The following is a 54,965-nucleotide window of genomic DNA, read 5'->3' as shown; positions in this document are numbered from 1 at the left end:
TTCTTCGGGGAACCGCCGATGTCGGACAGCGGCTCGAACCAGCGCTTGGCCAGATAGGTGGTGGCGCCGAGGGCGAGGATGTTCATCGCCACACCGGAGATGATGTGGTCCACCCCGAAGGTGACGGTGGCCACCGCGTGGATCAGACCGCCGACCGCGCCGCCGAGGACGCCCGCGAGCACGCCCACCCAGGGGTTGGTCTGGTAGCCCGCCCAGGCGCCGAAGAAGGTGCCGAGGATCATCATGCCCTCGAGGCCGATGTTGACCACACCGGCCCGCTCGGACCACAGCCCGCCGAGGCCCGCGAGGCCGATGGGCACGGCCATGGAGAGCGCGGCGGCGATCTGCCCGGAGGAGGTGACGCGGTCGAAGTCCGCCTGCTGGGCGGCGTCGACGAACGCCCGCAGCACCGACAGCGCGACCAGCGCCCCGGCGACGATCAGCAGCACCTTGCCCAGGGACATCCGGGAGGCGGGCCCGTTCCCCTTGCCCGGCGTGCTCGTGCTCTTGGTGGTGGTCACCGTGGCACTCATGCCGGCACCTCCGTCTCCGTCTTGTCGATGCCCTTGTCGGCCCTGGCCTGGGCGGCGAGCTCCGCGCCGACCCGCTGCTGCTGGCGCTTGAGCCCGTAGCGGCGCACCAGTTCGTACGCGATGACGACACACAGGACGATCACGCCCTGCATCACGCCGACGATCTCCTTGTCGTAGCCCTCGAACTCCAGGCGGTTGGCGCCGCGCTCCAGGAAGCCCCACAGCACGGCGGCCAGCGCGATGCCGACCGGGTTGTTGCGGCCGAGCAGCGCGATGGCGATACCGGTGAAACCGATGCCGGTGGGGAAGTCGGAGGTGAACTGGTGGGTGTCGTTGAGCAGGGTCGGCATGCCGATCAGACCGGCCATCGCGCCCGAGAGCAGCATGCTGGTGAGCACCATGCGCTTGACGTTGACGCCGCTGGCCTGGGCGGCGGACTCGGAGCGGCCCACCGCGCGCAGATCGAAGCCGAACCGGGTGCGCCCGAGCAGGAACCAGAAGCCGACGCCCGCGAGCGCCGCGACGACGATGAAGCCCCAGATGGGGTCGAGGTCGCCGCCCGCCGGGAAGGTGAAGAAGTGGCTGGAGGACGGCAGCGGGTCGGTGGCCACGATGTTGGTCTGCTTGTCGAGGTCGGCCAGCCGCCCGTCCACCAGCAGATAGCTGATGAGGATGCCGGAGAGGGAGTTCAGCATGATGGTGCTGATCACCTCGCTGACGCCCCGGTAGACCTTCAGCAGACCGGCGATGGACGCCCACATGGCGCCGACGAGCATGGCGACCAGGATGATCAGCGGGATCTGCACCAGCCCCGGCAGCTTCAGCGCCCCGCCGACCACGGCGGCGAAGAAGGCGGCGAGCCGGTACTGGCCGTCGACGCCGATGTTGAAGAGGTTCATCCGGAAGCCGATGGCCACCGCGAGCCCCGCCAGGTAGTACGTCGTCGCCTTGTTGAGGATGTAGACCTGGCTGTCGGCCTTCACCCCGTAGTCGAACATGATGCCGAAGGCGTTGAACGGCTCCTTGCCGGTCGCCAGCAGCACCAGCGCGGTCAGCACGAACGCGGCGGCGAGCGCCAGCACCGGGGCGGCGACCGCGAGCAGCACCCGCTCCTTGTCCAGCTTCTTCATCGGGCCTCTCCCCCGGTCACGGCCTCGGTTCCGTCGGTCGCGGCCTCGGTTCCCCCGGTCACGGCCTCGGTTCCGTCGGTCGCGGCCTCGGTCCCGTCGTCGGCCGGGTGGTCCAGACGGCCGGAGGCGGCGCCGGTCATGGCCGAGCCCAGCTCCTCCGGGGTGATGGTGGCGGGGTCGGCGTCGGCGACCAGCCGGCCGCGGAACATCACCCGCAGGGTGTCGGACAGGCCGATCAGCTCGTCCAGGTCGGCCGAGATCAGCAGCACCGCCAGGCCCTCACGGCGCGCGGTGCGGATCTGGTCCCAGATCTGCGCCTGGGCGCCCACGTCCACGCCCCGGGTGGGGTGCGCGGCGATCAGCAGCTTGGGGTGGTGGCTCATCTCCCGGCCGACGATCAGCTTCTGCTGGTTGCCGCCGGACAGCGAGGCCGCGGTGACCTCGATCCCGGGGGTGCGGACGTCGTACTCGGCGACGATCCGCTCGGTGTCCCGCCGGGCGGCGGCCGGGTTGAGCAGCCCGCCCTTGCTGTTGGGCACCTCGGTGACATGGCCGAGGATGCGGTTCTCCCACAGCGGCGCCTCCAGCAGCAGTCCATGCCGGTGGCGGTCCTCGGGGATGTAGCCGATGCCGTCCTCGCGCCGCTTGCGGGTGGGCGCGTGGGAGATGTCGGCGCCGTCGAGGGTGATGGTGCCGGCGTCGGGGTCGCGCATGCCCATGATGGCCTCGACCAGTTCGGCCTGGCCGTTGCCCTCCACACCGGCGATGCCGAGGACTTCGCCCTTGCGGATGGTGAAGGCGATGTCGTCGAGCACGGCCCGCTCCACGCCGTCCACATCGGTGGCGGTCAGCCGCAGCGCGTCCACGACGAGCATGTCGGTGTCGGTGACGGTGGATTCGCGGGTCTCGGGCGAGGGCAGCTCGCTGCCGACCATCAGCTCGGCCAACTGCCGGGGGTCGGTCTCGGACGGGGCGACGGAGGCGACCGTGGTGCCGCGGCGGATGACGGTGATGTCATCGGCCACCGAGAGCACCTCGCCCAGCTTGTGCGAGATGAACAGCACCGTCAGGCCCTCGGACTTGAGCTCACGGAGGTTGTCGAAGAGCGCGTCGACCTCCTGCGGGACGAGGACCGCGGTCGGCTCGTCGAGGATGAGCGTCCGGGCGCCCCGGTAGAGGACCTTGAGGATCTCCACGCGCTGACGGTCCGCCACCCCCAGGTCCTCCACCAGGACATCGGGGCGCACGCCCAGCCCGTAGGCGTCGGATATCTCCTTGATCCGGGCGCGCGCCCTGCCGCTGATGCCGTGCAGCTTCTCCGCGCCGAGGACCACGTTCTCCAGCACGGTGAGGTTGTCGGCGAGCATGAAGTGCTGGTGCACCATGCCCACTCCGCGGGATATGGCGTCCGCCGGGGAGTGCAGTTCCACCGTCTCGCCGTCGATCGCGATGGTGCCCTCGTCCGGGCGCTGCATCCCGTAGAGGATCTTCATCAGGGTCGACTTGCCCGCGCCGTTCTCGCCCACGAGGGCGTGCACGGTGCCGCGGCGCACAGTGATGTCGATGTCGTGGTTGGCGACGACTCCGGGGAACCGCTTGGTGATTCCGTGGAGTTCTACGGCGACGTCGGTGACGGCACCGGCGGGAGCGCCCTTGGGTGGGCTGGCGGCTTCGATGGCGCACTCCTGAGGGGCGGAGGGGGTGGGGCTGGCCGGGGGCCGGACCGGCCTGGGTATGCCACGGACCCGGGCGGGCACCCGGCAGGTGCCGTACGGGTCCGTGACGCGGGGGTCAGTCCTTGTAGGTGTCGTTGACCTTGATCTGGCCGTCGACGATCTTCTTCTTGGCCGCTTCGATCTTCGGCTTGATGTCGTTGATGAAGCCGCCGGAGTACGAGAGGGAGACGCCGCCGCGCTTGAGGTCGTAGGACTGGACGCCGCTCTCGGGCTTCTTGTCCTTGATGACGCTCTTGATGAAGTCGTAGACCGAGCCGTCCACGGTCTTGACCATGGAGGTCATGATCGAGTTCTTGTACTGGGCCAGGCCCTTGTCGTAGTACTGGTCGCCGTCGACGCCGATCGACCAGGTGCCCTTCTTGCCCGCGGTCGCCTCGATGGCGCCCGCGCCGGAGCCACCGGCCGCCGAGAAGATCACGTCGACCTTGTTGGAGAGCATGCCCTCGGCGATGTCCTTGCCGCGGTCCGGCATGCCGAAGCCCTTGGGCGAACCGACCTGCACCCACTGGACGTCCAGGGACGCCTTGGGGTTGGTGTCCTTCAGGCCCTGCTGGAAGCCGCCCGCGAACTTCTTGATCAGCGCGCTGTCGGTGCCGCCGATGAAGCCGACCTTGTTGGACTTGGTCTTCAGCCCCGCGGCCACACCGGCGAGGTAGGAGCCCTCGTGCTCGGCGGAGACCAGGCTGGCCACGTTCTTGGCCTCGACGACCGAGTCGACGATGGCGAAGTCGGTGTCCTTGTACTTCTTGGCGGCCTTGGTGAGCGAGGGGGTCCACGCGTAGCCGACGCCTATGACGGGGTTGTAGCCCGCCTCGGCGAGGCTCGCCAGCTTGTCGTAGCGGTCGGCGTCGGTGTCGCCGTCCTTCGCCGTCAACTCCTTGCCCTTGACGTCGAAGTCCTTCAGGGCCTTGTCGTAGCCCTTGGCGGCGGAGTCGTTGAAGGAGTGGTCGCCACGGCCGCCGACGTCATAGGCCAGGCCGATGCCGGCGTCCTTGCTTCCCTCTTCGGAACTGCTGCCACAGGCGGTGACGGAGAATGCGAGAGCCGCGGTGGCGATGCCCGCGACAGCTATCGTGGATACCCGGCGCACGAGGGTCCCCTCTGATGTTCTCGAAGCGCCCCTTGCGGCGCTGGTTCCGCCGCATCGTAACGCGCGTAGATGCCAGATAAAGGCCCCTTAGGAAGCCGTTATCGGATCGTCGCGAACCTCTTGTGTCCGCCAGGTCTACACAACGTTTCGGGCGGGCAAAACGGCCGCGATTGCGCCCGGTACGTCCCGGTATGGGACCCGGCGGACGAGGCTCCCGAATCAAGAGCAGGGCCGGGCCGCCCGCCCCTCCACCCCCACCACCGGGTGCACGGACCCCGCCCGTGCACTACGGCGGTGCCGCACGGGCGGGGCCGGGGCTTCGTCCGTCAACCGAGGGGTGTGTCGGGTGAGCGGAGCCAGAGTCGCTGTCCGCCGGGGAACACGGTCAGCCCGAAATCGCCGGGGTCCGGGCTGCCGTCATGCACGTATGCGCTGTGCACGGCCGTGGCCTCCTCCCACAACCGGCGTGGGCCGTACTGCCACACCTCCTCCTGGGTGACCGTGGCCGCCGACCCGTTCCGATCGTGGAACCAGAGCTGATACCTGCCCTCCGGTGCTCCGTCGGCCATGACCACGCCCGGCAGTTTCGCGCCCGCGTAGAGGGCGAAACCAAGGCCCGCCACGATGTCGACAGGAAGCTCGCCGACGCTGCTGCGCCGCCCGGTTCCGCTGTCCACCGGGGCATCCGGGCCGGGGCGCTCCGAGCGCATCGGCATGAACCGGGCACCGCCGATGAACCGGCCGGAGGCCACCCCGTCACCGCCCACGTCGAGCCGTACCAGCGCCCCGGACCAGAAGTCTCCTGCCAGCGGGGCGAGGATGCGCCCGCCAGGTGTGGTCTGCCGTACCCATGCGTGGGGGATGCGGCGCACCGAACAGGTCGCGATGATCCGGTCGTACGGCGCCCCGGATTTCCAACCCCGTGCGCCGTCGCCCCATACGACGTCAGGGCTGTATCCGGCCTCCTTGATGGCCTTCGCGGCCTTCTCCGCCAGCACCGGATCGACCTCGACGGTGGTGACGTTCCCGCTCCCCAGGCGCGCGGCGAGGAGTGCGGCGTTCCAGCCGCTGCCGGTGCCGATCTCCAACACCCGCTGCCCGTCGGCGACATCGAGCGCGGTGAGCATGCGCGCCACCATCGTGGGCATGGAGTTGGACGAGGTCGCGATTCCTGGGCCGTCGCTCTGCCCGTCGTCCACCTGCGTCACGATCGGCACATCCCGGTGGACGAGGTCCCACCAGGCCGCGTCCGTCGTGACGGGAACGCAGGTGGCCCGCTGCTCCCAGATGTCGCCGGGGATGAAGCGGTGGCGTGGCACGGCGTCGAAGGCCGGACGCCATGCGTCAGGCAGTTCGCCGGACGCGGCGAGGGCTTCCACCAGTGCCGCGTGACGTGGTCGCCAGTCCTCGGTCATGGGCCCTCACTTCTCCCTCGGGGGCGGTGTGCCGTCCGGCGGGGGCGGCGGCGGGGGCGTCCACGGCTTGATCGGGGCGGGATCACCCTTGTGCTTGTTCTCGACAGTCGTCACCGTTCTACCTCCTGGGTACGGGCGCCTGGGCGCCCGTGTAGTCGAACAATGCCGCCCCTTCGGGGGCCTGGCGTCGGTGTCTCATTCGCCCTCCTCACGTCGCGCCTGCCGCGCGGCCTCCTCATAGGCGCGGAGCAGCCGCTCCCCGGTCTCGCACCCGGTGCCGGGCGCCCGGCAGGCCAGGCAGCCCGCGGCGTGCCCGATGGCGGCGCGCCACGCCTCGTCGGCGAACGGGTCCTTGGTCCGCTCGGCGGTCTGCTCGGCGGTCTTCTGCTCGGCGGCCGTCATCGGGTCACGCTCTGGTCGAGCGCGCGGCGCCTGGCGGCGGCCTCGGCGACGGTGTCGCGCGGGTAGGTCAGGGTGTGGCGCGGGCAGGCGTAGATGGTGCGTCCGGCGCCACTGCCGCCGTGCTGGACATCGACGATGACCGGTTCTTCGGTGGGAAGTTCGCAGCGATAGCAGGTCTGGCGGCCCTGCGGGACCGGGCCGAGCACGACACGGTCGGCCTCGGCCAGAGCTCCCCATAGCTTGAAGACGTCGGTGAGGTAGTGCTCGGCCGAGAGCGGCACGCGCCAGTGGGTGCCGGGGCCCTCCGTCCTGGAGGTGGGCGGCACACCGAGGTAGGTGCTCTCGTCAGTCAGCTCGGTGAGGACGCGGACCTGCCGCAGGCACCAGCTCTCAGCGGAACCCACCTCGATGAGCCAGTAGAGGGTGCCGTACTTGTCCTGGATGACGGCGCCGGTCTCGTCGCCGAGCAGTTCCAGAGCTCGCTCGCCCACCAAGGGCGCGGCCCGTACGGAGTCCCACCATTTGCCTGCGGGTAACGCCTCGACATCCCGGCTGGTGGTGGCGTCCACGGCAAGCGACAGGCGTCATTCGACTGCACGATTTCTCCCGACATCATCGGTGAAGGGTTGGCACACATCGAGATTGGTGGTGTGACAGCAATCACGGGATAATCGGCAGGTGTTACCGAGGCGGTAATACGCTCGTTCTTGGTTCGGTACACAGCATCGGTGCGCTTACGATCAACTGGAGTTGGACCACCCATGGACGCCACCGCCCCCGGCCCGCTCGCCTCAGACGTCCTCGACAGAGACGACCTGCGCCGAGCCCTGGAAGAGCACGACTTCGCCGCAGCGTTCACATTGATCAAAAAATGGGGCGGACTGTCGCAGAACCGAATCGCCGCAGCCTGCGGGCTCACCCCAGGCAAGGTCTCCACGATCATGAACGGATCCAGTCGGGTCACTTCCATGGAGGTCATCCGCCGGATCTCGGACGGGCTACGCATCCCCGGACACCTCGTCGGCCTCGCGCCCCGGCCGTGGGAAAGCACAGACTCCGCGCCCCAAGAACTACAGACAGCCCGCCCCCACCCAGAGCACGCAGATACCGACGCCGTACCGTGGCGGCCAGACACCACCGTCGATATGGCCGCCAACCTCACCAGGAGCGACCTGATGGACCGCCGAGCCGCGACGCGCGCCCTCGCGGGCATCGTCACCGGTGCGCCGCTTCTCGACACTCTCGACGGGTGGCGCACACCCGCCGCAGCCGACGGCCGACCACGTCGCCCCGGTCGCCTGGGCACTCGCGAAGTGGACGAATTGGAGACCACGGCGCGCGCCTTCCGCCAGTGGGGCCGAGCCGGTGGAAGCGGCCTCTACAGAAAGGCCGTCGTAGGGCAGCTCGCCGAGGTGGCTGCCGCCCTCGACGAGCACCAGGCCCCGGCCATCGAGCGGCGTCTGTACAGCGTCATGGCCGAACTCGCAGGCACGGCGGCCTCCATGTCGTGGGACATCGGCCAGCAGAGCCGTGCCCAGGACTACTATCGGTTGGCACTCCGAGCGGCTCACGCAGGTGGCGACACCCTCTTCGGCGCGAACGTGCTGGCGGGCATGGCCCGGCAGATGCTGTACCAAGACCGGCCACACGACGCTTTGGAACTGGTGCGTCTGGCCCAGGACGGGGTGCGCCGCACCGCTGGTTCCAGGCTGCGGGCGATGCTCCACACCCGCGAGGCGTGGGCATTGGCCAGCATGGATCGCCCGTCAGGTTTCCGGCGCGCAACCGCACAGGCCGCCGACGCGCTCAGCTCCATTGACCGGAACGAAACCGAGCCGTACTGGATCGGCTACTTCAACGACGCCGAGCTTGCCGGAGTCACCGGCGGCAGACTCCTGGAGATGGCCCGCTCCCAGCCCCGTGCCTACGCGGACCAGGCCGCCGACCACATCCGTACCGCCCTGGAACAGCGGGGTCCGGAAGCTGGGCGCAGCTACGCCCTCGACTGGATCGGCCTAGCCGAATGCGCCTTCCTCCTGGGCGACACGCAGAGCGCGGCCGACTGCTCGCGACGCGCTGTCGACGCCGCGTCCAGCCTTCGCTCCGGTCGCGTGCGCGTACAACTGGCACAGTTGTACCCCTACACAGTGGGAGATGGCGTACCCCGGGCCGTGGCTGACGTGCGCGGTAGCATCCGGAGCCTGCTGACCGCATAACGAGGATGGCGCGATGACGACGATCGCTGTGACGGGGCACATGGACATCACCGACGCATCGGTGCCGCTGGTGCGAGGAGAACTGGACAAGATCCTTGCCGCCTATGAGCCCTCCAGCCTGGTAGGGGTGTCGTGCATCGCGAAAGGCAGCGACAGCCTCTTCGCGGATGCGGTCCTGGCCGCGGGCGGGCGCCTGGCCGTGGTGATCCCTTCGGCGGACTATCGGCAGGCGAAGGTGAAGCCGGAGCATGCCGCAACCTTCGACCGGCTGGTGGAGGCGGCGGACGAAGTGCTGGTGATGCCTTATGCCACGGCAGACCGTCAAGCGTACGAGGCGGCGAACGCCGTGCTGCTGGAGCGTGCCGATCGGCTGGTGGCCGTGTGGAACGGCCGGCCGCCCACGGGCAAGGGCGGCGGGACGGCGGACGTGGTGCACCAGGCGCGCGAGGCGGACATCCCGGTGGATGTCGTCTGGCCGGACGGGGCGTCCCGCCGGGCCTGACGAAAGCCCCTCGTCCGGCACGCGGGCCGGACGAGAGCCCGTCGCGCCCGGAGTCAGTGCAGGGCCTCGATGGCCTTCAGGATCAACGCCCGCGCCTCGGCCCCGTACACGGCCATGGCGCGCAAGCGATGGAACGTCTTCGAGTAGAGGGCAATCTCCGACGGCTGAGTGACGCTCACCGATGCGGACACCAACTCGACCGACGCAAGCTTGTCGTCGTAGATATGGAAAGTCTCTTCCGGCCACTGCGCGCGCTCGTGCGCCTCCATCGGGATGATCCCGAGCGACACCGCCGGGAGCCCACCCACGGCGAGGAGGTGCCCGATCTGGGCCGCCATTACATCGGCGTCCCCGATCTGGTAATGCAGGACGGACTCTTCAAGCAGTATTGCGAAGCGGTGTCCTGCTTCATGGATGACGCGTGAGCGGTCCATGCGGGCGTGCGCGGCCTCGGCCACGTCGTCGGTCGGGAGATCGTGGAAGCGGGCGGCGATGGTAAGGACGGCGGCGGCGTAGCCCTCGGTCTGCAACAGCCCGGGAACCACCGTGGACGAGTAGATCCTGAACCGCTCCGTCTCCCGGTAGAACTGCACCAGGCCGTCCTGAAGGTGCTTCAGTCCGCTGCGGACCTTGTGGCGCCATTCCCTGTACATCGACTCTGCGTTGAGGGACTGGGCGATCAGGTCCTGCGCCTGGTCCTTGGCGTGCGCGGCGGCACACCACTTTCGGATGTCCGTGGCTGTAGGCCCGGTGAGGGCGTTCTCGATGCGGGACGTCTTCGAGTAGTGCCAACCGCACCGGTGGGCCAGCTCAACGATCGTCAGTCCGGCCTCCTTGCGGAGGTCGCGCAGCCGTCCGGCGACGGCCTCGCGCGCGGCATGGACGGACGAGGACGGGGAGACGGGCATGAGGTGGCCTACCGGTGCGTGCTGTCAGTGGATCTCGTACTGGTCGTGCGGGGTAGCGCGCGCCCACACGGTCTCGAAGGCCGAGGCGCACAGCTTGATGGCCGCTGGGTCGTCGGTGAACTCCTGTCCGGCCCATGCGCCGTCGCCGGTGAAGTGGTTCCAGCGGATCAACCGGTCGTCGAACAGCCAGAAATCGTTGCCGGGTACGGCGATGTCCGAGACGCGGCGGCGGGGCAGCCAACGCACTTGTTCGCCTGCGTGTACGTTGACGACGGTTCCGGCGTGCTCCCACTGGATGTAGTCGGTGACCGGCTCGGACACGATGCGGGCCCGGCGCACGGTGACGCCGCGTGCGACCGCGCCGGAGATCAGCTCGACCCACGGGGCCCAGTTCTCGGATGCTGGGTCCGTGTCGCGCTGGCCCGTGCGTCGCCAGGTGCTGAAGGCGCCGGATTCGTCAGTGACGGCGTACTGGTCGCGCATTTCCAGGTGCACGGCCGAGCGCGTGCAGCCCGCGAGGAGCTCAGCGAACGTGGGCTCGCTCGATGACATCACATGCCTCCTTGATCATGTGCACCATCCGGGCCGGGATACGGACCACGGCCTCGTCGTCTGGGATGCCCTTCGCGTGCCCCGGCAGGTCGAACGCGGCGCATTCCGCTTCGAGTTCGGGGCTCGGCTTCCAGCCCTGGATGACGAGTTCCTTCTTCTCCTGGTCGACCCACAAGGTGGGGCTCTTGTCCTTCTCAGTGGCGGGGTCGATTCCGACGAACAGTAGTGGCACGTCAGCCTCCATCGACAAGGGCTTGCAGTTCTTTGCGCCACCATCCCGCGCGTGGATATAACCGTCAAGGGCGCGAGGGCTCACAGCAGCTCCCTGAGAAGGCCGTTCGCAAACTTCTGCACATTGCTGGCTATGCTGCATATCTCGCTCCTAGCGTCGGCGGGTACGACGAACCCCGGCCGAGGCGATGGAACCTCCCGGGGCGCGGCCAACGCCACAAGGAGCGCCAGCATGGCCACTTCCGCCACCCGTCCACCGACCAGCGAAGAGCGGGATCAGCGCCCCCTCAACATCCAGACGATGCGCGCCAGCACGCGCCGTCTGCTCGCCGAGGACGCCGAACTCCCCTCCATGGAGGAGGTGGAGACGCTCACCCTCCGGCTGCGCGGGCACATCACGGTCGCCGTTCCCGGAGTCGAGCAGATGGCCCGCAGCCTCTCCGAGGACGACACCCGGCGCGCCTGCGCACGCGCCTGCATCGGCGAGGCCCGCATGCGGATGCGCATGGAACCCGGTGCCACGCTGCCCGCCCGGATCGCACACGCCCAGCGGCTCGCTCGCTCCGTCAACGCCCTGTGTGACCACTACGAGAGCCTCGGCGGGAGCTGACCGTGTCATCCCGCGTCGGGTGGCAGTGGCGGGACGAGGGCAGCAGCTACGGCCACAGGCAGAAGGTCATCGTCTACGACGACGAGAACACCACCGCCCCGTGCGAGGCGGGCCCCCAGCTCCGCGAGGAGTGGCGCGCGGCCTTGGAGCACGCCGCGGGCTGCCTGGCCTGCCGGATGCCCGGCGCCGTCTGTTCGGAGGGCGGGCGGCTGCTGCGCGCCTACGAGGAGGCTGTGCGGCAGGCCCGGTCGGGAGGCGGCGGATGAGCCATCGTCGCCAGCCTGCTGCCGGGCGCGCCGCGCTGCTCGTCTTCCGTGCCGCCCGGATGGGCCTGCCGCTCTGCGCGGTCCCCGTGCTGCTGGTACTCGCGGTCTACCTCTGCTTCGCGAGCACTCCGGCCCCATAGACCGGGTGGGCCGCTGGTGTTCCGGGCCCCGTACCGGACGACGGCGCCGGCGGCCCGCTGTCCAAGACCCCCTGCCGGTCGGCACGAGCCGACGTTGTCGGTGGCCGCGTCGGCACGAGACGACGAGGCCACCGACAAGGCAGGGATGAAGGGACTCCGGTCCCGGCCTGCACGCCGGGCCGGGGTCCCGTCCAGCAAGGCTCGCCCCGACCTCCCGCTTGCAGGCCAGTGACCGGGACGAGCACCGCGCCATCGCGCGAGGACACCCCTGCGCGAGTGAACCCACAGGAGGCCCCATGCGATTACAGCACGCCGTCGTCCGCCACGACCCGGAGGACGGCGACACCATGCCGGACACGGACGCCCCGACCCCAGGCGGCCAGACGCCCGGCGACTCCGACGACGGACGCCAGTACGCGAGGTAGCTCGCGTCCGACGGCACAGGTAGACGGCGGCCCGTCCGGAAGGCGGGCTGCTCCCACCACGCAGGAGGCCCCCGGATGACCGCACCACTCCCACCCAGCCCGAGCCACTGGCACTGCTACCGCTGGACCGGAGAGCGCCGCACGTACGACGACGAGTCCGCCCGGCGGCCACCGCACCTCGTCGTAGAGGACATCCCGCCCCAGGAGTGGAAGCGGATCGCGGCGGCCAGCCCCGCCTTCATGGCAAGCGACGTGCCCCCGCTGGAGGTACCGCACTGGCTGCTCCGCCCGGCCAGAATGATCAAGGCCACCTTCGAGGTGCCGGACAAGGCCGCTGCCTGGTACAGAGACCAGATCAGCGAGTTGAGCCCGTCGTTCCTGGCTGACCACGACAAGGACGTCTCGCGGCAGGCTGGGCGGTTCGCGACAGCGGATGACCGGCTCAACTGGGGCGGCGATGTTGTCGGCGGATGGTACATCCGCGGCACCGGATTCGCCTCGGTCCAGGTCATCGCGTGCAGCGCGAACCGCATCCGCCCGACGATCCCGTGCCCGATGCGCTGACGCCCTCCAACCTGCCCCGTCCGTGTGTCGCCCCGGTGGCGCACACCGGACGGGGCACCTGACTTCAGAGGCGTCGGCCGGCCCGGTGCAAGCGCGGCTGGCGTCGACGGGCCCGGCGACGGATCCGGATGCCGTTGCCGAGGGTTGATGCACACGAACCCGTAGAACGACCGGTTGCCGTCGATCCCGGTGAGGTTCCCTCGGGTCGACGCGGACGGCCGGGCGGCAGCGCCACCCGGCCGTCCGCGTCGGTTCCGGCGACCGGCCGCCCGCACCTGCGGTTCAGGCGAGCAGAGCCGCCGCCGTGAACAGTTCCACGCCCACCGCGATGGCGCCCTCGTCCACATCGAAGTCGCCCACGTGGAGGTCGCGCCGGGTGGTGTCGCCGACCGCGCGGACGCCGAGGCGGGCCATCGCGCCGGGGACCCGCTCCAGGTACCAGGAGAAGTCCTCGCCGCCCAGGGACTGTTCGGTGTCCTCGACCGCGTGCGCGCCGCGGCGGGCGATCATGGCGTCGCGCAGCAGCTCGGCGGAGCTCGCCTCGTTGACCACCGGCGGGACCCCGCGGATGTAGTTGATCTGCGACTTGGCGCGGTGCAGGGTGGCGATCTCGTCCACCGCGGCATGGACCAGGTCGGGGGCCTCGCGCCAGGCGGGCAGGTCCAGGCAGCGGACGGTGGCGGACAGCTCGGCGTGCTGCGGGATCACATTGCAGGCGTGGCCCGACTCCACCCGGCCCCAGGTGACGGCCAGGCCCGAGCGGGCGTCGACCCGGCGGGCCAGCAGCGCGGGCACCTCGGTGATCACCTTGGCGGCGGCGGTCACCAGGTCGGTGGTCAGATGGGGGCGCGCGGTGTGGCCGCCCGGCCCGTCCAGCGAGATCTCCAGCCGGTCGCAGGCCGAGGTGATCGGCCCGACCCGCAGCCCGATCCGGCCGACCTCGACCTTCGGGTCGCAGTGCAGCGCCAGGATCCGGCCGACGCCGTCCAGCACACCGTCCTCGATCGCGTCGGCCGCGCCGCCGGGCAGCACCTCCTCGGCGGGCTGGAACAGCAGCCGCACCGGACGCGCCAGCCGCCCCTCGCGGGCCAGCTCGGCCAGGACCAGACCGGCGCCGAGCACCACGGTGGTGTGCACATCGTGGCCGCAGGCGTGGGCGCGGTCGGCGATGGTCGAGCGGTAGTCGACCGTCTTGGTGTCGGGGATGGGCAGTCCGTCGATGTCCGCGCGCAGCGCCAGCAGGGGCGCTACGCCATCGCGCGGGCCGATGTCACAGATGAGGCCGGTGCCCGACGGCAGCACCCGCGGCTCCAGTCCCGCCTGCTCCAGCCGCGCCTTGATCGCGGCGGTGGTGCGGAACTCGCAGTTGCCGAGCTCGGGGTGCATATGTACATCGCGCCGGAAGGCGATGAGTTCGGCACGCAGCTCGTCGGGGAGCGTGCCGGGCAGGGCCGGCGCTTCGGCGGGTGTGGCATCGGTCGCATCGAGGGACATCAATTGCTTCACCTGGAGAAGCGTAGAACGCCAGGTGGGCCCACCGAATGTCGATCAACAAAAATTCAATCTCTTCGGGTACGCAAAAGTACCCGGCGCGGTGCATGATCCCCCTAGTCAGGGGGTATAACAGCCCGCTTTACGGCCGGTCGCGGGTGAGAAGCGCCACACGGCCGTACGGGCGACGGGCTCAGCAGCTCAACGGGCTCAGCGGCTCAGCAGCTCAGCAGCTCAGGACGCGGCGACCGGTGCCGCGGGCGAACCCGGGCTTCCCGGCGGGGCCACCTCTCTCGGCAGGGCCGCGTCCCCCGGCGGGACCGGACCCTTCGGCGGAGCCGGGTCCGCCTGCGGCCCCGAGCTGAGCCGGCGCACATCGCGGGCCGTGCCGGTGACCCCGGACAGAAAGCCCTGGGCGCGCGGGGAGGCGCTGCTGGTCAGCCAGGCGGGGTCCACATCGCAGACCGCGACCTGCACGCCGGTGCCCACGAGCGCGAGCGGCAGGGTGTGCACCACGGTCGAGGGGAAGCTCACGATCGTGTGGCCGATGGGGCCTCGGCGGGCTATCAGCTCGAGCGGCAGATCGGGCCGTACGATCTCCAGACCCACCTCGGCCGAGATCCGGTGCAGCTTCTCGACGCTCTCGCGGCGGTGGGCGAAGTAGCGGGTGGCGCCATGGGCGCGGGTCAGCGAGCCGACCGCCTCCAGATAGCGCTCCAGGTCCACCACGCCCGTCTCCACCAGGGAGGTGCCGACCAGGTCGGTGCCGCCGGTGAGCCGGGGCGGGCCGAACCGGGCCCGGGTCCAGGCGAAGTCGTTGGCCGTGACGCCGACCCCGTCGGGCGCCTCCACCGGCATCGAGCTGAAGACCTCGACCCGGCGCTTGGCGCCGGGGGTGAGCCGACGCCGCGCGGTGGCGGAGACCGGCGCGAACACCATGTCGCGCGGCCCCCGGTTGCCGCGCCGGTGCCAGCGCACCAGGGGCTCGCCCTTGGCGATCTGGGAGATGAACTCCATGGTGGCGGTGCCGTCGTCCACCACGACCAGGTCCTTGGCGCGGGTGAGGGTCAGCAGCAACTGGACATAGCGGGAGAACGGATCGCCTATCACGATCCGCGCGGCCCGGCGCAGCGGTCCGCGCAGCCCGCTGATCGTCTTGACCGGCGCACCGGCCCCGCCCCGCGCCTCCTCCCAGCGCACGGCGAAGCCCTCGTCCCGCGCCAGCTCGGCCATCCGGCGCAACTGGCCGCGGGTCATCGGGTCGTGCGGGGAGAGCACCACCACGGTGAGGTCCTGGGGCGCCGTGGCCTCCGGGCCCTGGGCGCGCTGGGCGTCGGCGTACGCCCACTCCAGCACGTTCAGGAGCTGGACCGGGCTCTCGACGAAGGCGAGTGTGGCCGGAGGGGCAAGGGGGGCAGCGGAGACCATCGCACCGTCCAAAGGCAGGGCCCGGAGGCGGCGGGCAGCCCCTGACTCGTCAGAGGTGCCCGCCGCCTCCGGGCGAGGGCCGGGCACACCGGCCGGAGGATTCACGGCAGAGTGCCTCAGACCGCGGCGGGCTCGCGGTCGGCGGAGTCGGACTCGGCGACGACGCCCGCGACACGGCGGAGCTTCTTCATCGGGCCGAGCTCGCTCTCGTAGACCTTCTTGACGCCGTCACCGAGGGACTCCTCGATGGTGCGGATGTCCCGGACCAGCCGCGTCAGGCCCTGCGGCTCGACGGAGGCGGCCTGGTCCGAGCCCCACATGGCGCGGTCGAGGGTGATGTGGCGCTCGACGAACGCGGCACCGAGCGCGACGGCGGCCAGCGTGGTCTGGAGACCGGTCTCGTGGCCGGAGTAGCCGATCGGCACGTTGGGGTACTCGGCCTGGAGCGTGTTGATCACGCGCAGGTTGAGCTCCTCGGCCTTGGCCGGGTACGTCGAGGTGGCGTGGCACAGCAGGATGTTGTCGCTGCCCAGCACCTCCACCGCGTGGCGGATCTGCTTGGGGGTGGACATGCCCGTCGACAGGATGACGGTGCGGCCGGTCGCCCGCAGGGCGCGCAGCAGCTCGTCGTCGGTCAGCGAGGCCGAGGCCACCTTGTGGGCCGGGACGTCGAACTTCTCCAGGAAGGCGACGGCCTCGGTGTCCCACGGGGAGGCGAACCAGTCGATGCCGCGCTTCTTGCAGTGCTCGGAGATGGCGGTGTACTCGTCCTCGCCGAACTCCACGCGGTGGCGGTAGTCGATGTAGGTCATCCGGCCCCAGGGGGTGTCACGCTCGATGTCCCACTGGTCGCGGGGGGTGCAGATCTCCGGGGTTCGCTTCTGGAACTTGACCGCGTCACAGCCGGCCTCGGCGGCAGCGTCGATCAGCTTGAACGCGTTCTCCAGGTCGCCGTTGTGGTTGATACCGATCTCACCGGTGACGTAGACCGGGTGGCCGGGGCCGGCGATCTTGTCGCCGAGGGTGCGGAGGCGAGAGTTGGAGCTCACTTAAGACAGTTCCTTTCCGAGAATCCACGAGGCGATCTCGCGGATCGCGCCGTCCCCTCCGGGGGTGGAGGTGACCGCACGTGCAGCGCCGCGCACGACGTCGTGCGCACCTGCGACCGCCACGGGCCAGCCGACAAGGCCGAAGCACGGGAGGTCGTTGACGTCGTTGCCGACGTAGAGCACGCGCTCCGGCGCGATGCCCTGCTCCTCGCACCATTGCTTCAGTGCGAGATCTTTTCGGTCGATGCCGTGGAGCACGGGGACCTGGAGTTTGCGGGCCCGTGCGGCGACGACCGGGTTCTTTTCCGTGGACAGGATCAACAGCGCCAGCTCAGCGCGGCGCAGGGCGGCGATCCCGAGCCCGTCGCCGCGGTGCACGGCCACGAGTTCGCGTCCTTCGGAGTCGACCAGCACCCTGTCGTCGGTCTGGGTGCCGTCGAAGTCGAGTACCACCGCGTCGATGTCCTCGCGGGTGGGGAGGGCGCCCGGCCGCTCGGCGTCGAGCAGCGGGGCGAGCGCGCGGGCGCGGGCCAGATCGTGCGGATCGTCGATCTCCAGCACCCGGGCGGGGTCGGTGCGCACCAGGTCGGTGCGGCCGAAGAAGCGGTGGCCGGCCTCGCGGAAGCCGCGGGCGTCCATCGCGTAGGCGGCGCCGGTCTCCAGGAAGTCCTGGGGGCGGTCCTGGCGGCGCGGGCGGTAGGACTTGTCGTGGTTGACGCCGTCGCCGCCGTCCGCCGCGGGGTCCTCGCCCTCGCGCCAGACGAAGCCGTGGAAGGGGGCCACGGTCAGGGCGGTGTCGGCGCCCTTCTCGGCGACCGCGGCGGCCACTCCGTCGATGTCCTCGCGGATGATGAACGGGCTGGTGCACTGCACCAGCAGGACCACGTCCACGGTGGTGTCGTGCGACGCCTCGTACGCGTCCATGGCGTGGATCACCGCGGCCTCGCTGGTGGCGGTGTCACCGGCGATGTCGGTGGGGCGCTGGATGACCACGGCGCCCGCACCGCGGGCGGCGGCGGCGATCCCGGCGTCGTCGGTGGAGACGACCACGTCGGTCACCAGCCGGCTGGCCCGGCACTCCATGACGGCGCGAACGACCAGCGGCACGCCTCCCACGGCGGCGAGGTTCTTCGCGGGGACGCCCTTCGACCCGCCGCGGGCGGGGATCACGGCGAGCACACATGGGCTCGGGGCGGTCATGGCGGCTCCTTCAGGGGTTGCAGAGGTGATCGAGGCCGTCCGGGCCTCCTCCTGGTTCGCGCGCACGTCGTCGCTCACAGCTCCCCCATCCGCCGGATGACCGGAGCCACCCGCTGTACGCCGTGGCGGTACGCACCGCGGGCCGCTTCGCGCATCGTGTTGCGCACCACCCGCCGCAGCCCCGAGACCTGCGCCTCGTCCTCGGCCGAGGCCCCGGGGCGGGGCGAGCCGTCCGGCTCGAAGCCGTACCGGGCGAGCCGGCCGGGCAGATAGCCGGGCGCGGTGGTGGGGGTGTAGAAGGGGGCGAGCGGCGGGAGGGTCGGTGCGGCGGCCAGTTCGGCGACGCGGTCCCGCGCGGCGTCGAACCAGGTCTCGTACGGCCCGTCGGCGGCGACGCCCTGGCGGCTGAGCCACTCGGCGTTCGGCTCCGGCAGGTGCCCGGCGTCCAACTGGTCCCAGGAGGCGAGACAGCCGGAGCCGAGGAAGTGGTGGTTGCCGAGCGTCTCCCGCACCCCGAGGTCGGTGAGGACGGCGGTCGGTATGGAGCGGTGCAGGGACTCCAGGGCGGCCGTGGAGCTGACCGTGACCAGCAGGTCGGCGGTGTCCAGGACCTCGCCCATGTTCCCGTAGGCGAGCCGGAAGTTGGCGGGCAGATCGTCGCCGAACTTGGCGATCAGCTTCTGGTAGGGAAGCTCTTCGATATGCGTGGTGTGCTCGCCCGGCTTGCTGCGCAGCTTGACCACGACCTCGCGGTCCGGATGGCGGCGCGCGTGCTCCACCGCGCGGCGCAGCAGATAGGTGCGGTCGGCGCGGTTGTCCGGGACGGAGGGCTGGACGGCGAAGACGACCGTGCCGCCGGGGTACTTGCGCGCCAGCCGCGCCTTCGGGTCGTAGCGGTCGCCGCCGAGGAAGGGCAGCGCGCATTCGACGACGCTGTTCCCGTCGGCGCCGACGCCCGTGTAGACGTCGCGGAAACGGTCCGCGTCATGCCGGGAGTTGGCCAGCACCACATCGGCGCCGTGGCGCAGCAGCAGCCCGTCGGCCAGCTTCTCGTAGACGACACCGACGTAGCCGGTGACGACCACGGGGCGGCGCTCGTCGTCCTGCCAGGCGTGGCGCAGTCCGTGCAGCATGGCCTGGACGGCGCCGCCGACCAGGGAGAGCACGATCACGTCATAGCGCTCGCGGTCCACCGCCCGCACGAATTCCACGCCCGTGACCTCGCGCATCGCATCGGCGCGCACCCCGACCTCGGTGAGCTGCCGGGCGGTCGGCGTGGCGCGGCCGCGCAGCAGGAAGCCGTCGAGACGACGGCCCGAGGCTGAACCCGACTCGTCCGGTACGAGGCGATGCGCGGTGAGCGCGCCCCATTTCCACCGGGTGTCGGAGTCGGCGAGCACGGCGACTCGCACAGTGGGATTGGTACGTGAGGACACGTCGCAGACGCTAGGAAGCGTTGTCGATTCACGGCCCAACGCAAGAGCAACAAAGGGTTAACAGAACGTCGACGATTGGAGAATCGGCTGGCTGGAGCGGCGGGTTAACCGTTCCGACGTGTTTCGTTCACCTCTACGTACACCCTAGGTCAAGACGAATGCCGGACAGCGACCTAGCGTCACCCGCGTGGTTAAGCTCTCCGTCATCGTGCCGTTCTACAACGTGCAGACCTATGCCCCCGACACGCTCAGAAGTCTGCGCGCGAACGCGCGTGAGGACTTCGAATTCATTCTCGTCGACGACTGTGCCACCGACGGGACGCCGGAGATCCTGGAGCGCGCCGAACGCGACCTTCCCGGGGCCGTCTATGTACGGCACGAGAAGAACGGTGGGCTGGCCACCGCCCGGAACACCGGCCTGGACAAATCCACCGGCGAGTACATCACCTTCCTCGACGGCGACGACTGGCTCGCCCCCGGCTACTACGAGCAAATGCTCGCGGCGATGGAGGACCTGGGGTGCGACTTCGTCCGCACCGACCATGTCCAGTGCACCGCCCGGGCCCGCTCGATCACCCGGGTGCCGCACGGTCGTCGCAATGTGGTGATGAACCCGCGGGACGCGATCCTCCCGGCCGACCGCTCCACCTCCGTCGACTACCCGTATGCCTGGGCGGGCATGTACCACCGCCGCCTGGCCGACGAGGGGCTGCTGCACTTCACCCACGGGCTGCGCACCGCCGAGGACCGGCCCTGGATCTGGCGGCTGCACCGCGAGGCCCGCAGCTTCGCCGTCCTCGGTGTGCACGGAGTGTTCTACCGGCGAGGGGTCTCCTCCTCGCTCACCCAGATCGGCGATGTGCGGCAGCTCGACTTCATTCGCGCATTCGACCAGGTCATCGAGGAAACCGCGCGGGACCGCGACGCCGACGCCCTGCTGCCGAAAGCCGTCCGCACCTACTGCGCGATCATTTCCCATCACCTGGGCAACATCGAGAGATTCGAACCGCAAGTTGCCCGCAAACTCCGTTCCATGTCGGCGGCGGCGATGAAACGCATGCCCCAGGACGTATTGAAGGACGCACTGGATTCCATGGACTACGAGCGCGCCGCACGTCTGCGGCGAGTCAAGCGCCGGCCCGCCGGGGCGGAGGTGGCGGCCTGATGTCCGCCTACAAGCCGCTGGCGGAGCGCAAGCGCACCCAGATCTTTCTCGCCTCCACCCTCTACGGGGCGGCGACCCTCGCGGCCGCGATCGACGCGGACAGCGTCGGCCCGGCCGACCGCCGGCTGCTGCTGATCAGCAATAACGCCGCGACGCCGGAGACCACCCCGCCGGTCGACGACATGCCCGGCTTCGAGCGGCTGCGCGGCCGCTTCGACCGGGTGCTGTCCTGGAACGAGACGATCGCGCCGTTCCACCCCGGCGGCTGGGCCCCGCGCGTGGACGACGCCCCGCTGTGGGAGCGCCATCTGCGGCTGCTGTGGAACCTCGGCGACGACAACATCGAGCTGATCCTGGAGTCAATCCAGGTCAACCCGGCGATGGCGGTCGCCAATGTCTTCCAGGGCGCGCCCATCGACGTCTACGCGGACGGTCTGATGAGCTACGGCCCGACCCGCAACAAACTGGACCCGCTGATCGGCACCCGGATCCGCCGGCTGCTCCACCTGGACCTGGTGCCCGGTCTGCGGCCGCTGCTGCTCACCGAGTTCGGCGTCGAACCGGAGATCCTGCCGACCGAGGTGTTCACCAAGGTGCTCACCGAGATCGCCGACGCCGCCCCGCGCGGTGTCGTCTCCGCCAGCGAGCGGATCGCCGTCGGCAACGGCCCGGCGCTGATGCTCGGGCAGTATCTGTCCGCGCTGGACATCCTCACTCCGCAGGAGGAGGAAGAGCTGCATGTGCGGATGTTGCGCGGCGCCGTGGCGCTGGGCCACCGCACCGTCGTCTTCAAGCCGCACCCCACCGCCCCGGCCCGCTGGTCGCGGATGCTGGAGAAGAAGGCCGCGGAGCTGGGCGCGGAGCTGACCGTCATGGACACCCCGGTCCTGGCCGAGGTGCTGTACCAGCGGATGAGCCCGGCCCTGGTCATCGGCTGCTTCTCCACCGCGCTGCTCACCGCCGACGTCTTCTACGGACTGCCGGTGGCCCGGATCGGCACCGATACGCTGCTGGAGCGGCTCACCCCGTACCAGAACAGCAACCGCGTGCCGGTGACGATCGCGGACGCGCTGCTGCCCGACCTCGAGGACCACAAGGCGGTGGCCGCCGCCCAGCCGGTCGACGAGCGGGCGGGCAAGCGACTGGCCGGATTGATCACCGCGGTCGGCTTCTGCATGCAGGCCAAGATCTACCCGGAGCTGCGGCCCGTCGCCGAGCGCTATCTGGCCGCCCATCTGGACAACCAGACCTGGCGCTACTTCAAGAAGCGCCGGCTGACCGCGCTCGCCCTGCCCGGGGCCGTCCCCTCGCAGCTCGCCTTCATCCCGCGCAATGAGACGGTGCGCAAGGTCGCCCGCCGGGCCCGGGCCATCAAGCGGGCCGCCCTCAAGCGGACGGTCACCGGATGAGCGCGCCGCCCGCCCCCGACGCCGGTCCGATATCCACCGCGGCGGCGACGGCTCCCGCGCCGACGCCGCCGCGTGCCCCCGACACCGCTCCGGAGCGGTCCGCCGAGCGCACTGCCGAGCGATCCGCCGAGCGCACCGCGAAGGCGGCCGCACGCGGCGGCCATCCGGTGCGGCTGCGGGCGCTGGACGGGCTGCGGCTGCTCGCCGCGCTCATGGTGGCCGCGTACCACTACGGCGGCCGCGACGGTGAGATAGCCCAGGCGTGGGGCTCCTCGCCCCGCGCCCAGTTCCCCACCCTCTCCAGCACCTTCGCCTACGGCTGTCTGGGCGTCCAGATCTTCTTCGTCATCAGCGGCTTCGTCATCTGCATGAGCGGATGGGGACGGCCGCTGCGCTCCTTCTTCGCCTCGCGCGTCTCCCGCCTCTACCCCGCCTACTGGGTCGCGATCATCCTGGTGACCGCCGTCTTCGCGCTCCCCTGGGTCACCTACAAGGCGGTGTCGCCCAGCGACGCGCTGGTCAACCTCACCATGCTCCAGCAGCCGCTCGGGGTGGACCGGGTGCTGGGCGTGTGCTGGACCCTCTGGGCCGAGCTGCGGTTCTACGCCCTCTTCGCACTGTTCGTGGTGCTGCCGGGCGCGACCCGGCACCGGGTGGTGCTCTTCTGCGCCGTCTGGACGCTGGGCTCGGCCTTCGCCGAGGCCGCGAACCTGCCGCTGCTGGACGTCGTCCTGATGCCGGAGTACTCCTCGTACTTCATCGGCGGCATGGGCATCTATCTGCTCCACCGCTTCGGCCATGACGCCCTGTCCTGGGGCATCATCGGGATCAGCTTCCTGATCGGCCAGCACTACGCGATCCGCGACCTGTGGCACCCGGCCAACATCGACGCCTTCTCCTACCGCTCGGCCGCCGCCATCATCGGCGTCGTCGCCTTCGGCTATGTGGCGGTGACGCTGATCGCGCTGGGCAAGCTGAACTGGGCGAACTGGCGCTGGCTCACCGTGGCGGGCGCCCTGACCTACCCGTTCTACCTGGTCCATGAGCATCTGGGCTGGGTGGTCGTCTGGGTCCTCCACCAGAAGCTGGGCATCCCCTCCTACGGGACGTTCGCCCTGACCGTACTGGTGATGCTGGGCCTCGCCTGGCTGCTCTACCGCTTCGTCGAGCAGAAGCTCACCCCGGTGATCAAGCGCTCGCTGACCACGGTCCGGCTCTGAACGAGCGACCCGGAGCCGGTCCCGTGGTCAGAATTCGAGAACGATGCGGCCCCGTGTCCCACCGGCCTCCAGCAGCCGGTGGGCCTCGGCCGCCCGCGCGGCGGGCAGGGTGCGGGCCACCCTCAGGGTCAGAACACCGCTCTCGGCCTGGCGCCGCAGGGTGTCGAGCCGGGCGCGGTCGCCCGCGGCGAGGGGAGAGGGTCCCCGCTCGTCATGACGGCGACAGCAGCACCTGATCGATGACATGGCGCGCGTTGGCCGCCATCGTCGGGTTCGTCTCGCGGTAGTAAGGAAGCTGGATGAGCGCCATGCTCAGGGCCCAGCCCCGGCCCCGGGCCCAGGTGGCGTCGTCCACGCCCACGCCCACGCCGAGCGCGGTGCGGAAGTCATCCCGCACCGAAGCCGGGAGCAGATTCCAGGCCGGGATCAGATCGCAGGCCGGGTCGCCCACCCCGGCGGTCCCGAAGTCGATGACGGCGCTCAGCCGCCCGTCCGCGACCAGCAGATTGCCCGGCATCAGATCGGAGTGCACCCACACCGGTGGCCCGTCCCACCCGGGCGCCGCCAGCGCCTCCTCCCACGCCGCGGTTGCCGCCCCGGTGTCGATCGTGCCGCGCAACCGGCCGATCGCGGTCCGAGTCTCCTCGTCGACCTCCCGCAGCGGCCCGCCCCGGTAGGCGGGCGGCCCGTCCGCGGGCTCGATCCGGCGCAACGCGACGATGAACTCCGCGAGATCGACGGCGAGCCGCCCGGGCCGGGCGACCCGCCCCTCCCGCGGATTCTCCCCGCCGAGCCACCGATGGACCGTCCACGGCCAGGGGAAACCGTCCCCCGGCACGCCCTTGCCGAGCACCGCGGGAATGGGAACCGGCAACGCGGGCGCGAGCCGGGGCAGCCACCGGTGCTCCCGCTCCACGTCCCCGGCCCCACCCGCGATCCGCGGCAGCCGTACGGCGAGGTCGCCCCCGAGCCGGAACAGGGCATTGACGGTGCCCGACGAGGCGAACCGTTCGATGGGCAGCCCCGCCCACCGGGGGAACTGCGCGGCGAGCAGCCGCCGTACGAGAGCCACGTCGATGGGCTGTTCGTCGGCGTGCATCGTGCTCGCGCTCATCGGCACCGCCTTTCCTGAGTCGGGTGGGACACCACTACGCGCCAGGTGAGGTCCCGGCGGCAACTCAATTTGGCGTGGGGGCGTCATCCAGCCCCGCCGCGGGGAGGGGAAAATCCGCCCCTGGCCGAGCTCAGAGCCAGCGCGGGGCGTCGGCGCCCAGGCGGCCGGGGGGACGGGCCCAGTCCAGTGGTCCGTCCGGGGTAGCGATCGGCGAGCAGGCGTGCCGCAGAACTCCCTGTTCGGAGGCGGTCTCCGCCAGCCAGGGCGCCGGGTCATGGGCGGGGCCGCCACCCCGGGGCACAGGAGCGATCCCATGCAGAAGCCAGGACGCCGTGCCCGCCAGGGACAGCCGCAGATGCCGCCCGCCGCCCACCTCCTCCCGCTCCGTCAGCGCCCGCAACACCCCCGCCGCCAGCAGATAGCCCGTGCCGTGATCAAGCGCCTGCGCAGGCAGCACACCAGGATGGCCGTCAACATCGGCATCGACGTGCGCCTCGATCGCGGCGATCCCGGTCGCCGCCTGCACCAGGCTGTCGAAACCGCGCCGCCCGGCCCACGGCCCGGACCAGCCCCATGCGCACAACTGCGCGACGATCAGCCCGGGGTGGCGTTCCAGCAGGGCGTCCGGGGCGAGGCCGAAGCGGTCGAGCGCGCCGGGGCGGTAGCCGGTGACCACCACATCGGCGTCGGCGAGCAGCGCCTCGAAGGTCCGGCGGTCCTCGGACGCGCGGAGGTCGAGTGCGGCGGAGCGCTTGCCGAAGCCGGTGTCGGCGTGTGCGTCCGGGTCCTCGGGCAGCCCCGGGGAGTCGATACGCAGCACATCGGCGCCCAGCAGCGCCAGGGTGCGGGTGGCCACCGGTCCGGCGATGACCCGGGTCAGATCGAGCACACGCACACCACGCGCGGGCAGCGCCGCCTCCGGAAGCGGGTGCGGACGCGAGGCGCCCTCCCCAACCCGCCGGGACTCGACCAACGGCAGCCCGGCAAGCGGAATGTCGCTCTCGCCCGGCTCCGCCACGGCCACGGCCAGCCCACCCCCCGCGTAGACGGTCTCCTGGATCGCCCGGGCGGGCCGCGCCGCCAGCGCTGCCGCGAGTTCGTCCGGCCCGCTGTCGCCGGACAGGCCAAGGGCACTGAGCAGCCGGGCACGGTGGTGCGGATAGTTGGCGTGCGTACGGACCCAGCCATCGGCCGCGCGCCAGAAGCCGGACAGCGGAGCGAAGTTGGTGGGCTTCCGGCCGTCGATACGAAGGTGCCGTTCGCTGACGAACGCGGTGGCCACGGCCCCCTCGTCGACCCGTACCGCCGGAACGGCCCCGCCGGAGCGCCGCGCGCCCAGTTCGGCGGCGGCCAGCGAGCACACGCCCACGGTGGCGCGGGCCAGTTCGGCCACGGGCAGCCGGGCGGGCAGTCCCCCGCTCACCGCGCGGTATGCCACGTTCCCCAGCAGCGCCGGGTCGCCGCCGAGGGCGGTCCAGGCGTGGGCGGTGGCGGGGTCCGGAGGTGCGTCGCTGCTCGTCATGGGCTCATTGTGCGCCGCAGCCCGGGGGCGCCGTATGGCGAGTGCCCCGCCCCCTCCTCCTGGTCGGGGACGGAGAGGGCGGGCCGTGCAATCGGTGATGGGCCTACGCCGCGCCCGCCCGCCGGTAGAGGTCAAGGGCCTCATTGCCCAGCGTCGGGTGGTACTCATTGGTACCGGCACTGACGCTGATGTTGCCGATCAGATAGCCCCCGCCGCCCGAGAAGTCGGCGAGGAAGCCGCCACCGCTCGACCCTCCGGTCTGGACGCAGTCGATGCCCCACATCGTGGAGCCGGGGCGCCCCGCGTCGGGGAACTCATTGCCCTCGCAGTGGTTCAGCCGCTCGCCGTTGCCCTCGGCGGCCGAGCCTCCGTAGCCGAAGGAGTGGACATGGCGGCCGGTCTGCGAGTTGAAGGCGATGCCCTGCGCGCCCACGGTCTCGGCCAGGGTGCGGCCGTTCAACGTGCTCATGACGGCGAAGGCGTAGTCCCAGTTGGCGTTGGACCGCGTGGAGACGTACTGGGGCTCCCAGAACAGACTCCGGGCGGAGAACGTGCCGTAGGGGCGGTTGCCGTTGTTGTAGCCCGGGATGAAGACCCAGTTGCGGTAGCCCGTGCCGGTGGCCGCGTCCACGACGCAGTGGCCGGCGGTGAGTACGACGGACCGGTTGTCGCTGTTGGCGACGGTGGCCGAGCAGGCGAAGGTGCCGCCCGAGGCGTTCTGGAAGAAGACCTTGCCCGCCGTGGTGCTGATCAGCCCGCCGCCGGTCCAGGCGGTCGGGGACGTGGCCCGGGTCGAGGGCGCGGAGGTGGACGCGGCGGGACCCGGGAGCGGGGGCACGCTCACCCGCTCACCCGTCGTGGGCGGGGCGGTCGCGAGTTTCGCGGTGCGGGCGGCGGGCAGCGCGGTGACGTCCTGGGCGGCACGCAGCCGGTCCGTCGTCCAGAAGCGGACGGCGGCGCGCTGCCCCTCGGTGGAGACGGAGGTTCCGGCTCCACCGGCCGAGGGGGACGGGGCGGGGGCCGCGTGGGCGGCGGTTCCGGCGGTCCAGCTCAGGGTGGCGAGAGTGAGTGCGCTGAATAAGGTGGCGACACGTCTCATGCGGTGAGCTCCAAGTCCGTTGGAGGTGCCCGAGAGCGTCGGACAACGTTGTCTGACGCTGGTCGCCGGTAGAGTGCCACGACTGGTCCAGACCTGCCATGGTGTCGGGCGTCACAATTAGGGATCCCCCTAGCCCGAGCCGAACCCTCCGACGCCCGCCCCTTCCCGAAACGAGGGGCTCCGCCCCGGACCCCGCTCCTCAAACGCCGGAGGGGCTGAATTCACACCACCGGGACGGACAGACGTCCCGCACCACCGGACAGCCGTAGGAGGGAGCGGGGCCGCACCCAGCCCCCGCCAGCCGCCCCCGGGCTGAACGCCGGGCGGACAGGCGGTCCGGTGCCACCGGCGGACAGCCGCGAGACGGCGGGAGGGGGCGGGGTCGCAGGGGTGGTGTCCTGGACGCTTACGTGTATTTGTGGCGCCAATCCCCGGCCCACTCAACGCCCCCGGCCAATGGCGCCGTAAATATACGGTCCAGGGCGCCGCCCCGGAGGCCCCGCACCCGCCACCCACCACGAACAGCAGGCACACCACCCACACACCCGCACCCGCAAGCCGGACCCGCACCCACCACGCACCCGCCCCGGCCCGCCCCGGCCCGGCCCAACCGTGGGTGCCGCGACGCCCTGTTCAGTCGGCGGCGAAGTCCAGCAGCACCTTGCACGACCGGCTCCGGTCAGCCGCCTGGCCGAACGCCTCCACCGCCTCCCGCGCCGGCCGCACCCCGCTGATCAGCGCGTCGAACGACGGCTCAGCCGCCAACAGCCGCAACGCGTCGTCGAACTCGGCGTGGAAGCGGAGCGCGCCGCGCAGTTCGATCTCCCGGGCGACCAGGAGATTTCCGGCGAACGGGCTCTGCCCGGGCGGCAGCATGCCGAGCTGGACGACCACGCCTCCCCTCCGCACGCGGCGCAAACACGTGTCGAGCCCAGCCGCAACGCCCGACGCCTCGATCGCGACGTCCATCTCCTCGGAGGGCCAGTTGGGGTCGGCCGGATCGTCGGCCCGTACGCAGGCCGTCGCCCCGGCCGCCGCCGCGAACTCCAGGGCGCGGGGCAGCAGATCGGTCGCCGTGATGGTCGCCGCGCCTGCCGCGCGGGCCGCCGCGATGGTCAGGCAGCCGATCGGACCGGCGCCCGTGACCAGCACATGGCGGCCCTTCACCGCGCCCGCCCGCCGTACCGCGTGCAGCGCGACGGCCAGCGGTTCGGCGAGGGCGGCCCGGCGCGGCTCCAGCCCCTCGGGGAGGGCACGCAACTGCGCCGCCGGGACGGCGATCCGCGAGGCGAAGCCGCCCTGGACATGCGGGGTGCGCGCGGCGCTGCCCAGATAGCGGGTGTCGCGGCAGACGTTGGCGCGGCCGTCGGAGCACTCCGGGCACACCCCGCAGGGGGTGGCCGGGTGGATGGCGACCGGGGTGCCGACCGCGGGTCCGGTCGCGGGTCCGGTCGCGCCCTCGCCGTACGCCACGACCGTGCCGACGACCTCGTGCCCGAGCACCATCGGCTCCTGGAGCCGGAAGTCGCCCACCCCGCCGTGCCGGTGGTAGTGGAGATCCGATCCGCAGATCCCGCCGTACCGGATCGCCACGAGCGCCTGCCCCGGCGCCGGTTCCGGCTCGGGGAGTTCCTCGATCCGCAGATCACCCTGTCCGTGGATCACGCAGCCCAGCACCATCCGCCCAGCCTCCTCAAGTGGTTTCGCGGGGTTCACAGAACGCTCGTCATGCCGCCGTCTACGTACAGCACCTGTCCGCTGACGAAGTCCGCCGCCGGAGACGCGAGATAGAGCAGCGCGCCGACCAGGTCCTCGGTGCGGCCCCAGCGCCCGGCCGGGGTCCGTCCGCGCACCCAGGCGCTGAACTCCTCGTCCTCGACCAGCGGTCGGGTCAGCTCGGTCTCGATATAGCCGGGGCCGAGCCCGTTGACCTGGATGCCGTACCGGCCCCAGTCCGCGCACATGCCCTTGGTGAGCATCTTCAGCGCGCCCTTGGTCGCCGCGTAGGGGGCGATTCCGGGGCGGACCACCTCGCTCTGCAATGAGCAGATGTTGACGATCTTGCCGTGGCCGCGTGGGGTCATCCGCCGGGCGGTCTCCCGGCCCACCAGGAAGGCGCTGGTGAGGTTGGTGTCCAGGATCTGCCGCCAGGCATCGTCGGTGAACTCCAGCAGGGGCGCCCGGTTCTGCATCCCGGCGTTGTTGACGAGGATGTCGAGCGGGCCCACCCGCTCCTCCACATCGGTGATACCGGCGGCCACGGCCGGGCCGTCGGTGACGTCGAACGCGGCGGTGTGCACCCCCGCGTCGGCGCCGCCGAGTTCGGCCGCGGCCTTCTCGAGGGCTTGCTGATCGCGCCCGTTGAGCACCACCGTGCAGCCGGCCTCCACCAGACCGCGTGCGAGGGCGTGGCCGATGCCCCGGCTGGAGCCGGTGACCAGGGCGGTGCGGCCCGCGATGTCGAAGAGCGGATGTGTCGTCATTGCGTACGTACCCCTACCTTTGCTCAGCGCTAGATCACGAGTGACAGCAGCAGGACGAAGCCGAGCCCGACGACGGAGATGATCGACTCCATCACCGACCAGGTCCGCACCGTCTGCCCCACGCTCATCCCGAAGTACTCCTTGACCAGCCAGAATCCCGCGTCGTTGACATGGCTGAAGAAGAGCGACCCGGCGCCGATGGACAGCACCAGCAGCGCCACATGGGTGCTCGACATATCGGCGGCCAGCGGCGTCATCAGCCCGGCGGCCGAGATAGTGGCCACCGTCGCCGAGCCGGTGGCGAGGCGGATGGCGACCGCGATCAGCCAGGCGAGCAGCAGCGCGGAGACGTTCCAGTCCTGCGAGATGTCCATGATCATCTTGCCGACGCCGATATCGATCAGCGTCTGCTTGAAGCCGCCGCCCGCGGCGACGATCAGCAGCATTCCGGCGATCGGGGCGAGCGAGTGCTCGACGGTGGCGGAGATCCGGTCCCGGGTGAAGCCCGCGGCCCGGCCGAGGGTGAACATGCCCACGATCACCGCCGCCAGCAGCGCGATCAGGGGAGCGCCGATGACGTCGGCGACCCGCTGGACGGTGTTCTCCGGGTCGTCCACCACGATGTCGACCAGCGCCTTGATCAGCATCAGTACGACCGGGAGCAGCACGGTGAGCACGGTGACGCCGAACCCGGGACGCCGCTCCAGCTCCTCCGACGGCCGGGTGGGGATCAGCCGGTCCGGCGGGGTGACATGCACCCAGCGGTCGGCGACGCGCGAGAAGACGGGGCCCGCGATGATGGCGGTGGGCACGGCGATGAGGACGCCGAGCGCCAGGGTGATCCCCAGGTCGGCGTGGACCGCGTCGATCGCGGCGAGCGGGCCGGGGTGCGGCGGCACCAGGCCGTGCATCACGGACAGGCCCGCGAGCGCCGGGATGCCGATGCGCATCAGGGAGAAGTTGCCGCGCTTGGCGACCAGCAGCACCACCGGGATCATCAGCACCATGCCGACCTCGAAGAAGAGCGGCAGCCCGATGATCCCCGCGATCAGCACCATCGCCCAGGGCATCGTCCGGTTGCCGGCCCTGGCGAGGATCGTGTCGACGATCTGGTCGGCGCCCCCGGAGTCGGCGAGCAGCTTGCCGAGGATCGCGCCGAGCGCGATCAGCACGCCGACGCCCGCGACGGTCGACCCGAGTCCGGCCGAGAAGCTGGTGATGACCTTGTCGAGCGGGGCTCCGGCGACGGCGCCGAGCGCCAGTGAGCCGATCGTCAGCGACAGAAACGCGTGCAGCTTGGTCTGGGTGATGAGGAGGACGAGAACGGCTATGCCGACGAGGACGGCTATGCCGAGCTGTGCGTGACCTGCCGACGTGATCGGGTCGACGGTGTCCGCTGCCAGCATCTCGACGCTGAGTCTGGTCACGGGGGTTCCTAACCTGCGTTACTGGTGTTCGAGCCGCCGCAGTTCGGCGGCGGCCCGCTCGGTGATGAGCTCGGGTTCCGGGCCGACGTCCACGGCGACGCCGTACTCGTCCGGCTGCAACGGTTCGAGCGTGGCGAGCTGGGAGTCGAGCAGTTCGCCGGAGAAGAAGTGGCCCTTGCGCTCCTTCATCCGCTCGGCGATCAGCTCGCGGTCGCCGGTCAGATGGAGGAAGACGATGCCGGGCGCGGCGGACCGCAGCCGGTCGCGGTACTTCCGCTTGAGCGCGGAGCAGCTCACCACGCCCCCGCCTTCGGCGTGGTCATGGGCCCACGCACCTATCGCGTCCAGCCAGGGGCGCCGGTCGTCGTCGTCCAGCGGGGTCCCGGCCGACATCTTGGCGATGTTGGCCGGCGGGTGGAAGTCGTCGGCCTCGGCATACGGGACGCCGAGCTCCTCCGCCAGCAGGGGGCCGACCGTGGTCTTGCCCGTTCCGGACACTCCCATGACCACGACAACCTGGGGGGCGTGCATTGTGTGAAACCTCGCTGTCTTCTTCGACCTCGGCGCCGGGGACACTCAACCCCACAGATACGACGTATTCAAGAGTCCGTGACTTAAAAGTCATACTTATTTGAGGGGTGGCCGGCCGCGTAGGCTGAGCGCATGGACGAACAGGGGCCCCAGGGCCGTGGTCAGAGGCCCAGGCCCCAAGGGCTGCACGACCGGCTCCTGGAGTCCCTCGGCCCCGCGATCACGGGGGGCGACTATCCGCCGGGCACCGTTCTGCGCACCGATGAGCTGGAGCGGCGCTACGACGTCTCGCGCACGGTGGTCCGGGAGGCGGTGCGGGTCCTGGAGTCCATGCACCTGGTGGAGTCCCGTCGCCGGGTCGGGGTGACGGTGCGCCCCACCGAGGAGTGGGACGTCTTCGACCCCCAGATCATCCGCTGGCGCCTGGCCGGCCCCGACCGCCCCCGCCAGCTCCGCTCCCTCACCGCCCTCCGCTCGGCCATCGAACCCGCCGCCGCCGCGCTGGCCGCCGAGCACGCCACGCCGGAGCAGTGCGCCGAACTCACCGAGCACGCCCTCAACATGGTCGCCACCTCACGCGGCCAGCAGTTGCCCGCGTACCTGATCCACGACGTCGCCTTCCACCGCGTGATCCTGCGCGCCTCGGGCAACGAGATGTTCGCCCGCCTGGGCGACGTCGTCGCCGAGGTCCTGACCGGCCGCACCGAGCACCGCATCATGTTCACCGACCCCGACCCGGAGGCGGTCACCCTCCACGTCCGCGTGGCCGAAGCGGTCCGCGCGGGCAACGCGGAGGCGGCGGAGCGCTATACGCGGGAGATCACGGTGGGGGCTCTGCGAGAGCTGGACATCCTGGCGCCCTGAGCGCCCTGAGCGCCCTGAGGGCTCCGAGGGCTCCGAGGGCCTCCAAGTCGCCATGCCTGGCCGCTTTCTGGGGAACAGTCCGCACCGGCCGGGTGTCGGGTGCGGGTTTCGTTTCGCGCCTTCGGCGCCTTTGAGCAGCGGGGCAGGGGTGGGGGCGCGGGCCTCGCCGCCGGGCGCCGGGGCGGTTCGGGTGGGCGCCGGGGGCGGCTTCCGCCCTCGGCGGTCAAGCGCCCCTCCGGACTGCGGGTGGGGGTCCGGGTACCCCTGTAAAAACGCTTGATATAGCGCAACTAATACATCAAGCGATTTCAGGAGGGGTCCCCCCTGCTGTCCGGCAGCGGCCTCAGCCACCGGCCAGGGGCGCCGCCACCGGCGCCCACCCCCACCAGCCCGCCGTTCGGCGACGCGGCCCGCGCCCCCAACCCCCCTGCCCCGCTGCTCAATTGCGCCGAAGGCGCGAGACGAAAGCCGCACCCGGCCGAGCCGCGCAGGCCGGACGGGACACCCGACCCCGGCAGTCGACCTGGCGGGCCGCCGCGTCACTTCAGATGCCGGTCGACAAACCGCTCGAAGGCTCGGGCGGCCGTGCTCGGGGTTCGGTTGTCGGGGATGGCCAGGGAGATCGACCAGTCGAGCTCGGCGCCGGTGATGGGCAGCGTGGTGAGATCGCCATGCGGCCCGACGACGCCACGGGGCAGCAGAGCGATGCCCAGCCCGTGACGGACGAAATCGGCACCGGCCGTGATGTCGGTGATCTCGATGGCGACATGACAGTGGAGCCTCGCGGCGGTGAACGCGCGATCGGTCACGGCACGGTTGCCGTAGCCGGGCGGACCTGAGCGCCCACGTTCCCGCGCCGTTCGTCGCGACGGTGCTGGACTATTGGGCCCAGTTGTCCGACCGGCGGATCGAGGCAACGTCACACCGACGGCTGGACCGACGGCCGGTGCTCGTACCACCGCTGGTCGGCCTCGAGCTGGGCCGCCAGCGAGATCAGCACGGGCTCACTGTTGGCCGGGCCGAGGAACTGGGCGCCCAACGGCAGCGTGCGCCCGGGGTCGGCGAACCCGGCCGGGACGTTCAGCGCGGGCCACCCCAGCACATTCCACGGCCAGGCGTACGGACACGCCGCGATCATGGCCCGATCGGTCTGCCACCCCGACAGCCCGGCCATGGCGCCGATCCGCAGCGGGGGCGTGGCCGTCGTCGGGGCGAGGACGACGTCGAAGCGCTGGAAGATCGCACCGACCTGGCGCCGCAGCGGCCCCTCGTACGACCGCGCCCACCGCAGCGCGGCGCCGCCCAGCAGCCGGCCGTTGCGGGCGGCGTGGCGGGTGCGGATGTCGAGCAGCAGCGGATCGGGGACACGGCCGGACCATTCGAAGAGCCCGGCCGTGGCGCGCGGCAGAAAGGAGAAGCCCACGAGCCCGTAGCGCGGCTCGGCCTCCACGACCTCATGGCCGAGGGCCGCCAGCCGCTCGGCGAGCCGGACGACCGAGGCCCGCACGGCCGGGTCCAGCCTCTTGGGGGTGCCGGTGAAGGCCGTCTTGAAGGAGAGGGCGATCCGCAGCCGCCCCGGGTCGCGGCCCACCGCGGACAGCACATCCACCGGCTCCGGGCAGTGCAGATCCCCCTCGCGGTTGCCGCTCACGGCGTCCAGCAGCAGCGCGGCGTCGGCGACCGTACGGGCGAGCGGGCCGTTGCAGGTGATGCCGTTGAAGGACTCGGCGTCCGGCCAGGTGGAGATCCGGCCGCGCTGGGGCTTGATACCGATCAGATGCGTCCAGGCGGCGGGGATACGGACCGAGCCCGCGCCGTCGGAGCCGAGCGCGGCGGGGACCAGCCCGGCGGCGACGGCGGCCGCGGCGCCGCCGGACGAACCGCCGGGGGTGTGCTCCGGGTTCCAGGGGTTGCGGGTGTCGCCGAAGGCGGGGCCCTCGGTGAACGGCCACTGGCCCAGCTCGGGGGTGTTGGTCTTGCCGACGATCACGGCCCCGGCCGCCCTCAGCCGCCGCACCGCCTCGCCGTCCGCGACCTTGGCCGGGAAGTCGCCGCAGCAGCCGAACGCGGTGGGCTCGCCCGCCACATCCGTATCGTCCTTGACCGCGAGCGGCACCCCGAGCAGCGGCAGCCGCTCCCCCGCCGCCAGCCGCCGGTCGGCCTCGGCGGCCTCGCGCAGGGCGGCCTCGGCGCGGACGCGGCGGAAGGCGTTCAGGGTGGGCTGGGTCTCGGCGATGCGCTCGAGCGCCTGCTCGACCAGCGCATGGGAGGTCACCTCGCCTCCGGCCAGGGCGCGGATCTGCTCGCCCAGACCCTTGGGAATGACGCTGGTCACCGTGGTCCTCCTCGGGTGAGTTCGGCCACTTCCCCTTTACCCCTGGCGGCTGCTCCGCGCACCCTGGGCAACGGTGATGACCCGTTTCATCACTTTCATCACGATCATCGCTGAGCACAGAGGACACCCGCATGACCGACATCGCGGCGCGCCGCACCGGCCTCCACTCCCGCACCGGAGGCCCCTCCGACGGCGAGGATCACCTGTTGGAGCATCTGCTCGGCTGGTCGCTGGTCGTCGTCCTCGCCTTGCTCACCACCCAGCTCGGACTGTTTTAGACGTACTCGGCCCGGACGCGGCCCCGGGGGCCCAGCCGACGAATCGCACCTCCGGGTAGCGGGCCGACGGCCCGTCCAGCAGCCCCGCGTCATCGCGGTGGCGCAGCTCTCGGTCGAAGAACGCCGGGATGTACGCGCGCTGGACCGCCACCGCCCGCTGCGGGGCGACCGTGCCGATCGCGTCGGTCACCAGCTTCTCCGGCAGGCCGAGTCGCGCGGCGATCGGCGGCAGCATCGACGTGGCGTCGGTGTAGGTCGCATGGGCCGAACCGAGCAGCGTCAGATCGAGGCGCGGGCCCGAGCTGTGCTCCCACAGCGCACCCCACGACGGCACGGTGTGGTGATCGTTTCCGTCCATACCCATGGTCAGCACGGGACGGTCCACCCCGTCCGCGGCGACCGTGGAGAGGGGGCCGGGATCCTGGTCCTCCTCGACATAGGCCAGCACTCCGTCCAGATTCGCGGCCGCCGCGATCCTCCGGTCGTCATGCATCGCCTGAAGGGCCGCGAAACCGCCCGCCGACTGCCCGAACGCGCCGATGGCGGACCGGTCGAGCGGCATCGGGGCGAGCGCCTCCAGCCGGTCGAGGACGAAGCGGAGATCCGCCACCCGCACCGCACAGGTCTTCCGCAGCAGCTCGACGACCGTGCCCTCCCGCTTGGCCCGTACGTACTCCTCCGGCAGCCTGCTGGTCTCGACCCGGCCGTCCGGGAACTCGACCGCCGACCCGTCATAGGTGTGGTCGACACAGATCACGACATAGCCGCGCGAGGCCAGCTCATCGGTGAGCGTGGTGCCCAGCGAACGGGGGTCGCCGACGCCGGGCGAGTAGAGCACCACCGGCCACCCAGCGCCCCGGCGCGCCCGCGCGGGCGGGGCCCCCTGGTGCGCGAAGGTGCGCGTCGCCGCCCAGTCGACGCGGCCCTGCGGCACGCCCCCGAAGTTGTTCAGCCGGTCGAAACCGGCCGCCTCGCCCGGCAGCAGTTGCGCGGCGCGCGGATACCGCTCGACGTCCCGGGCCGGGTAGCGGACGCTGACCATCAGCTCGCGCGACGGCCGGGAGGCGACCCAGGGGTCGGGCCGGTCCTGATCGACGAGGCGATGGGAGACGGTGCCCACGGGGTACGGCCCGGTGGGCGCGGGCAGCGCCAGCCGCACCCGCCGCGCGGCGGCTCGCGCGGCGGCCGGGGCCGCGACCGCCTTCGGCTGCGCGATACCCACGCCCAAGGCGGCGAGGGCGGCGGCGGCGAGGAGTGCCCGGCGGCGGGGGCCGGAGTGGGAAGTAGGTGTGGTCATACCGAAGAGCGTTCCTTGTCCGGCCGTACGCCACCATCAGGCCGCCCACCGTCTCAGGAGTGGGGTTGCCCCCAGCTCCCGTACATCACATTGAACCGCGCCGTATGTCATAGTGGACCGTATGACGAACGACGCCGCGGCCTGGCTGGACTCCGCCGCCATCGACCCAGCCGTGCACGCCCTGCGCCCCGACTACCGGGCGCTGCTCATCACCGCCGAGGGGCTGCGCCCCGGGCCGAGCGACGAGCTGAGCGAGCGACTGCTGGCCGACGCCGAGCAGGCGGCGCGGGAGCGGTTCGGGGACGGCCCGGTGGAGGAGCATCCGCACCTGGCCGCCTGGCGCGAGGCGTTCCGCGCCTTCGGCGCGAAGCCCCAGCGCACCCGCCCCAGCGCGGAGGCGCTGCTACGGCGGGCGCCCGCCGGGCTGCCCCGGGTGGACCGGCTGACCGACATCTACAACGCGATCTCGGTCGCGCATGTGATCCCCCTGGGCGGCGAGGACCTGGACCACTACGTGGGCGCGGCCCGTCTCGTACGCGCCGAGGGCGACGAGACCTTCGAGACAACGGCCGGTGGCGAGCCGGTGCTGGAGCACCCGGCCCCCGGCGAGGTCGTATGGCGCGACGAGGCAGGCGTCACCTGCCGCCGCTGGAACTGGCGCCAATGCACCCGGACCCGCCTCACCCATGCCACTACCCGGGCGATGTTCGTGCTGGACGCGCTGGGCCCGATGGACGACACGGCCCTGAAGGCAGCCGGTGACCAACTGATGGAGGCCCTGACGACCGTCGGCCCGGGGGTGAGGCTCGCCTCCAGGCTGGTGAGCGCGCCGTAGCGAGACCGCGCAGGCCCGGCGGATCTTTCCCCTACCCGCCCCTTCCCGCAGCATCGATTTGCGGCTCCGCCGCGTGGTGGGGCTCTGCCCCGGACCCCGGGGGCCGGGGCAGAGCCCCGGACACCCCCAGCACGCCGGCACGTCGGGATGACGGGCCCAGGCGCTGGGCCAGCCTCGCCCGGGGTCTGGGGCGGAGCCCCAGTTTCGGGAGGCGGCGGGGAGGCGAGCACCCTGCCCGCCCGTGCCCGTTGCCAGGGCGACGCGCCCGGACCCCGAGGGCCCGGGCGGGGACCAGCCCGCCCGACCGTGCCGCTGCCAAGGGCTTGGCCCGGACCCCGGAGCTGGGGCGGAGCCCCGGACGCCCCCCGCTCGCTGGCACGCCAGGATGACGGAGCCCGGGGTCTGGGGCGGAGCCCCGCCACGCGGCGGAGCCGCAAATCGATGCTGCGGGGAGGGGAACAGCCGTCGCGGGCTAGAACAGCGACTGCTGCCCCGGCGTCGGCGGCTCGTCGTTCCCGAAGAGCTTCGGCGGAGCAGCGAGCAGCGGCGCGATGCGCCGCGAGCCGGGGCAGGAGATCAGTTCGAGGGCGGAGCGCCGCCCCGGCGGGTCGTGGCGGGCGAAGCGCCCGCCGACGACCGCGATCTCACGGGTGCAGACCGGGCAGGCGCGGCGGGGTGACGACGACATGGGTCCAGTGTTACCCAACCCCCTGACAACCCGCCCCGAGCGGGTCCGGCCGGCTCAGAACGCGTCCACCGGCTTGTACGTCCCCCACACCTCCCGCAACGCGTCGCACACCTCGCCCAGCGTGGCCCGCGCGGCGAGCGCGTCCTTCATCGGGTACAGCACATTCGCCGTGCCCGGCTCGCTCTCGGCGGCCTTCCGCAGGGACGACAGGGCCGCGCTCACCGCCGAGCGGTCGCGTTCGGCGCGCAGCCGGGTGAGCCGGTCGCGCTGGCGGGTCTCGATCTCCGGGTCGACGCGCAGCGGCTCGTACGGCGCCTCCTCATCCAGTTGGAAGCGGTTGACGCCGACCACCACCCGTGTCCCCGCGTCCGTCTCCCGGGCGATCCGGTAGGCGCTGCGCTCGATCTCCTCCTTCTGGAAGTTCCGCTCGATGGCGGCCACCGCGCCGCCCAGGTCCTCGACCCGCCGCATCAGGTCGACGGCCGCCGCCTCGACCGCGTCGGTCAGCGACTCGACGGCGTAGGAGCCCGCGAAGGGGTCCACGGTCGCCGTCACATCGGTCTCGTACGCCAGCACCTGCTGGGTGCGCAGCGCCAGCCGGGCGGAGGTGCCGGTCGGGAGCGCGATGGCCTCGTCGAAGGCGTTGGTGTGCAGCGACTGGGTGCCGCCGAGCACGGCGGCCAGGCCCTGCACGGCCACCCGTACGAGGTTCACCTCGGGCTGCTGCGCGGTGAGTTGGACCCCCGCGGTCTGCGTGTGGAAGCGCAGCATCTGGGACTTCGGATCACGCGCGCCGAACTCCTCCCGCATCACCCGCGCCCAGATCCGCCGCGCGGCACGGAACTTGGCGACCTCCTCCAGCAGCGTGGTGCGGGAGACGAAGAAGAAGGAGAGCCGGGGTGCGAAGTCGTCGATGTCCATTCCCGCCGCGACGGCCGTACGGACGTACTCGATGCCGTCGGCCAGAGTGAAGGCGATCTCCTGCGCGGGCGAGGCCCCGGCCTCCGCCATGTGGTAGCCGGAGATCGAGATGGTGTTCCACTTCGGCAACTCGGCCTTGCAGTATTTGAAGATGTCGGCGACCAGCCGCAGCGAGGGCCCGGGCGGAAAGATGTACGTGCCGCGGGCGATGTACTCCTTGAGGATGTCGTTCTGGATGGTGCCGGTCAGCCGGCTCCCGGCCACGCCCTGCTCCTCGGCCACGAGTTGGTAGAGGAGCAGCAGCAGGGCCGCGGGCGCGTTGATGGTCATGGAGGTCGAGACCCGGTCCAGCGGAATGCCGCCCAGCAGCACCCGCATGTCCTCGACCGAGTCGATGGCCACGCCCACCTTGCCGACCTCGCCGTGCGCGAGGGGGGCGTCGGAGTCGTAGCCCATCTGGGTCGGCAGGTCGAAGGCCACCGACAGGCCGGTGGTGCCGTGCTCGATCAACTGCCGGTAGCGGGCGTTGGACTCGGCGGCGGTGCCGAACCCCGCGTACTGCCGCATCGTCCAGGGGCGGCCGGTGTACATCGTCGGATAGACCCCGCGGGTGAAGGGGTACTCCCCCGGCTCGCCCAGCCGCCCGGCCGGATCCCAGCCGCTGAGCGCGCCGGGCCCGTACACCGGCTCGACGGGGAATCCCGACTCCGACTCGCGCGCCATGGGTCCACGCCTCCTGGTGGCTGATACCGGGCGTTCTCCCGGTACGGGGCCTTGTTCACAGCATGCGTCGATGTTCGCCCCCTGGCAGCTTCGGGAAGCATTCAGAGCAAAAAGATCAACAAAAAGATCAGCAGGGGAGTGGGGGTTCAGATGCACCGGACAGCGGTGGTCGGCACAGCGCTGGCCACGGCCACGGCGGCGGCACTGGTCGCGGGGTGCCGGGCGGGGGAAGCGACCGTGGACGGCCGGGGGCAGGAGAGACCGCAGGCCCGGGCCAGTACGAGCACACCCGCGCGGGAGACGCCCCGGCCGCATCGCACGTTCACGCACAAGGCCAAGCCCAAGCCCAAGCGGGTCGTGGCGCCGCCGCGCACCACGAGGCCCGTCACACCGCGGCACACCGCGCCGAGGGTGACCCCGCCCGTGATCGCCGTCGGCACCAGCGGGGACCGGGTGCGCGAGCTCCAGGCGCGGCTGCGCGCTCTCGGCCTCTTCAACCGGAACCCGACGGGCTACTACGGCACCATCACGCAGGCGTCCGTCAGCGCCTACCAGCGGGGCCACGGCCTCTCGGTCACCGGCTCGGTGAGCCCGCGCACCTGGACCTCACTGCGCTCGGCGACCAAGACGCCCACGCACGACCAGCTCTATCCGCCGACCACGCTGCCGCTGGCCAAGCCGGATCCGCGGTGCCTGACCGGCCGGGTGCTGTGCATCAGCAAAACCAGCCGCACCCTCGCGTGGATGGTCAACGGGCGGGTGGTGTCGGCGATGGATGTGCGCTTCGGCTCGGAGTACACCCCGACCCGGGAGGGGCTGTTCCAGGTCAACTTCAAGAGCCGGGACCATGTGTCGACGATCTATCACACCCCGATGCCGTACGCGATGTTCTTCAGCGGCGGCCAGGCGGTGCACTACTCGTCGGACTTCGCCGCCCGCGGCTACAGCGGCGCCTCCCACGGCTGCGTGAACGTCCGCGACAAGAAGAAGATCGCCGCGCTCTTCGCCAAGGTCAAGGCGGGCGACAAGGTCGTCGTCTACAAGTAAGGCCGCAACCATCAATTGAGCAACCCCGACGGCGAGGACCCGGTCCGCGAGAGCGGCGCCGGTTGAGAGCGCAAAGAGGGGCGGCGCGGGCAGAGCCGGGGGAACGTGCTCTGCCCGCGCCGAATGCGCGGAGCCGTCGGTACGGGGGGAACCTCGGCTCCCGCGCGGCCGATGACCAGTCGGCCCATTTCTTTCAGCGTCACCGCTGAAAAAAACGTCACACCTGGGTGCCGGAGTCTCAGCCGACACCCGTTTCCGTGGCCGTCACCGGGTCGGTCGACGCCGCCGGGTCAGCCGCGGGCGTCGGTGTCGTGGTGGCGGTCGGCGTGCCGGTGGTGCCGGTGGTGTCGCTCGGCGGAGGAGGGGGCTGGGGGACCGTGCTGTCGTCCCCGCCACCTTTTCCCTGATCACCGCCGGAGCCGCCGCTGTCCGAACCACCGCTGTCACCGGAGCCGGAGCCGGGGCCGGACCCGTCGGAGTCGCCGTTGCCGGACCCGCTCTGCCCACCGTTGTCCCCGCTGCCGCCGCCGTTGTCCGAACCGCTGTCGGTGTTGTTGTCACCGCCGTGGTCCGAGCTGTCGTCGCTGCGCGGGGTGCCCGTGCTGTCGTCGGTGAGGATCTGGGTGCAGTAGCCGTGGATGGCGGACACGCTCCCGGCCGCCTTCGTCAGCTTCTTCAGCGACTTCTCGTCGAGGTTCGCGCCCCCCAACTCCGCGGCCAGGTAACGGGGGCAGATGTGGAGGGCCCATCCCGGGGTGCCATGCTTCCCCTTCGACGAGGGGTCCTCCGGCTTCCCGTCCTTGCCCTTGCCGCCGTCCTCCGGAGCGGGGCTGACGGTTCCGCCCTGGGCGCCGTTCGAGCCCACATCGCTGGCATCGTTGTCGGCTGAACCACCGGGACCAGGCGTCGTCGTACCGCCGTCCTCGGAGATCTCCGGGTGGGCGGATTCCCCGCCGGGTCCGGCGTCCGACATGCTCACCGAGGGGCCCGGAGTGTGGTGGCTCGGCCCGAACGGGGTGGGCAGCACACCCGCCGCTGCCGCGACCGCGAAACCGCTCAGCGCACAGCCGGCCACCATCGCGATCATGCCCGCCCGCAGCGGGCGGCGCAGTCGCGGCTGTCTCTCTCTGAACTGCCGGATCCGCCCCGGCCGCCGGACCACACCCGGTTCGGCGACGGCTTCCGCTTGGGCCTCGACCTCGACCCGGGCGGCCCGGAAGGCGGCCATGGCCGCCTCCTCGCCCGGCAGCGCGGACGCGTCGGAGGGGGCCGCCGGGCGGCCCGCTCCGGCGACGGCGCTGAGCACGGCCGCCAACCGCTCCGCTTCGGCATATGACTCGTCGCCCCGGCCGTCGGGAGCCCCGGGCTGCCCCTCGACCGGTTCGCCGCGAAGCAACCGCTCCGCGACACTGTCATCCAGCCAGCTATAGCGGTGGTCTTCGGCCATCACATGTCCTTCTGCGTTGGCGCGCGTGAATCCGTCACACCAGCAGACTTCGCCGCACCCGGCTTGGTTGCTCCGCCGCCGTGTGACTCACGTTGCCCCGGGATCCCCTCGAGCACCGCGGAATCGCCCCCGGCCGCCGGGCCGATCAGGTCGGCCAGCCGCCGCAGGCCCCGGTGGGCGGCCGTGCGTACCGCCCCCGGCCGCTTGCCCAGCACCGCGGCCGCGCTCTTGGCGTCGAGGCCGAGGACCACCCGGAGCACCACCGCCTCGGCCTGGTCCTGCGGAAGCTGGGCGATCAGCCCGAGCGCCCGGCCGGTGCCGAGGGCCTCCATCGCCTCACCGGCCGTGTCCGCGTCGGACGCGCGGAGCTCCAGCTCCGACTCATCGCCGCCGATGGCCGGGCGGCGGCCGCGCATCCGTATGTGGTCCAGCGCGCGATTGCGGGCTATCCGGGCCGCCCAGCCCCGGAAGCGGTCGGCGTCTCCACTGAAGCGTTGCAGGTCACGGGCGATCTGGAGCCATGCTTCGGAGGTGATGTCCTCCGCGTCTCCGTCACCGACCAGCGTGCGCACATAGCCGAGGAGGCGAGGGTGCACGGACCGGTAGACGGTCCGGAAGGCGGTCTCGTCCCCTTCCTGCGCCGCGAGTACCGCGGCGGTCAGTTCCGCGTCGTCGCCCTGCACGCTCTCTTCCTGCCCCACTCGGAGAATCCGTGGTCCAGTCGATTCCGGCGTAGCCGCGGGCTAGCCCTGCCCGTAGGGCGGGTACTGCTGACCGGGCTGGCCGGGCGGCGGGGTCGGGGGAGTCGGCGGCATATGAGGGGTGCCGTACGAGCCGGACCCGGGGGCCGGGGCGCCGTACGAGCCGGGCCCAGGGGCCGGGGCGCCGTACGGGGCGGGTCCGGGCGCCGGGGCGCCGTACGGGTTCTGCGCCGACATGCCGTACGGTGCCGGGCCGCCCATCTGCGGCGCCAGCGAGGCGCGCTGCTCCTGCATCGCGGTGATCTGCCGGACCAGCAGCAGTGCGAGGACCGCCGCGGCCATGAAGATCACGATCGCGAACATGTCGAATGCCAGGATGGAGTGCAGGCTCTCGATATCGCTCTTCGCCTCGGAGCGGGAGGGGGCGTAGTCGTCGCCCTCCACCTTGCCCCGCAGCAGGTTGTACCGGATGCCGCCGATGGCGTTGGTGACCAGCGCGACGATCCAGGTGATCCACCAGCCGTTGAGCAGACCGCGGCTGACGGCGTGCGGCCCCTGCGGGGAGCTGGCGCGCCAGATGTCGTTGGCGATCTGCTTGGGGAACCAGAAGTTGACGACGGGGGTGAACCAGGAACCGACCGCCCAGCCGCTGCTGAAGCGGTGCTGGCCGGGCGCGAAGACCTCGGCGTTCAGCCGCAGCCGCCGGAACCAGATCACCCAGACCACGGCGATCGCGAGGGTGAGCAGCGAGTAGATGACCTGCGCGGTGGTGAACAGGTCGTCGGCGTCGTTGAGGTCCTGCTCGGTGATGGAGACGGACTTGCCCTCGACCGCGTCCAGCATGTCCCCGATCACGCTGTACTGGCCGGAGCGCCCCACGAAGAGGAAGACGAGCGCCGGCAGCGCCACGCCGAAGAGCGCGACGAGCGTGGTGGAAAGCCCGCGCCGCAGATCGACCCCGCCGGCCGGCATGCCCATGGGCGGGGCGGCCGGGTAGCCACCGGGCGCCGGCGGCATCTGCGCCATCTGCGGCGGGACGGACGGCTGCTGCGGCGGCGCGGAGGGCTGCTGTTGTAGCTGCTGCTGGTACGTCCCGCATGCGGCACAGCGCCCGTCGGGGCCGACGGCGACAGCGCGGCAGTTCCCACACGGATACATGGTCTTTTGAGTCCCCCTGGGAACGTGACCCGCTGCGGGCCACGCGAGAAAATGAAGCCTCTGACCGCGCCCAGAGCGCGGACCTGCACGTTACGGGCATCCGACCGGTCACGTCCAGAGCGGAACGGACCCGGGACGCGGGGTGAAGTCCCCGGTTTCGTGCAAGGGGAGGTGTGACGTAATCGAGGCGTGCGACGCTGTAAGGGGTACGAGCCTTCTCAAGGCTCTCCCTGATCGACGGTCGGGGCCTCTCCTGTGGGGGGTGGCGGCCCCGACCGTCCTTCTTTTCTCCTTCTTCTCTCCGCCTTCTCTCCCTCTTTTCTCCGCCCGGCCCCCCGCTCAGACCCCGAGCCGCTCGGCGAGCCGGGTGAAGTCGGACCAGCTCAGCGGCGGCTTCCCGGGGTCCCACACGCGCTGGGCCAGTGCCGCGAGCGGCAGCCTGATGCCCTGGGCCACCTGCGCGGCCGTCTGGGCGTCGGGCCGGTCACCCCAGATGGCGAAACGGGCGCCGAGGATCCGGTTCGGTCCGGTCAGGGACTTGTCGGCGACGGGCGTGGAGCCGCGCAGTACCGCGGGGGACCAGCTCTCGTAAATACGTTCGCCGGTCGGGTAGGTGAAGCCGCCGGGCTCGCCGAGGACGTAGTAGAGATACGAGTCATTGAGGTTGACCACCTTGCGGCCCTCCTTCAGATACTCCAGCGGCGGCCGTGCCGTCTCCTTCAGCCGTCCCGTCCAGTACTCGACCTCGATGTCCTTGTCGGGCTTGACGACGCCGCCGGCGAAGAAGCCGTCGTTCCACGCCTTGGGCTGCTTACCGAGCTGCCGGGCGAGCCGGGCCCGGTCGTTCAGCCAGCCGGTGACCAGGTCCTGCACCCGGGCGTTGGGGCCGTACTTCGCCTTCGCGGCGGCCACCAGCTTCGGGAACGACGCCTGGGGGTCCTTGACGGTCAGCGCGAGGTACTCATCGGCGCCCAGATGCCACCAGCGGCCGGGGAAGAGCGGGGCGTACTCGCGCATGAGCTGATCGACGATGCGGGCCGAGGCCGGATTGGAGATGTCCACCGAGCCCTGGAACGTGGTGCCGCCCGCGTTGCGCAGTTGGAGCTGCGGATGGGCCCTGATGACGGCGCCGAGGTGGCCCGGCGAGTCGATCTCGGGGATGACGGTGATGTGCAGCCGCTGCCCGAGCGCGACGATCTCCCGGACCTGGGCCTTGGTGAGGTGCTGGGCCGAGACGATCTCGGGGTGGCTGGTGCTCTGGATGCGGAAGCCCTGGTCGTCGGAGAAGTGCAGGGCCAGTTGGTTGAGCTTGAGGTCGGCCATCTCGCGCATCCGGGCCTCGATCCACCCGGCCGAGAAGAACTTGCGCGCGATGTCCAGGTTGAGTCCGCGCTGGGCGCGGCCGGGCCGGTCGTGGATCACGCCTTCGGGGAGGCGTCCGCCGGAGCGCAGCGCCTGTTTCACGGTGCGGGTGCCGTAGAAGACGCCCGCCTCGGCGGGGCCGGTGATCCGGGCGCGGCCGCCACCGACCGTCAGTGTGTACGCCTCGCGGCCACCGCTCTGCTTCGGCTCGATGGCGAGGGAGAGATCACCGGTGCGGGGGGTGCCGGAGGCGGTGCGCAGCCCCAGTTGCGTGGCGATCATCTGGGCCTCGTCGGCGAGCGGGCCGTTGAGGTCGGCCACCACCCGGCTGCCGCTGCCGGGCCGCCAGCCGGGGCCCGTGGCCGGGGTGAAGTCGCGGACGGAGGGGATGGTGCGGGGCGGGGCGGAGGCCGCCGTTCCGTGCGGCGAGGCGGCGGGGGACCGCGCGGAGGTGGCGGTCGTGGCATGCGCGGAGTGCGCCGGCGAGGAACGGGCCGGTGAGGAACGGGTACCGGCCTGGCCCTGGCCGCCGCCCGTCTGCTGACAGCCGAGGGCCGCCAGGACGAGGGTGGCGACGGCACCCGCGATGAGACCGCGGACGCAGGACGCCTTGGTGGCTCTGAGCGGCAATCCCATGGCGGTGTACCTCCTTAGGCCCTCCCCGCTTCGGGCATTCGGCCGCCTTTGGGCCGAAAAACACCCTGCGCCCCGAATGCCGTCCACCGCATGCAGTAAAACCTCCCCCTTCGGGTGATATCGCGTTCCCCCCGGCACACCCACCGCCCCGCATCGTTAGCGTGTACTGCTCATACGCCCAGCCATGTCTCCCGCACCTGTCCCGGGTGTCCGCTTCTCCCGGGTGTCCGTTTCTCCCGGGTGTCCTTATCTCCCGGACGTCCTCATCTCCTGGGCGTCCGCTCCCATGCGTGTCCCCTGCGTGCCGGAGGAGTCCACCGCGTGTCCGAGGAGTCCACGCTGTCCAGGTCCAGGCCCATGCCCAGGTCCATGCCCGGGCCCATGCCCGGGTCCCGCGCCGCGGCCCCCCGCCTCGACCGGCTCAACACCGCCACCGCCGACGCGGCCGAGGCCGCGCTGCTCGCCTGCTGCGGCAGCCGCCGCTGGGCCCGGCTGATCGCGGCCCACCGCCCGTACCCCGATCTGGAGGCGCTGCTGGCCGCCGGGGACGAGGCCAGCTATGACCTCACCCTCGCCGATCTGGACGAGGCGCTCGCGGACGAGTCGGTCGTCGGCCATGAGCTGCCGCCCGCGGAGAGCCTGGGGTCGCTTGCCGCCCACACCGCGCTCCGGGCCGCCCACGATGCGTACGAGCGTCGATTCGGTCACGTTTTCGTCATCTGTCTGGATGGTCTGCGGCCCGATGAGCGGCTCGACCGGCTGCTGACCGGGATCCGGAAGCGGCTGGGCAACGAGCGGGAGCGGGAGCGCGAGAACACCGCCGAGGAGCTGCGGCGCATCGCCCGCGGCAGGCTCGCCCGGCTGGCCGCGAACGCCTCCCGGTTGCCCGACGTATCCGGGTTCCGTATCGCATGATCGCCCGTTCGTGCTTGATAGATCACACCTGAGCCCCCCGGACGAACCAGCCGACAGCACGTCGGTACGATGTCCAGGGCCGGTGGACCGTACCCGGCCGGGCCCGACCGACCGTGAAGCCGGCAGGCCCCAAATCCGCTTCCGGAGGGTTTTTCCGTGCCGGCTGGAACGCTGTATCGCGGCCGGGAAGGCATGTGGTCCTGGGTGGCTCATCGAGTCACCGGCGTCCTCATCTTCTTCTTCCTGTTCGTACATGTGCTGGACACCTCGCTGGTCCGCGTCTCGCCCGAGGCGTACGACAACGTGGTCGCCACCTACAAGAATCCCGTCGTGAACCTGATGGAGTACGGCCTCGTGGCCGCCATCCTGTTTCACGCCCTCAACGGCCTTCGCGTCATCGCCGTCGACTTCTGGTCCAAGGGAGCGAGGTACCAGCGCCAGATGCTCTGGGGCGTCGTCGGTATCTGGGTCGTGCTGATGGCGGGCGCCTTCTACCCGATCCTCCAGCACACGCTGCGCGAACTGTTCGGGAGCTGACGCACATGTCCGCCGAGACCACCACCCCCGCGAGCGACTCGGTCACCGGGTACGACGTGGATCATCCGGCCCCGGTCATCGAGCCGCCGCGGGCCCGTACCCGCAAGACGCCCAGGGCGACCCGTACGAACTTCGAGATGTACGGCTGGCTCTTCATGCGCCTGTCCGGCGTCCTGCTGGTCGTCCTGGTCCTGGGCCATCTGCTGATCCAGCTCGTGCTGGACGGCGGCGTCACCAAGATCGGCTTCGCCTTCGTGGCCGGCCGCTGGGCCTCGCCGTTCTGGCAGGCATGGGATCTGATCATGCTCTGGCTCGCCACGCTGCACGGCGCGAACGGCCTGCGCACGATCATCAACGACTACGCGGAGCGGGACACCACCCGCCTGTGGCTGAAGGCGCTGCTCTACACGGCGGCAGGATTCACCATCGTGCTCGGCACTCTGGTGATCTTCACCTTCGACCCGAACATCCGCTAGGCCCCGGGGCTGAGGTATCCACTCATGAAGATCCATAAGTACGACACCGTCATCGTCGGCGCCGGCGGGGCCGGAATGCGCGCGGCCATCGAGTCGACCAAGCGCAGCCGCACCGCGGTGCTCACCAAGCTCTACCCGACCCGCTCCCACACCGGCGCGGCGCAGGGCGGCATGGCCGCCGCCCTCGCCAATGTCGAGGAGGACAACTGGGAGTGGCACACCTTCGACACGATCAAGGGCGGTGACTACCTGGTCGACCAGGACGCCGCCGAGATCCTGGCGAAGGAGGCCATCGACTCCGTCCTCGACCTGGAGAAGATGGGCCTGCCGTTCAACCGCACCCCGAACGGCACCATCGACCAGCGCCGCTTCGGCGGCCACAGCCGTAACCACGGCGAGGCCCCGGTCCGCCGGTCCTGCTACGCCTCGGACCGCACCGGCCACATGATCCTCCAGACGCTGTACCAGAACTGCGTCAAGGAGGGCGTGGAGTTCTTCAACGAGTTCTACGTCCTGGACCTCCTGATGACCGAGGTCGACGGGGTCAAGCGGACCGCGGGTGTGGTGGCGTACGAGCTGGCCACCGGTGAGCTGCACGTCTTCCAGGCGAAGGCCGTCGTCTTCGCCTCCGGCGGCTGCGGCAAGTTCTTCAAGGTGACCTCCAACGCGCACACCCTCACCGGTGACGGCCAGGCGGTCGCCTACCGGCGCGGGCTGCCGCTGGAGGACATGGAGTTCTTCCAGTTCCACCCGACCGGCATCTGGCGGATGGGCATCCTGCTGACGGAGGGCGCCCGCGGTGAGGGCGGCATCCTCCGCAACAAGGACGGCGAGCGCTTCATGGAGAAGTACGCGCCGGTCATGAAGGACCTGGCATCACGAGATGTCGTATCGCGGTCCATCTACACGGAGATCCGCGAGGGCCGCGGCTGCGGTCCGGAGGGCGACCACGTCTATCTGGACCTGACCCACCTGCCGCCGGAGCAGTTGGACGCCAAGCTGCCCGACATCACCGAGTTCGCGCGGACGTACCTGGGCATCGAGCCGTACACGGACCCGATCCCGATCCAGCCGACCGCGCACTACACGATGGGCGGCATCCCGACCAACGTCCAGGGCGAGGTGCTGGCGGACAACGACACCGTCGTCCCCGGCCTGTACGCGGCCGGCGAGGTCGCCTGCGTCTCGGTGCACGGCGCCAACCGGCTGGGCACCAACTCGCTGCTCGACATCAACGTCTTCGGCCGCCGGGCGGGCATCGCCGCCGCGGAGTACTCCGCCAGGGCCGACTTCGTCGAGCTTCCGGAGGACCCGGCCGCGTTCGTCCAGAGCCAGGTGGAGAACCTGCGGGACGCGACCGGCACCGAGCGGGTCACCGAGGTCCGCAAGGCGCTTCAGGAGACCATGGACAAGAACGTCATGGTCTTCCGCACCGAGCAGACGCTCAAGGAGGCCGTCGAGGAGATCGGCCACCTGCGGGCGCGCTTCAAGAACGTCAGCGTCCAGGACAAGGGCAAGCGGTTCAACACCGATCTGCTGGAGGCCATCGAGCTGGGCAACCTGCTCGACCTGGCCGAGGTCATGGCGATCTCCGCGCTGGCCCGCAAGGAGTCGCGCGGCGGCCACTACCGCGAGGACTACCCGAACCGCGACGACGTCAACTTCATGCGGCACACCATGGCGTACCGAGAGGTGGGCGCGGACGGCTCCGAGTCCATCCGCCTCGACTACAAGCCGGTCGTGCAGACCCGCTACCAGCCGATGGAGCGTAAGTACTGATGAGCACCCCCACCCTCGAGAAGTCCGACCAGGCCCCCGAGGCGGCCGACGCCACCGCCTCGCACCTGATCACCGTCACCTTCCGGATCCGGCGCTTCAACCCGGAGATCTCGGACCAGGCGGTCTGGGAGGACTTCCAGATCGACCTCGATCCGAAGGAGCGCGTCCTCGACGGTCTCCACAAGATCAAGTGGGAACTGGACGGCACCCTGACCTTCCGCCGCTCCTGCGCCCACGGCATCTGCGGATCCGACGCGATGCGGATCAACGGCCGCAACCGGCTGGCCTGCAAGACGCTGATCAAGGACATCAACCCCGAGAAGCCCATCACGGTCGAGCCGATCAAGGGGCTCGCGGTCCTCAAGGACCTGATCGTGGACATGGAGCCGTTCTTCCAGGCGTACCGCGATGTGATGCCCTTCCTGATCACGACGGGCAACGAGCCGACGCGTGAGCGGCTCCAGTCCGCCGAGGACCGCGAGCGGTTCGACGACACCACCAAGTGCATCCTGTGCGCCGCGTGCACCTCCTCGTGCCCGGTGTTCTGGAACGACGGCCAGTACTTCGGCCCGGCGGCGATCGTCAACGCGCACCGCTTCATCTTCGACTCCCGCGACGAGGGCGGTGAGCAGCGGCTGGAGATCCTGAACGACAAGGACGGCGTCTGGCGCTGCCGCACCACCTTCAACTGCACCGAGGCGTGCCCGCGGGGCATCGAGGTCACCAAGGCCATTCAGGAGGTCAAGCGCGCTCTGATCACGCGCCGCTTCTGACGGAGCCTTTTGGCTCGGAGCTTGTGGGCGAGGGCCCCGCTTCCCGGATTCCGGGGGCGGGGCCCTCGTCGTATCCACGCACATCGAAGAGCTATACACGCGATGTATACGCATGGCGTATAGTCCTGCGCATGGCCACCGCCTACCTTCTGCCGATCAAGACGGCCGCCGCCCTCTTCCCGCTGCTGGCACTCTTACTGCTGCTGCCGACGGCCGTCGTCCTGTACCGCCGTCACGGCGTGATGTCCCCGGGGCGGACGCTGTCGCTCTACGGCTTCCTCTACTACCTGCTCACCGCCTACTGCATGACGATCGTGCCGCTGCCGAAGCAGACCGGCGACATGTGCGAGCGGTTCGCGATGGTCGCCGATCCGCAGTGGATGCCCGGGAACACCTTCAGCGACATCTGGAAAGAGGCCCACCACAAGGTCGGGCTCAACTCGCTGATCCTCCAGAACCCCGCCGTCGCCGGGACCGTCTTCAATCTGCTGCTGCTCCTGCCGCTCGGCGTCTTCCTGCGCTACCACTTCGGGCGCTCGCTGCGCGCCACCGCCGTGATCGGGTTCGTGGTCGCGATGTCCTTCGAGCTGACGCAGTGGACCGGAGTGTGGGGTCTCTACAGTTGCCCCTACCGCCTCTTCGACGTGGACGACCTGATCGTCAACACCTCGGGAGCGGTGATCGGCTGGCTGCTGGCCGGGCCGGTGGCCCGGATGCTGCCCGCGCTGGAGACGCTGGACGGGCGGGCGCTGGCGGCCCGTCCGGTGCCATTCGGGCGGCGGCTGACGGCGCTCGCCGTCGATCTGGCCGGATGTGTCGTCACATCGGTGTTCGCCACCGTCGTGCTGATCGAGCAGCGCGGAACGGCCCCGGCATGGCTGCCCGTCGCGATCTTCGTGGTGTGGTTCGTCCTGCTGCCGCTGGCGACCGGCGCGACGCCCGGAAAGCGGCTGTTGCTGCTGCGGCTGGTGGCGGAGGACGGCGGCCCGCTCATGCCCTGGCGGCTGATCCTGCGAGCGCTGGTGCTCGCGGCGTCGGTGATGCCGTTCCTGTCGGGATTCTTCCTGGCCACGCTGATCCTGCTGAACGAGCCGTGGCGCTACAACCATCTGACCACCGTCCACGGCCCGGGCGCCCAGGACGCGGAGACGATCCTCTACGCGCTCGGCAGCGTCGAACTACAGGCGGTGCTGGCCGGGCTCGCGCTGACGGCCACCTGTGCGTGGAAGACCCTGCGCCACCCGCACCGACTCGCCCCGCACGACCGCCTCTCGGGCATCCACAACGCCACGCTGCCGCACAGCCGGGCCGTACGGGCCGGGGCGCGGGCCGCCGACCGGTCGCAGCCGGTGGCGGTGGCGGTGGCGCGGGTGGCCGACGGCGGCGCACCGGCGGGGGACCTCGACCGTCCGCTGGTCAGCGCGGCGCCCGTCGGTCCCATCGGTCCCGTCGGTTCCACCGGTCCCGTCGGTTCCACCGGTCCCGTCGGTTCCACCGGCTCGGCGGAGGTTCAGCGGTCCGCCGTCGACTCGCGCTGAAGCGGGGTGGGTGGCCGGGATGACGGGGGCTCAGACGCTCAAGTACGGGTCGAGGCCAGCTCCACCACGGTGACGTCCGGTGGCGCCCCGACCCGTACCGGCGGGCCCCAGGCACCCGCGCCGCGCGTCACATAGAGCTGGGTGTCGCCGTACCGTTCGAGACCGGCGGCGGTGGGGTTGGCCAGCTCGGCCACATAGGTGCCGGGCCACACCTGACCCCCGTGGGTGTGGCCGGAGAGCTGGAGATCGACGCCCGCCTTCACCGCGTCGTGGATCACCACCGGCTGATGGGCGAGCAGCACGGAGGCACGCGAGCGGTCGCGATCGCCCAGCGCCTTACCGAAGTCGGGCCCATGGCCCTCGCTCTCGCCCGCGATGTCGTTCACCCCGGCGAGATCGAAGCCGGGCAGCTCGGCGCGCTCGTTCTCCAGGGGACGCAGGCCCAGCTCGCGCACATGGTCCACCCACTCGTCGGCGCCCGAGTAGTACTCGTGGTTGCCGGTGACGAAGTAGCTGCCATGGCGGGCGCGCAGCGCGCGCAGGGGCTCGGCGGCCGGGCCGAGATCCGCGACACTGCCGTCCACGAGGTCGCCTACGACGGCGATGAGGTCGGGGTTGGTGCGGTTGACCGCCTCGACGACCCGCTGGGTGTGGGCGCGGCCCAGGATCGGCCCGAGGTGGATATCGCTGACGACGGCGATCCGGAAGCCATGCGCCCGGCGCGGCAGCTTGGCGAGCGGCACGGCGATCCTCTTGACCCGCGGCCCGCGCAGCACGGTGTACGTCCCGTACCCCACCGTTCCGGCAGCCACGGCAGTGGCCCCGACGGCCACGGCCCGCGCGACAAACAGCCGCCGGGATGCGGCGGGCGCCGGGCCGTCCGTGGCTGCCTCCGCCGCCCCGGACGCGACGCTTCCGGCCGCCGCCGTACCGCTTGCCAGAGCTATGGCCCCGCCGTCGGACACCACCGTCGCGGCGGCGCCGATGGGGCCATCCCCGCCCGCGCCGTCCCCGGCCGCCGCGCCCTCGCGGCCGTCCGCGCGGATGGCCGTCGGGTCGGGGCCGACGGCGCCGGTGTCGTCGGCGGTCACCGCCGAACCGGCATCCGCTGTCCGCCCGGCGACAGCCGCATCCGCCGCCGGGCCCCCGGCCGACCGCACATCAGCGGACTCGGCCGGGTCGCGACGGCTCAGCCATGTGCGCAGCAAGGGCCGTACCGCCTCGCCGACAAGCAGGGCGAGGGTCAGATACAGCAGCAGGGCGAGCCAGAGGTAGCCCGGCCAGGCCAGGCCGCGCTGGATCGCGAAGGGCACGCCCGCGCGGCCCGAGATCACCGCGCCGACGCTCATCAGCGGCAGTACGAAGGCCGCCGCCGTGCCGGTACGGCGCGCCCATCCCCCGCGCGCCGTCGTATCGCCGACCAGCCGCCGCCACACATACCAGTGCACGCCGGTCAGCAGACCGATGACGGCCAGCGCGATCAGGACGTAGAGCACGACCATCCCCGGTCCCCTCCCCTAGCGACTACCCGGTGGCTTGTGCGGAACCGCTACTCGGAGGCGTCGTTTCGACGCAGAGCGCGCACCCCACGCAACCCGATCACCCCGATCGCCGTCCCCAAGAGAAACGAGGTGATCGCGAGCAGCAGATGCACCCAGAAGTACGTGGTGGGGTCGCCGGAGTCGTCGAAGGCGAGTCCGCTGGCGTCCTTCCACAAATTTTTGACAAAGGTGAACCAGATGACCCAGCTCCAGACCCCGAAGGCGAGCAGGAACCAGGACACGGGGCGGCTGAGCTTCATGGGTTCCAGTATGGGCACGGCCCCGGATACCTCCACGCGGGGGTCTGTCGTCAATACGTCGGCGCTGCTTTCGCTCTCCTCAGCGACGCCAGGTACGTTCACCTCCGTGCCCACACCTTCCTTCACCAGCACTCACGTCCGAGACCGCACCCGTAAGAGCACCGGCGAGAGCACCCCCACGAGCAATCGCGCGGGCAGTCGCCGTACCCCCGCCCGCCGCGCCGCCGCACCGCTGGCGGCCACCGCCGCCGCCCTCCTGCTGTGCGGGCCGCTGGCCGCCGCCCCGGCGCACGCCGCCGATCAGCCGGGCGGCTCCGCCGAGGCGGTCAAGCCGCCCGCCCATATGTCCACGGTGGGCGGGAAGCGGCTCGGCCGCCCCGGCACCCAGGTGGACCCCAAGGCGGGCGCGCCCGCGCTGCCCAAGGAGCTCAGCGGAAAGTCCTGGCTGGTGGCCGACGCCGAGTCCGGTGATGTGCTCGCCTCGCACAACGCCCACTGGCAGCTTCCGCCCGCGTCCACGCTGAAGATGCTGTTCGCGGACACGCTGCTGCCGAAGATGCCGAAGACGAAGACCCATAAGGTGCGGCTTTCCGATCTGGAGGGGATGGGCGAGGGCAGCAGCCTGGTCGGGGTCAAGGAGAACTACACCTACTCGGTCCACGACCTGTGGCTCGGCGTCTTCCTGCGCTCGGGCAACGACGCGGTGCATGTGCTGTCGGCCATGAACGGCGGCGTCCCGGCGACCGTGAGCGAGATGCAGGCGCACGCGAAGCATCTGAACGCCCGGGACACCCATGTGGTCACACCCGACGGCTACGACGAGAAGGGCCAGGTCAGCAGCGCGTACGACCTGACCCTCTTCGCCCGCTCGGGGCTACAGAAGGCGGACTTCCGGGAGTACTGCTCGACGGCGACCGCGCAGTTCCCCGGCACGTTCGAAAAGGGCAAGAAGAAGCGCTCCAGCTTCGGCATCCAGAACACCAACCGGCTGCTGACCGGCTTCGGCGTCGAGCCGTACAAGGGCATCGCCGGGGTCAAGAACGGCAACACCACGAACGCGGGCGCCACCTTCACCGGAGTCGCCCAGCGCGGCAGCCGGGTGCTGCTGGTCACCGTCATGAATCCGCAGGAGCAGCAGGCGAACGAGGTCTACAAGGAGACCGCGAGGCTCTTCGACTGGGGCTTCAAGGCGGCGGGCTCGGTGAACCCGGTCGGCACCCTCGTCCGCCCCGGCGCGGCGGGCGCCAACCACCCCTCGGCCGGTGGCGAGGACGGCCATAAGCACGCCCAGGCGTCCGTCTCCACGGACAACGGAGGCTCCGGCGGGGCGTGGACCGCGGTGGGCATCGCGGGCGGCTCAGTGGCGCTGCTGGGCGCGGTGGCCTTCGGGGTGCACCGCCGCTGGCCGCTGCCGGAGCTGGTGCGGCGCCGCTCGCGCGACTGAGCGGGCCCTTACGGCCGAGCCGGCGCTCTTACGGTCGCCGTCACGCCGCCGCCTGCGGGCCTTCGGGCCTGCGGGCGCGGGGCTTTCCGACCTCCGGCCCGGACGGCCGGGCCCGG

The 54,965-nt window shown here is 71.1% G+C and carries 55 protein-coding genes and 1 pseudogene (2 of these 56 running past the window's edge); 21 read left to right on the top strand and 35 right to left on the bottom strand.

Annotation, left to right across the window (positions count from 1 at the left end; genetic code table 11):
• The 7 genes from ACK1X7_RS29485 to ACK1X7_RS29455 form a co-directional block, all read right to left on the bottom strand.
• Window positions 1-533, bottom strand: partial view of an ABC transporter permease gene (locus ACK1X7_RS29485; RefSeq protein ID WP_361494328.1) — the 5' portion only. Its footprint begins 763 nt before the window's first position; the window shows 533 of its 1,296 coding nt (coding positions 1-533); its start codon is at window positions 531-533; the stop codon falls past the left edge of the window.
• Window positions 530-1,663, bottom strand: coding sequence for an ABC transporter permease (locus ACK1X7_RS29480; RefSeq protein WP_385147301.1), 1,134 nt, complete (start codon window positions 1,661-1,663; stop codon window positions 530-532). The genes ACK1X7_RS29485 and ACK1X7_RS29480 overlap by 4 nt, the downstream gene beginning before the upstream one ends.
• The gene (locus ACK1X7_RS29475) at window positions 1,660-3,420 is read right to left on the bottom strand and encodes an ABC transporter ATP-binding protein (RefSeq protein WP_413115851.1); all 1,761 of its coding nucleotides are present in this window, start codon (window positions 3,418-3,420) and stop codon (window positions 1,660-1,662) included. The genes ACK1X7_RS29480 and ACK1X7_RS29475 overlap by 4 nt, the downstream gene beginning before the upstream one ends.
• 34 nt (window positions 3,421-3,454) lie before the next feature.
• Window positions 3,455-4,489, bottom strand: coding sequence for a BMP family lipoprotein (locus tag ACK1X7_RS29470; RefSeq protein WP_211125135.1), 1,035 nt, complete (start codon window positions 4,487-4,489; stop codon window positions 3,455-3,457).
• A 326-nt stretch (window positions 4,490-4,815) separates the two neighbouring features.
• Window positions 4,816-5,904 (bottom strand): methyltransferase domain-containing protein, encoded by a 1,089-nt coding sequence (locus tag ACK1X7_RS29465; RefSeq protein WP_413115850.1) that lies wholly within the window; start codon window positions 5,902-5,904, stop codon window positions 4,816-4,818.
• A 195-nt stretch (window positions 5,905-6,099) separates the two neighbouring features.
• Complete coding sequence (locus ACK1X7_RS29460; protein WP_390793042.1) at window positions 6,100-6,306, bottom strand: hypothetical protein; 207 nt, start codon at window positions 6,304-6,306, stop codon at window positions 6,100-6,102.
• Complete coding sequence (locus ACK1X7_RS29455) at window positions 6,303-6,875, bottom strand: hypothetical protein (protein WP_413115849.1); 573 nt, start codon at window positions 6,873-6,875, stop codon at window positions 6,303-6,305. Before ACK1X7_RS29455 ends, ACK1X7_RS29460 begins: the two co-directional genes overlap by 4 nt.
• A gap of 192 nt (window positions 6,876-7,067) precedes the next feature.
• On the opposite strand from ACK1X7_RS29455, the gene ACK1X7_RS29450 reads away from it, so the two are divergent.
• Together ACK1X7_RS29450 and ACK1X7_RS29445 are read left to right on the top strand one after the other, a co-directional pair.
• Window positions 7,068-8,522 carry a helix-turn-helix domain-containing protein gene (locus tag ACK1X7_RS29450; protein ID WP_216346615.1) on the top strand — a complete coding sequence of 485 codons (1,455 nt, stop codon included), beginning with the start codon at window positions 7,068-7,070 and terminating at the stop codon, window positions 8,520-8,522.
• A 13-nt stretch (window positions 8,523-8,535) separates the two neighbouring features.
• Window positions 8,536-9,024: a hypothetical protein gene (locus ACK1X7_RS29445; protein WP_390793044.1), complete on the top strand. Its 489-nt coding sequence runs from the start codon at window positions 8,536-8,538 to the stop codon at window positions 9,022-9,024.
• 53 nt (window positions 9,025-9,077) lie between these two features.
• Here the strand turns inward: ACK1X7_RS29445 and ACK1X7_RS29440 are convergent, their stop codons facing one another.
• Genes ACK1X7_RS29440 through ACK1X7_RS29430 form a run of 3 tightly spaced genes read right to left on the bottom strand, consistent with a single transcriptional unit; the run spans window position 9,078 to window position 10,716 of the window.
• Window positions 9,078-9,932 (bottom strand): helix-turn-helix domain-containing protein, encoded by an 855-nt coding sequence (locus ACK1X7_RS29440; protein ID WP_413115848.1) that lies wholly within the window; start codon window positions 9,930-9,932, stop codon window positions 9,078-9,080.
• Between the two features lie 24 nt (window positions 9,933-9,956).
• Window positions 9,957-10,484: a DUF6879 family protein gene (locus ACK1X7_RS29435; protein ID WP_385147319.1), complete on the bottom strand. Its 528-nt coding sequence runs from the start codon at window positions 10,482-10,484 to the stop codon at window positions 9,957-9,959.
• Window positions 10,456-10,716 carry a hypothetical protein gene (locus ACK1X7_RS29430; protein WP_385147322.1) on the bottom strand — a complete coding sequence of 87 codons (261 nt, stop codon included), beginning with the start codon at window positions 10,714-10,716 and terminating at the stop codon, window positions 10,456-10,458. Before ACK1X7_RS29430 ends, ACK1X7_RS29435 begins: the two co-directional genes overlap by 29 nt.
• 231 nt (window positions 10,717-10,947) lie before the next feature.
• On the opposite strand from ACK1X7_RS29430, the gene ACK1X7_RS29425 reads away from it, so the two are divergent.
• From ACK1X7_RS29425 to ACK1X7_RS29405, 5 genes are all read left to right on the top strand, one after another.
• Window positions 10,948-11,325: a DUF6415 family natural product biosynthesis protein gene (locus tag ACK1X7_RS29425; protein WP_385147325.1), complete on the top strand. Its 378-nt coding sequence runs from the start codon at window positions 10,948-10,950 to the stop codon at window positions 11,323-11,325.
• Between the two features lie 2 nt (window positions 11,326-11,327).
• Window positions 11,328-11,591: a hypothetical protein gene (locus tag ACK1X7_RS29420; RefSeq protein WP_385147328.1), complete on the top strand. Its 264-nt coding sequence runs from the start codon at window positions 11,328-11,330 to the stop codon at window positions 11,589-11,591.
• Window positions 11,588-11,731 (top strand): hypothetical protein, encoded by a 144-nt coding sequence (locus tag ACK1X7_RS29415; RefSeq protein WP_385147331.1) that lies wholly within the window; start codon window positions 11,588-11,590, stop codon window positions 11,729-11,731. Before ACK1X7_RS29420 ends, ACK1X7_RS29415 begins: the two co-directional genes overlap by 4 nt.
• A gap of 296 nt (window positions 11,732-12,027) precedes the next feature.
• Window positions 12,028-12,156, top strand: a complete 129-nt coding sequence (locus tag ACK1X7_RS29410; RefSeq protein WP_385147334.1) for a hypothetical protein — start codon at window positions 12,028-12,030, stop codon at window positions 12,154-12,156.
• A 75-nt stretch (window positions 12,157-12,231) separates the two neighbouring features.
• Window positions 12,232-12,720, top strand: coding sequence for a hypothetical protein (locus ACK1X7_RS29405; RefSeq protein WP_385147337.1), 489 nt, complete (start codon window positions 12,232-12,234; stop codon window positions 12,718-12,720).
• Window positions 12,721-13,002: 282 nt separating this feature from the next.
• Here ACK1X7_RS29405 and ACK1X7_RS29400 read toward each other — a convergent pair whose 3' ends face one another.
• The 5 genes from ACK1X7_RS29400 to ACK1X7_RS29380 all read right to left on the bottom strand — a co-directional run bounded on the left by ACK1X7_RS29400 (window position 13,003) and on the right by ACK1X7_RS29380 (window position 19,288).
• Window positions 13,003-14,214: an amidohydrolase gene (locus tag ACK1X7_RS29400; RefSeq protein WP_385147364.1), complete on the bottom strand. Its 1,212-nt coding sequence runs from the start codon at window positions 14,212-14,214 to the stop codon at window positions 13,003-13,005.
• 231 nt (window positions 14,215-14,445) lie between these two features.
• Window positions 14,446-15,639: a hypothetical protein gene (locus ACK1X7_RS29395; RefSeq protein ID WP_398159397.1), complete on the bottom strand. Its 1,194-nt coding sequence runs from the start codon at window positions 15,637-15,639 to the stop codon at window positions 14,446-14,448.
• Between the two features lie 116 nt (window positions 15,640-15,755).
• Entirely contained in the window at window positions 15,756-16,688 is a 933-nt protein-coding gene (locus ACK1X7_RS29390; protein ID WP_216346612.1) for an N-acetylneuraminate synthase family protein, read from the bottom strand.
• Window positions 16,689-17,888, bottom strand: coding sequence for a cytidylyltransferase domain-containing protein (locus ACK1X7_RS29385; protein ID WP_385147343.1), 1,200 nt, complete (start codon window positions 17,886-17,888; stop codon window positions 16,689-16,691). It lies immediately after the preceding gene.
• Window positions 17,889-17,962: 74 nt separating this feature from the next.
• Complete coding sequence (locus ACK1X7_RS29380) at window positions 17,963-19,288, bottom strand: DUF6716 putative glycosyltransferase (protein ID WP_385117979.1); 1,326 nt, start codon at window positions 19,286-19,288, stop codon at window positions 17,963-17,965.
• A gap of 223 nt (window positions 19,289-19,511) precedes the next feature.
• On the opposite strand from ACK1X7_RS29380, the gene ACK1X7_RS29375 reads away from it, so the two are divergent.
• Genes ACK1X7_RS29375 through ACK1X7_RS29365 form a run of 3 tightly spaced genes read left to right on the top strand, consistent with a single transcriptional unit; the run spans window position 19,512 to window position 23,118 of the window.
• Window positions 19,512-20,489, top strand: a complete 978-nt coding sequence (locus tag ACK1X7_RS29375) for a glycosyltransferase family 2 protein (protein WP_385147346.1) — start codon at window positions 19,512-19,514, stop codon at window positions 20,487-20,489.
• On the top strand, window positions 20,489-21,898 hold the full coding sequence (locus ACK1X7_RS29370; RefSeq protein ID WP_385147349.1) for a polysialyltransferase family glycosyltransferase: 1,410 nt from the start codon (window positions 20,489-20,491) through the stop codon (window positions 21,896-21,898). Before ACK1X7_RS29375 ends, ACK1X7_RS29370 begins: the two co-directional genes overlap by 1 nt.
• Complete coding sequence (locus ACK1X7_RS29365) at window positions 21,895-23,118, top strand: acyltransferase family protein (protein ID WP_385147352.1); 1,224 nt, start codon at window positions 21,895-21,897, stop codon at window positions 23,116-23,118. The genes ACK1X7_RS29370 and ACK1X7_RS29365 overlap by 4 nt, the downstream gene beginning before the upstream one ends.
• A gap of 27 nt (window positions 23,119-23,145) precedes the next feature.
• Here ACK1X7_RS29365 and ACK1X7_RS29360 read toward each other — a convergent pair.
• From ACK1X7_RS29360 to ACK1X7_RS29325, 8 genes and pseudogenes are all read right to left on the bottom strand, one after another.
• Window positions 23,146-23,301, bottom strand: a pseudogene (locus tag ACK1X7_RS29360) (zinc-binding dehydrogenase); the annotation flags it as partial.
• Window positions 23,302-23,329: 28 nt separating this feature from the next.
• Window positions 23,330-24,232: an aminoglycoside phosphotransferase family protein gene (locus ACK1X7_RS29355; protein WP_385147355.1), complete on the bottom strand. Its 903-nt coding sequence runs from the start codon at window positions 24,230-24,232 to the stop codon at window positions 23,330-23,332.
• A gap of 130 nt (window positions 24,233-24,362) precedes the next feature.
• Complete coding sequence (locus ACK1X7_RS29350; protein WP_413115847.1) at window positions 24,363-25,754, bottom strand: CoA transferase; 1,392 nt, start codon at window positions 25,752-25,754, stop codon at window positions 24,363-24,365.
• A gap of 103 nt (window positions 25,755-25,857) precedes the next feature.
• A complete protein-coding gene (locus ACK1X7_RS29345; RefSeq protein WP_413115846.1) occupies window positions 25,858-26,853 on the bottom strand; it encodes a trypsin-like serine peptidase in 996 nt (331 codons plus the stop codon).
• 633 nt (window positions 26,854-27,486) lie between these two features.
• Window positions 27,487-28,533: an L-idonate 5-dehydrogenase gene (locus ACK1X7_RS29340; RefSeq protein WP_385155804.1), complete on the bottom strand. Its 1,047-nt coding sequence runs from the start codon at window positions 28,531-28,533 to the stop codon at window positions 27,487-27,489.
• Window positions 28,534-28,565: 32 nt separating this feature from the next.
• Window positions 28,566-29,336 (bottom strand): SDR family oxidoreductase, encoded by a 771-nt coding sequence (locus tag ACK1X7_RS29335; RefSeq protein ID WP_385155801.1) that lies wholly within the window; start codon window positions 29,334-29,336, stop codon window positions 28,566-28,568.
• A gap of 29 nt (window positions 29,337-29,365) precedes the next feature.
• Window positions 29,366-30,763: a gluconate:H+ symporter gene (locus ACK1X7_RS29330; protein WP_390793049.1), complete on the bottom strand. Its 1,398-nt coding sequence runs from the start codon at window positions 30,761-30,763 to the stop codon at window positions 29,366-29,368.
• A gap of 18 nt (window positions 30,764-30,781) precedes the next feature.
• Complete coding sequence (locus ACK1X7_RS29325; RefSeq protein ID WP_385155795.1) at window positions 30,782-31,294, bottom strand: gluconokinase; 513 nt, start codon at window positions 31,292-31,294, stop codon at window positions 30,782-30,784.
• A gap of 132 nt (window positions 31,295-31,426) precedes the next feature.
• Here ACK1X7_RS29325 and ACK1X7_RS29320 point away from each other — a divergent pair, with 132 nt between their 5' ends.
• Entirely contained in the window at window positions 31,427-32,158 is a 732-nt protein-coding gene (locus ACK1X7_RS29320; protein ID WP_385155792.1) for a FadR/GntR family transcriptional regulator, read from the top strand.
• A 539-nt stretch (window positions 32,159-32,697) separates the two neighbouring features.
• On the opposite strand, the gene ACK1X7_RS29315 is transcribed toward ACK1X7_RS29320, so the two are convergent.
• A complete protein-coding gene (locus ACK1X7_RS29315; RefSeq protein ID WP_385155789.1) occupies window positions 32,698-32,967 on the bottom strand; it encodes a LysR substrate-binding domain-containing protein in 270 nt (89 codons plus the stop codon).
• 110 nt (window positions 32,968-33,077) lie between these two features.
• Complete coding sequence (locus tag ACK1X7_RS29310) at window positions 33,078-34,493, bottom strand: amidase (RefSeq protein WP_385155786.1); 1,416 nt, start codon at window positions 34,491-34,493, stop codon at window positions 33,078-33,080.
• 131 nt (window positions 34,494-34,624) lie between these two features.
• Here ACK1X7_RS29310 and ACK1X7_RS29305 point away from each other — a divergent pair, with 131 nt between their 5' ends.
• Window positions 34,625-34,771, top strand: coding sequence for an SCO1431 family membrane protein (locus ACK1X7_RS29305; protein ID WP_014061368.1), 147 nt, complete (start codon window positions 34,625-34,627; stop codon window positions 34,769-34,771).
• On the opposite strand, the gene ACK1X7_RS29300 is transcribed toward ACK1X7_RS29305, so the two are convergent.
• Window positions 34,746-36,068: an alpha/beta hydrolase family protein gene (locus ACK1X7_RS29300; RefSeq protein ID WP_413115845.1), complete on the bottom strand. Its 1,323-nt coding sequence runs from the start codon at window positions 36,066-36,068 to the stop codon at window positions 34,746-34,748. The two genes, ACK1X7_RS29305 and ACK1X7_RS29300, sit on opposite strands and share 26 nt — an antisense overlap.
• A 121-nt stretch (window positions 36,069-36,189) precedes the next feature.
• On the opposite strand from ACK1X7_RS29300, the gene ACK1X7_RS29295 reads away from it, so the two are divergent.
• Window positions 36,190-36,903, top strand: coding sequence for a B3/B4 domain-containing protein (locus ACK1X7_RS29295; RefSeq protein ID WP_390793052.1), 714 nt, complete (start codon window positions 36,190-36,192; stop codon window positions 36,901-36,903).
• Window positions 36,904-37,375: 472 nt separating this feature from the next.
• Here ACK1X7_RS29295 and ACK1X7_RS29290 read toward each other — a convergent pair whose 3' ends face one another.
• Together ACK1X7_RS29290 and ACK1X7_RS29285 are read right to left on the bottom strand one after the other, a co-directional pair.
• Window positions 37,376-37,591: a hypothetical protein gene (locus ACK1X7_RS29290; RefSeq protein WP_385141963.1), complete on the bottom strand. Its 216-nt coding sequence runs from the start codon at window positions 37,589-37,591 to the stop codon at window positions 37,376-37,378.
• 54 nt (window positions 37,592-37,645) lie between these two features.
• A complete protein-coding gene (locus ACK1X7_RS29285; RefSeq protein ID WP_390793053.1) occupies window positions 37,646-39,235 on the bottom strand; it encodes an acyl-CoA mutase large subunit family protein in 1,590 nt (529 codons plus the stop codon).
• A 150-nt stretch (window positions 39,236-39,385) separates the two neighbouring features.
• Between ACK1X7_RS29285 and ACK1X7_RS29280 the strand changes: the two genes are divergently transcribed.
• Window positions 39,386-40,282: a L,D-transpeptidase family protein gene (locus tag ACK1X7_RS29280; RefSeq protein ID WP_385141958.1), complete on the top strand. Its 897-nt coding sequence runs from the start codon at window positions 39,386-39,388 to the stop codon at window positions 40,280-40,282.
• Window positions 40,283-40,520: 238 nt separating this feature from the next.
• Here the strand turns inward: ACK1X7_RS29280 and ACK1X7_RS29275 are convergent, their stop codons facing one another.
• The 4 genes from ACK1X7_RS29275 to ACK1X7_RS29260 form a co-directional block, all read right to left on the bottom strand.
• Window positions 40,521-41,729 carry a hypothetical protein gene (locus ACK1X7_RS29275; RefSeq protein WP_413115844.1) on the bottom strand — a complete coding sequence of 403 codons (1,209 nt, stop codon included), beginning with the start codon at window positions 41,727-41,729 and terminating at the stop codon, window positions 40,521-40,523.
• Entirely contained in the window at window positions 41,729-42,412 is a 684-nt protein-coding gene (locus ACK1X7_RS29270; RefSeq protein WP_385141968.1) for an RNA polymerase sigma factor, read from the bottom strand. Before ACK1X7_RS29270 ends, ACK1X7_RS29275 begins: the two co-directional genes overlap by 1 nt.
• A gap of 60 nt (window positions 42,413-42,472) precedes the next feature.
• Window positions 42,473-43,588 carry a DUF4328 domain-containing protein gene (locus ACK1X7_RS29265; protein WP_413115843.1) on the bottom strand — a complete coding sequence of 372 codons (1,116 nt, stop codon included), beginning with the start codon at window positions 43,586-43,588 and terminating at the stop codon, window positions 42,473-42,475.
• A 339-nt stretch (window positions 43,589-43,927) separates the two neighbouring features.
• Window positions 43,928-45,586, bottom strand: coding sequence for a beta-N-acetylhexosaminidase (locus tag ACK1X7_RS29260; RefSeq protein ID WP_413115842.1), 1,659 nt, complete (start codon window positions 45,584-45,586; stop codon window positions 43,928-43,930).
• Window positions 45,587-45,967: 381 nt separating this feature from the next.
• On the opposite strand from ACK1X7_RS29260, the gene ACK1X7_RS29255 reads away from it, so the two are divergent.
• From ACK1X7_RS29255 to ACK1X7_RS29230, 6 genes are all read left to right on the top strand, one after another.
• Window positions 45,968-46,501 (top strand): 2-oxo-4-hydroxy-4-carboxy-5-ureidoimidazoline decarboxylase, encoded by a 534-nt coding sequence (locus tag ACK1X7_RS29255; RefSeq protein ID WP_385141946.1) that lies wholly within the window; start codon window positions 45,968-45,970, stop codon window positions 46,499-46,501.
• Window positions 46,502-46,657: 156 nt separating this feature from the next.
• Window positions 46,658-47,038 (top strand): succinate dehydrogenase, cytochrome b556 subunit, encoded by a 381-nt coding sequence (sdhC, locus tag ACK1X7_RS29250; protein WP_014061379.1) that lies wholly within the window; start codon window positions 46,658-46,660, stop codon window positions 47,036-47,038.
• A 5-nt stretch (window positions 47,039-47,043) separates the two neighbouring features.
• Entirely contained in the window at window positions 47,044-47,514 is a 471-nt protein-coding gene (locus ACK1X7_RS29245) for a succinate dehydrogenase hydrophobic membrane anchor subunit (RefSeq protein ID WP_208515530.1), read from the top strand.
• Window positions 47,515-47,538: 24 nt separating this feature from the next.
• A complete protein-coding gene (gene sdhA / locus ACK1X7_RS29240) occupies window positions 47,539-49,293 on the top strand; it encodes a succinate dehydrogenase flavoprotein subunit (protein ID WP_078641976.1) in 1,755 nt (584 codons plus the stop codon).
• Window positions 49,293-50,066, top strand: coding sequence for a succinate dehydrogenase iron-sulfur subunit (locus ACK1X7_RS29235; RefSeq protein WP_390793057.1), 774 nt, complete (start codon window positions 49,293-49,295; stop codon window positions 50,064-50,066). The genes sdhA and ACK1X7_RS29235 overlap by 1 nt, the downstream gene beginning before the upstream one ends.
• A 131-nt stretch (window positions 50,067-50,197) precedes the next feature.
• A complete protein-coding gene (locus ACK1X7_RS29230) occupies window positions 50,198-51,604 on the top strand; it encodes a VanZ family protein (RefSeq protein WP_413115841.1) in 1,407 nt (468 codons plus the stop codon).
• Window positions 51,605-51,642: 38 nt separating this feature from the next.
• Here the strand turns inward: ACK1X7_RS29230 and ACK1X7_RS29225 are convergent, their stop codons facing one another.
• Both ACK1X7_RS29225 and ACK1X7_RS29220 read right to left on the bottom strand, forming a co-directional pair.
• Window positions 51,643-53,106, bottom strand: coding sequence for a metallophosphoesterase (locus tag ACK1X7_RS29225; RefSeq protein ID WP_413115840.1), 1,464 nt, complete (start codon window positions 53,104-53,106; stop codon window positions 51,643-51,645).
• A gap of 47 nt (window positions 53,107-53,153) precedes the next feature.
• Window positions 53,154-53,405: an SCO4848 family membrane protein gene (locus tag ACK1X7_RS29220; protein WP_043241427.1), complete on the bottom strand. Its 252-nt coding sequence runs from the start codon at window positions 53,403-53,405 to the stop codon at window positions 53,154-53,156.
• A 10-nt stretch (window positions 53,406-53,415) separates the two neighbouring features.
• On the opposite strand from ACK1X7_RS29220, the gene ACK1X7_RS29215 reads away from it, so the two are divergent.
• Window positions 53,416-54,849, top strand: coding sequence for a D-alanyl-D-alanine carboxypeptidase family protein (locus ACK1X7_RS29215; protein WP_398159530.1), 1,434 nt, complete (start codon window positions 53,416-53,418; stop codon window positions 54,847-54,849).
• A gap of 40 nt (window positions 54,850-54,889) precedes the next feature.
• Here the strand turns inward: ACK1X7_RS29215 and ACK1X7_RS29210 are convergent, their stop codons facing one another.
• A protein-coding gene (locus tag ACK1X7_RS29210; RefSeq protein WP_385141932.1) for a YihY/virulence factor BrkB family protein crosses the window boundary here: on the bottom strand, window positions 54,890-54,965 show its end. 983 nt of this gene lie beyond the right edge of the window; only the last 76 of its 1,059 coding nucleotides appear in the window; the start codon falls outside the window, past its right edge — the gene reads right to left on this strand; it ends in the stop codon at window positions 54,890-54,892.

The organism is Streptomyces sp. CY-1, assembly GCF_047218265.1.
Taxonomy (GTDB): Bacteria; Actinomycetota; Actinomycetes; order Streptomycetales; family Streptomycetaceae; genus Streptomyces; species Streptomyces niphimycinicus.
The sequence above is the reverse complement of the archived record's forward strand: the minus strand, read 5'-3'. Positions and strand labels throughout refer to the sequence as shown.

What these genes read in the sequence shown, in the direction of transcription:
- ACK1X7_RS29260 (WP_413115842.1), bottom strand. Translation starts at nt 45,586, where the DNA reads ATGGGATTGCCGCTCAGAGCCACCAAGGCGTCCTGCGTCCGCGGTCTC.
- ACK1X7_RS29340 (WP_385155804.1), bottom strand. Translation starts at nt 28,533, where the DNA reads ATGGTGCTGGGCTGCGTGATCCACGGACAGGGTGATCTGCGGATCGAG.
- ACK1X7_RS29220 (WP_043241427.1), bottom strand. Translation starts at nt 53,405, where the DNA reads ATGAAGCTCAGCCGCCCCGTGTCCTGGTTCCTGCTCGCCTTCGGGGTC.
- ACK1X7_RS29350 (WP_413115847.1), bottom strand. Translation starts at nt 25,754, where the DNA reads ATGACGAGCAGCGACGCACCTCCGGACCCCGCCACCGCCCACGCCTGG.
- ACK1X7_RS29255 (WP_385141946.1), top strand. Translation starts at nt 45,968, where the DNA reads ATGCCCGGGTCCCGCGCCGCGGCCCCCCGCCTCGACCGGCTCAACACC.
- ACK1X7_RS29370 (WP_385147349.1), top strand. Translation starts at nt 20,489, where the DNA reads ATGTCCGCCTACAAGCCGCTGGCGGAGCGCAAGCGCACCCAGATCTTT.
- ACK1X7_RS29335 (WP_385155801.1), bottom strand. Translation starts at nt 29,336, where the DNA reads ATGACGACACATCCGCTCTTCGACATCGCGGGCCGCACCGCCCTGGTC.
- ACK1X7_RS29460 (WP_390793042.1), bottom strand. Translation starts at nt 6,306, where the DNA reads ATGACGGCCGCCGAGCAGAAGACCGCCGAGCAGACCGCCGAGCGGACC.
- ACK1X7_RS29295 (WP_390793052.1), top strand. Translation starts at nt 36,190, where the DNA reads ATGACGAACGACGCCGCGGCCTGGCTGGACTCCGCCGCCATCGACCCA.
- sdhA (WP_078641976.1), top strand. Translation starts at nt 47,539, where the DNA reads ATGAAGATCCATAAGTACGACACCGTCATCGTCGGCGCCGGCGGGGCC.
- ACK1X7_RS29245 (WP_208515530.1), top strand. Translation starts at nt 47,044, where the DNA reads ATGTCCGCCGAGACCACCACCCCCGCGAGCGACTCGGTCACCGGGTAC.
- ACK1X7_RS29235 (WP_390793057.1), top strand. Translation starts at nt 49,293, where the DNA reads ATGAGCACCCCCACCCTCGAGAAGTCCGACCAGGCCCCCGAGGCGGCC.
- ACK1X7_RS29450 (WP_216346615.1), top strand. Translation starts at nt 7,068, where the DNA reads ATGGACGCCACCGCCCCCGGCCCGCTCGCCTCAGACGTCCTCGACAGA.
- ACK1X7_RS29465 (WP_413115850.1), bottom strand. Translation starts at nt 5,904, where the DNA reads ATGACCGAGGACTGGCGACCACGTCACGCGGCACTGGTGGAAGCCCTC.
- ACK1X7_RS29320 (WP_385155792.1), top strand. Translation starts at nt 31,427, where the DNA reads ATGGACGAACAGGGGCCCCAGGGCCGTGGTCAGAGGCCCAGGCCCCAA.
- ACK1X7_RS29480 (WP_385147301.1), bottom strand. Translation starts at nt 1,663, where the DNA reads ATGAAGAAGCTGGACAAGGAGCGGGTGCTGCTCGCGGTCGCCGCCCCG.
- ACK1X7_RS29285 (WP_390793053.1), bottom strand. Translation starts at nt 39,235, where the DNA reads ATGGCGCGCGAGTCGGAGTCGGGATTCCCCGTCGAGCCGGTGTACGGG.
- ACK1X7_RS29410 (WP_385147334.1), top strand. Translation starts at nt 12,028, where the DNA reads ATGCGATTACAGCACGCCGTCGTCCGCCACGACCCGGAGGACGGCGAC.
- ACK1X7_RS29275 (WP_413115844.1), bottom strand. Translation starts at nt 41,729, where the DNA reads ATGGCCGAAGACCACCGCTATAGCTGGCTGGATGACAGTGTCGCGGAG.
- ACK1X7_RS29395 (WP_398159397.1), bottom strand. Translation starts at nt 15,639, where the DNA reads ATGGTCTCCGCTGCCCCCCTTGCCCCTCCGGCCACACTCGCCTTCGTC.
- ACK1X7_RS29355 (WP_385147355.1), bottom strand. Translation starts at nt 24,232, where the DNA reads ATGAGCGCGAGCACGATGCACGCCGACGAACAGCCCATCGACGTGGCT.
- ACK1X7_RS29365 (WP_385147352.1), top strand. Translation starts at nt 21,895, where the DNA reads ATGAGCGCGCCGCCCGCCCCCGACGCCGGTCCGATATCCACCGCGGCG.
- ACK1X7_RS29265 (WP_413115843.1), bottom strand. Translation starts at nt 43,588, where the DNA reads ATGTATCCGTGTGGGAACTGCCGCGCTGTCGCCGTCGGCCCCGACGGG.
- ACK1X7_RS29445 (WP_390793044.1), top strand. Translation starts at nt 8,536, where the DNA reads ATGACGACGATCGCTGTGACGGGGCACATGGACATCACCGACGCATCG.
- ACK1X7_RS29440 (WP_413115848.1), bottom strand. Translation starts at nt 9,932, where the DNA reads ATGCCCGTCTCCCCGTCCTCGTCCGTCCATGCCGCGCGCGAGGCCGTC.
- ACK1X7_RS29345 (WP_413115846.1), bottom strand. Translation starts at nt 26,853, where the DNA reads ATGAGACGTGTCGCCACCTTATTCAGCGCACTCACTCTCGCCACCCTG.
- ACK1X7_RS29400 (WP_385147364.1), bottom strand. Translation starts at nt 14,214, where the DNA reads ATGTCCCTCGATGCGACCGATGCCACACCCGCCGAAGCGCCGGCCCTG.
- ACK1X7_RS29415 (WP_385147331.1), top strand. Translation starts at nt 11,588, where the DNA reads ATGAGCCATCGTCGCCAGCCTGCTGCCGGGCGCGCCGCGCTGCTCGTC.
- ACK1X7_RS29225 (WP_413115840.1), bottom strand. Translation starts at nt 53,106, where the DNA reads ATGGTCGTGCTCTACGTCCTGATCGCGCTGGCCGTCATCGGTCTGCTG.
- ACK1X7_RS29425 (WP_385147325.1), top strand. Translation starts at nt 10,948, where the DNA reads ATGGCCACTTCCGCCACCCGTCCACCGACCAGCGAAGAGCGGGATCAG.
- ACK1X7_RS29215 (WP_398159530.1), top strand. Translation starts at nt 53,416, where the DNA reads ATGGGCACGGCCCCGGATACCTCCACGCGGGGGTCTGTCGTCAATACG.
- ACK1X7_RS29280 (WP_385141958.1), top strand. Translation starts at nt 39,386, where the DNA reads ATGCACCGGACAGCGGTGGTCGGCACAGCGCTGGCCACGGCCACGGCG.
- ACK1X7_RS29305 (WP_014061368.1), top strand. Translation starts at nt 34,625, where the DNA reads ATGACCGACATCGCGGCGCGCCGCACCGGCCTCCACTCCCGCACCGGA.
- ACK1X7_RS29290 (WP_385141963.1), bottom strand. Translation starts at nt 37,591, where the DNA reads ATGTCGTCGTCACCCCGCCGCGCCTGCCCGGTCTGCACCCGTGAGATC.
- ACK1X7_RS29230 (WP_413115841.1), top strand. Translation starts at nt 50,198, where the DNA reads ATGGCCACCGCCTACCTTCTGCCGATCAAGACGGCCGCCGCCCTCTTC.
- ACK1X7_RS29325 (WP_385155795.1), bottom strand. Translation starts at nt 31,294, where the DNA reads ATGCACGCCCCCCAGGTTGTCGTGGTCATGGGAGTGTCCGGAACGGGC.
- ACK1X7_RS29435 (WP_385147319.1), bottom strand. Translation starts at nt 10,484, where the DNA reads ATGTCATCGAGCGAGCCCACGTTCGCTGAGCTCCTCGCGGGCTGCACG.
- ACK1X7_RS29385 (WP_385147343.1), bottom strand. Translation starts at nt 17,888, where the DNA reads ATGACCGCCCCGAGCCCATGTGTGCTCGCCGTGATCCCCGCCCGCGGC.
- ACK1X7_RS29405 (WP_385147337.1), top strand. Translation starts at nt 12,232, where the DNA reads ATGACCGCACCACTCCCACCCAGCCCGAGCCACTGGCACTGCTACCGC.
- ACK1X7_RS29300 (WP_413115845.1), bottom strand. Translation starts at nt 36,068, where the DNA reads ATGACCACACCTACTTCCCACTCCGGCCCCCGCCGCCGGGCACTCCTC.